General features: G+C 73.2%; 53 protein-coding genes and 1 pseudogene. 32 read left to right on the forward strand and 22 right to left on the reverse strand.

What is annotated here, in order from left to right; translation table 11 throughout:
* The 4 genes from ACFPZN_RS40950 to bsaP all read left to right on the forward strand — a co-directional run.
* A partial coding sequence (locus tag ACFPZN_RS40950) for an HD-GYP domain-containing protein (RefSeq protein WP_378287976.1) occupies positions 1–499 on the forward strand: 499 nt, incomplete at its 5' end.
* 173 nt (positions 500–672) lie between these two features.
* Positions 673–2,019: an HD-GYP domain-containing protein gene (locus tag ACFPZN_RS40955; protein WP_378287977.1), complete on the forward strand. Its 1,347-nt coding sequence runs from the start codon at positions 673–675 to the stop codon at positions 2,017–2,019.
* Between the two features lie 150 nt (positions 2,020–2,169).
* Complete coding sequence (locus ACFPZN_RS40960) at positions 2,170–3,522, forward strand: acetyl-CoA carboxylase biotin carboxylase subunit (protein ID WP_378287978.1); 1,353 nt, start codon at positions 2,170–2,172, stop codon at positions 3,520–3,522.
* 112 nt (positions 3,523–3,634) lie between these two features.
* A complete protein-coding gene (bsaP, locus tag ACFPZN_RS40965) occupies positions 3,635–3,913 on the forward strand; it encodes a biotin synthase auxiliary protein BsaP (RefSeq protein WP_378287979.1) in 279 nt (92 codons plus the stop codon).
* On the opposite strand, the gene ACFPZN_RS40970 is transcribed toward bsaP, so the two are convergent.
* Positions 3,870–4,406 carry a GNAT family N-acetyltransferase gene (locus ACFPZN_RS40970; protein WP_378287980.1) on the reverse strand — a complete coding sequence of 179 codons (537 nt, stop codon included), beginning with the start codon at positions 4,404–4,406 and terminating at the stop codon, positions 3,870–3,872. The two genes, bsaP and ACFPZN_RS40970, sit on opposite strands and share 44 nt — an antisense overlap.
* Before the next feature lie 68 nt (positions 4,407–4,474).
* A complete protein-coding gene (locus ACFPZN_RS40975; protein ID WP_378287981.1) occupies positions 4,475–5,272 on the reverse strand; it encodes a hypothetical protein in 798 nt (265 codons plus the stop codon).
* A 149-nt stretch (positions 5,273–5,421) separates the two neighbouring features.
* Here ACFPZN_RS40975 and bioD point away from each other — a divergent pair, with 149 nt between their 5' ends.
* Together bioD and bioB are read left to right on the forward strand one after the other, a co-directional pair.
* Complete coding sequence (gene bioD / locus ACFPZN_RS40980; protein WP_378287982.1) at positions 5,422–6,150, forward strand: dethiobiotin synthase; 729 nt, start codon at positions 5,422–5,424, stop codon at positions 6,148–6,150.
* Positions 6,147–7,142 carry a biotin synthase BioB gene (gene bioB, locus ACFPZN_RS40985; RefSeq protein WP_378287983.1) on the forward strand — a complete coding sequence of 332 codons (996 nt, stop codon included), beginning with the start codon at positions 6,147–6,149 and terminating at the stop codon, positions 7,140–7,142. The genes bioD and bioB overlap by 4 nt, the downstream gene beginning before the upstream one ends.
* 39 nt (positions 7,143–7,181) lie before the next feature.
* Here the strand turns inward: bioB and ACFPZN_RS40990 are convergent, their stop codons facing one another.
* Together ACFPZN_RS40990 and ACFPZN_RS40995 are read right to left on the reverse strand one after the other, a co-directional pair.
* Entirely contained in the window at positions 7,182–7,979 is a 798-nt protein-coding gene (locus ACFPZN_RS40990; RefSeq protein WP_378287984.1) for a GntR family transcriptional regulator, read from the reverse strand.
* 37 nt (positions 7,980–8,016) lie between these two features.
* Positions 8,017–9,210, reverse strand: a complete 1,194-nt coding sequence (locus tag ACFPZN_RS40995) for an 8-amino-7-oxononanoate synthase (RefSeq protein ID WP_378287985.1) — start codon at positions 9,208–9,210, stop codon at positions 8,017–8,019.
* Positions 9,211–9,275: 65 nt separating this feature from the next.
* On the opposite strand from ACFPZN_RS40995, the gene ACFPZN_RS41000 reads away from it, so the two are divergent.
* Positions 9,276–10,892, forward strand: coding sequence for a sensor histidine kinase (locus ACFPZN_RS41000; protein WP_378287986.1), 1,617 nt, complete (start codon positions 9,276–9,278; stop codon positions 10,890–10,892).
* A 237-nt stretch (positions 10,893–11,129) separates the two neighbouring features.
* On the opposite strand, the gene ACFPZN_RS41005 is transcribed toward ACFPZN_RS41000, so the two are convergent.
* On the reverse strand, positions 11,130–11,396 hold the full coding sequence (locus tag ACFPZN_RS41005; RefSeq protein ID WP_378287987.1) for a WhiB family transcriptional regulator: 267 nt from the start codon (positions 11,394–11,396) through the stop codon (positions 11,130–11,132).
* Positions 11,397–11,690: 294 nt separating this feature from the next.
* Positions 11,691–12,632 carry a diacylglycerol/lipid kinase family protein gene (locus ACFPZN_RS41010; protein WP_378287988.1) on the reverse strand — a complete coding sequence of 314 codons (942 nt, stop codon included), beginning with the start codon at positions 12,630–12,632 and terminating at the stop codon, positions 11,691–11,693.
* A 148-nt stretch (positions 12,633–12,780) separates the two neighbouring features.
* On the opposite strand from ACFPZN_RS41010, the gene ACFPZN_RS41015 reads away from it, so the two are divergent.
* Positions 12,781–13,242, forward strand: coding sequence for a hypothetical protein (locus ACFPZN_RS41015; protein ID WP_378287989.1), 462 nt, complete (start codon positions 12,781–12,783; stop codon positions 13,240–13,242).
* A 131-nt stretch (positions 13,243–13,373) separates the two neighbouring features.
* On the opposite strand, the gene ACFPZN_RS41020 is transcribed toward ACFPZN_RS41015, so the two are convergent.
* The 4 genes from ACFPZN_RS41020 to sodN all read right to left on the reverse strand — a co-directional run bounded on the left by ACFPZN_RS41020 (position 13,374) and on the right by sodN (position 15,934).
* Positions 13,374–14,189 carry an RNA polymerase sigma factor SigF gene (locus ACFPZN_RS41020; protein WP_378287990.1) on the reverse strand — a complete coding sequence of 272 codons (816 nt, stop codon included), beginning with the start codon at positions 14,187–14,189 and terminating at the stop codon, positions 13,374–13,376.
* Positions 14,186–14,614 (reverse strand): ATP-binding protein, encoded by a 429-nt coding sequence (locus tag ACFPZN_RS41025; protein ID WP_378287991.1) that lies wholly within the window; start codon positions 14,612–14,614, stop codon positions 14,186–14,188. Before ACFPZN_RS41025 ends, ACFPZN_RS41020 begins: the two co-directional genes overlap by 4 nt.
* Positions 14,615–14,893: 279 nt before the next feature.
* Positions 14,894–15,364, reverse strand: coding sequence for a GNAT family N-acetyltransferase (locus ACFPZN_RS41030; protein WP_378287992.1), 471 nt, complete (start codon positions 15,362–15,364; stop codon positions 14,894–14,896).
* Positions 15,365–15,532: 168 nt separating this feature from the next.
* Positions 15,533–15,934, reverse strand: a complete 402-nt coding sequence (sodN, locus tag ACFPZN_RS41035; RefSeq protein ID WP_378287993.1) for a superoxide dismutase, Ni — start codon at positions 15,932–15,934, stop codon at positions 15,533–15,535.
* A gap of 151 nt (positions 15,935–16,085) precedes the next feature.
* Between sodN and sodX the strand changes: the two genes are divergently transcribed.
* Positions 16,086–16,433, forward strand: a complete 348-nt coding sequence (gene sodX, locus ACFPZN_RS41040; RefSeq protein WP_378287994.1) for a nickel-type superoxide dismutase maturation protease — start codon at positions 16,086–16,088, stop codon at positions 16,431–16,433.
* On the opposite strand, the gene ACFPZN_RS41045 is transcribed toward sodX, so the two are convergent.
* Together ACFPZN_RS41045 and ACFPZN_RS41050 are read right to left on the reverse strand one after the other, a co-directional pair.
* Positions 16,376–16,984: a CGNR zinc finger domain-containing protein gene (locus ACFPZN_RS41045; RefSeq protein ID WP_378287995.1), complete on the reverse strand. Its 609-nt coding sequence runs from the start codon at positions 16,982–16,984 to the stop codon at positions 16,376–16,378. The genes sodX and ACFPZN_RS41045 overlap by 58 nt on opposite strands.
* A gap of 273 nt (positions 16,985–17,257) precedes the next feature.
* Positions 17,258–18,469, reverse strand: coding sequence for an NAD(P)-dependent malic enzyme (locus ACFPZN_RS41050; RefSeq protein WP_378287996.1), 1,212 nt, complete (start codon positions 18,467–18,469; stop codon positions 17,258–17,260).
* 335 nt (positions 18,470–18,804) lie between these two features.
* On the opposite strand from ACFPZN_RS41050, the gene ACFPZN_RS41055 reads away from it, so the two are divergent.
* The 4 genes from ACFPZN_RS41055 to ACFPZN_RS41070 are packed head-to-tail and all read left to right on the forward strand — an operon-like array spanning position 18,805 to position 22,553.
* Entirely contained in the window at positions 18,805–19,710 is a 906-nt protein-coding gene (locus ACFPZN_RS41055; protein ID WP_378287997.1) for an ABC transporter substrate-binding protein, read from the forward strand.
* 4 nt (positions 19,711–19,714) lie between these two features.
* The gene (locus ACFPZN_RS41060) at positions 19,715–20,728 is read left to right on the forward strand and encodes an amino acid ABC transporter permease (RefSeq protein WP_378287998.1); all 1,014 of its coding nucleotides are present in this window, start codon (positions 19,715–19,717) and stop codon (positions 20,726–20,728) included.
* Complete coding sequence (locus tag ACFPZN_RS41065) at positions 20,725–21,531, forward strand: amino acid ABC transporter ATP-binding protein (protein ID WP_378287999.1); 807 nt, start codon at positions 20,725–20,727, stop codon at positions 21,529–21,531. The genes ACFPZN_RS41060 and ACFPZN_RS41065 overlap by 4 nt, the downstream gene beginning before the upstream one ends.
* Positions 21,532–21,584: 53 nt before the next feature.
* Positions 21,585–22,553, forward strand: coding sequence for a zinc-binding dehydrogenase (locus tag ACFPZN_RS41070; RefSeq protein WP_378288000.1), 969 nt, complete (start codon positions 21,585–21,587; stop codon positions 22,551–22,553).
* An 8-nt stretch (positions 22,554–22,561) separates the two neighbouring features.
* Here ACFPZN_RS41070 and ACFPZN_RS41075 read toward each other — a convergent pair whose 3' ends face one another.
* From ACFPZN_RS41075 to ACFPZN_RS41095, 5 genes are all read right to left on the reverse strand, one after another.
* Positions 22,562–23,281: a PadR family transcriptional regulator gene (locus ACFPZN_RS41075; RefSeq protein ID WP_378288001.1), complete on the reverse strand. Its 720-nt coding sequence runs from the start codon at positions 23,279–23,281 to the stop codon at positions 22,562–22,564.
* 1 nt (position 23,282) lies between these two features.
* Positions 23,283–24,107: a DUF4097 family beta strand repeat-containing protein gene (locus tag ACFPZN_RS41080; RefSeq protein WP_378288002.1), complete on the reverse strand. Its 825-nt coding sequence runs from the start codon at positions 24,105–24,107 to the stop codon at positions 23,283–23,285.
* Positions 24,108–24,456: 349 nt separating this feature from the next.
* Positions 24,457–24,636, reverse strand: coding sequence for a DUF6104 family protein (locus tag ACFPZN_RS41085; protein WP_378288003.1), 180 nt, complete (start codon positions 24,634–24,636; stop codon positions 24,457–24,459).
* A gap of 192 nt (positions 24,637–24,828) precedes the next feature.
* A complete protein-coding gene (locus ACFPZN_RS41090; protein ID WP_378288004.1) occupies positions 24,829–28,545 on the reverse strand; it encodes a multifunctional oxoglutarate decarboxylase/oxoglutarate dehydrogenase thiamine pyrophosphate-binding subunit/dihydrolipoyllysine-residue succinyltransferase subunit in 3,717 nt (1,238 codons plus the stop codon).
* Positions 28,546–28,758: 213 nt separating this feature from the next.
* A complete protein-coding gene (locus tag ACFPZN_RS41095) occupies positions 28,759–29,430 on the reverse strand; it encodes an AIM24 family protein (protein ID WP_378288005.1) in 672 nt (223 codons plus the stop codon).
* Positions 29,431–29,576: 146 nt separating this feature from the next.
* Between ACFPZN_RS41095 and ACFPZN_RS41100 the strand changes: the two genes are divergently transcribed.
* Positions 29,577–30,626 carry a serine/threonine-protein kinase gene (locus ACFPZN_RS41100; protein WP_378288006.1) on the forward strand — a complete coding sequence of 350 codons (1,050 nt, stop codon included), beginning with the start codon at positions 29,577–29,579 and terminating at the stop codon, positions 30,624–30,626.
* On the opposite strand, the gene ACFPZN_RS41105 is transcribed toward ACFPZN_RS41100, so the two are convergent.
* Together ACFPZN_RS41105 and ACFPZN_RS41110 are read right to left on the reverse strand one after the other, a co-directional pair.
* The gene (locus ACFPZN_RS41105) at positions 30,613–31,539 is read right to left on the reverse strand and encodes a glutathione S-transferase family protein (RefSeq protein WP_378288007.1); all 927 of its coding nucleotides are present in this window, start codon (positions 31,537–31,539) and stop codon (positions 30,613–30,615) included. The two genes, ACFPZN_RS41100 and ACFPZN_RS41105, sit on opposite strands and share 14 nt — an antisense overlap.
* A 10-nt stretch (positions 31,540–31,549) precedes the next feature.
* Positions 31,550–32,713, reverse strand: a complete 1,164-nt coding sequence (locus ACFPZN_RS41110; RefSeq protein WP_378288008.1) for an NAD(P)H-dependent amine dehydrogenase family protein — start codon at positions 32,711–32,713, stop codon at positions 31,550–31,552.
* A 284-nt stretch (positions 32,714–32,997) separates the two neighbouring features.
* On the opposite strand from ACFPZN_RS41110, the gene ACFPZN_RS41115 reads away from it, so the two are divergent.
* On the forward strand, positions 32,998–33,900 hold the full coding sequence (locus ACFPZN_RS41115; RefSeq protein WP_378288009.1) for an SDR family oxidoreductase: 903 nt from the start codon (positions 32,998–33,000) through the stop codon (positions 33,898–33,900).
* 9 nt (positions 33,901–33,909) lie between these two features.
* Positions 33,910–34,719, forward strand: a complete 810-nt coding sequence (locus ACFPZN_RS41120) for an enoyl-CoA hydratase/isomerase family protein (protein ID WP_378288010.1) — start codon at positions 33,910–33,912, stop codon at positions 34,717–34,719.
* A gap of 375 nt (positions 34,720–35,094) precedes the next feature.
* Here the strand turns inward: ACFPZN_RS41120 and ACFPZN_RS41125 are convergent, their stop codons facing one another.
* Entirely contained in the window at positions 35,095–35,937 is an 843-nt protein-coding gene (locus tag ACFPZN_RS41125; RefSeq protein WP_378288011.1) for a sirohydrochlorin chelatase, read from the reverse strand.
* Positions 35,938–36,156: 219 nt separating this feature from the next.
* On the opposite strand from ACFPZN_RS41125, the gene ACFPZN_RS41130 reads away from it, so the two are divergent.
* From ACFPZN_RS41130 to ACFPZN_RS41190, 13 genes and pseudogenes are all read left to right on the forward strand, one after another.
* Positions 36,157–38,688, forward strand: a complete 2,532-nt coding sequence (locus ACFPZN_RS41130; protein WP_378288012.1) for a sensor histidine kinase — start codon at positions 36,157–36,159, stop codon at positions 38,686–38,688.
* Positions 38,688–39,104 carry a roadblock/LC7 domain-containing protein gene (locus tag ACFPZN_RS41135; protein ID WP_378288027.1) on the forward strand — a complete coding sequence of 139 codons (417 nt, stop codon included), beginning with the start codon at positions 38,688–38,690 and terminating at the stop codon, positions 39,102–39,104. The genes ACFPZN_RS41130 and ACFPZN_RS41135 overlap by 1 nt, the downstream gene beginning before the upstream one ends.
* An 80-nt stretch (positions 39,105–39,184) precedes the next feature.
* Positions 39,185–39,768, forward strand: a pseudogene (locus tag ACFPZN_RS41140) (GTP-binding protein).
* Between the two features lie 133 nt (positions 39,769–39,901).
* Positions 39,902–42,757 (forward strand): sensor histidine kinase, encoded by a 2,856-nt coding sequence (locus tag ACFPZN_RS41145; RefSeq protein ID WP_378288028.1) that lies wholly within the window; start codon positions 39,902–39,904, stop codon positions 42,755–42,757.
* Positions 42,754–43,197 carry a roadblock/LC7 domain-containing protein gene (locus tag ACFPZN_RS41150; RefSeq protein ID WP_378288013.1) on the forward strand — a complete coding sequence of 148 codons (444 nt, stop codon included), beginning with the start codon at positions 42,754–42,756 and terminating at the stop codon, positions 43,195–43,197. Before ACFPZN_RS41145 ends, ACFPZN_RS41150 begins: the two co-directional genes overlap by 4 nt.
* A 1-nt stretch (position 43,198) precedes the next feature.
* Entirely contained in the window at positions 43,199–43,621 is a 423-nt protein-coding gene (locus tag ACFPZN_RS41155; RefSeq protein ID WP_378288014.1) for a DUF742 domain-containing protein, read from the forward strand.
* Positions 43,602–44,216: a GTP-binding protein gene (locus ACFPZN_RS41160; protein ID WP_378288015.1), complete on the forward strand. Its 615-nt coding sequence runs from the start codon at positions 43,602–43,604 to the stop codon at positions 44,214–44,216. Before ACFPZN_RS41155 ends, ACFPZN_RS41160 begins: the two co-directional genes overlap by 20 nt.
* 306 nt (positions 44,217–44,522) lie before the next feature.
* Positions 44,523–45,707: an ROK family transcriptional regulator gene (locus ACFPZN_RS41165; RefSeq protein ID WP_378288016.1), complete on the forward strand. Its 1,185-nt coding sequence runs from the start codon at positions 44,523–44,525 to the stop codon at positions 45,705–45,707.
* Positions 45,708–45,734: 27 nt separating this feature from the next.
* Positions 45,735–47,339, forward strand: a complete 1,605-nt coding sequence (locus ACFPZN_RS41170) for a sugar ABC transporter ATP-binding protein (protein ID WP_378288017.1) — start codon at positions 45,735–45,737, stop codon at positions 47,337–47,339.
* A gap of 64 nt (positions 47,340–47,403) precedes the next feature.
* Positions 47,404–48,501 carry an ABC transporter permease gene (locus tag ACFPZN_RS41175; protein WP_378288018.1) on the forward strand — a complete coding sequence of 366 codons (1,098 nt, stop codon included), beginning with the start codon at positions 47,404–47,406 and terminating at the stop codon, positions 48,499–48,501.
* A gap of 71 nt (positions 48,502–48,572) precedes the next feature.
* Positions 48,573–49,628, forward strand: a complete 1,056-nt coding sequence (locus tag ACFPZN_RS41180; protein ID WP_378288019.1) for an ABC transporter substrate-binding protein — start codon at positions 48,573–48,575, stop codon at positions 49,626–49,628.
* A 121-nt stretch (positions 49,629–49,749) separates the two neighbouring features.
* Positions 49,750–50,919 (forward strand): Gfo/Idh/MocA family protein, encoded by a 1,170-nt coding sequence (locus tag ACFPZN_RS41185; RefSeq protein ID WP_378288020.1) that lies wholly within the window; start codon positions 49,750–49,752, stop codon positions 50,917–50,919.
* On the forward strand, positions 50,919–51,923 hold the full coding sequence (locus ACFPZN_RS41190; protein ID WP_378288021.1) for a sugar phosphate isomerase/epimerase family protein: 1,005 nt from the start codon (positions 50,919–50,921) through the stop codon (positions 51,921–51,923). Before ACFPZN_RS41185 ends, ACFPZN_RS41190 begins: the two co-directional genes overlap by 1 nt.
* A 43-nt stretch (positions 51,924–51,966) precedes the next feature.
* Here the strand turns inward: ACFPZN_RS41190 and ACFPZN_RS41195 are convergent, their stop codons facing one another.
* A complete protein-coding gene (locus ACFPZN_RS41195) occupies positions 51,967–52,677 on the reverse strand; it encodes a cupin domain-containing protein (protein ID WP_378288022.1) in 711 nt (236 codons plus the stop codon).
* Between the two features lie 522 nt (positions 52,678–53,199).
* Between ACFPZN_RS41195 and ACFPZN_RS41200 the strand changes: the two genes are divergently transcribed.
* Positions 53,200–53,808, forward strand: coding sequence for a hypothetical protein (locus ACFPZN_RS41200; protein ID WP_378288023.1), 609 nt, complete (start codon positions 53,200–53,202; stop codon positions 53,806–53,808).
* On the opposite strand, the gene ACFPZN_RS41205 is transcribed toward ACFPZN_RS41200, so the two are convergent.
* Positions 53,753–54,343, reverse strand: a complete 591-nt coding sequence (locus ACFPZN_RS41205; RefSeq protein ID WP_378288024.1) for a Uma2 family endonuclease — start codon at positions 54,341–54,343, stop codon at positions 53,753–53,755. The two genes, ACFPZN_RS41200 and ACFPZN_RS41205, sit on opposite strands and share 56 nt — an antisense overlap.
* A gap of 197 nt (positions 54,344–54,540) precedes the next feature.
* Here ACFPZN_RS41205 and ACFPZN_RS41210 point away from each other — a divergent pair, with 197 nt between their 5' ends.
* Together ACFPZN_RS41210 and ACFPZN_RS41215 are read left to right on the forward strand one after the other, a co-directional pair.
* Positions 54,541–55,116 carry a DUF1707 SHOCT-like domain-containing protein gene (locus ACFPZN_RS41210; RefSeq protein ID WP_378288025.1) on the forward strand — a complete coding sequence of 192 codons (576 nt, stop codon included), beginning with the start codon at positions 54,541–54,543 and terminating at the stop codon, positions 55,114–55,116.
* 151 nt (positions 55,117–55,267) lie between these two features.
* Complete coding sequence (locus tag ACFPZN_RS41215; protein ID WP_378288026.1) at positions 55,268–56,029, forward strand: hypothetical protein; 762 nt, start codon at positions 55,268–55,270, stop codon at positions 56,027–56,029.
* Positions 56,030–56,089: the final 60 nt, after the last annotated feature.

Below are 56,089 nucleotides of genomic sequence, written 5' to 3' on the forward strand. Positions count from 1 at the left end.
GCACCACCACGAGAAGATGAACGGCCGCGGCTACCCGATGGGCCTGGCCGGCGACGAGATCCCCGAGTTCGCGCGGGTGATCTCGGTGGCCGACGCGTTCGACTCGATGACCTCCACCCGCTCGTACCGGGCCGCCCGCACCGTCGAGGAGGCCGTCGAGGAGCTGCGCCGCGGCATCGACGACCACTTCGACCCCGACATGGTCGAGGCGTTCCTGCGCGCCCTGGAACGTGACGGCTGGGAGCCGCCCAAGCCCGTCGTGCTGCCCGAGGACGACGTCGTGGAGACCACCCAGCAGGACCACGACGACCCGAGCACCCCGCTCCGCGTCGCCGCCGGTTCCGCGGCCGATGCAGCCGACGCGGCCGACGCCGCCGACGCGGCCGACGGCGCCGCCGACGCGATCGACGCGGCCCCGGACGGCGCCCCGGGGAGCGAGGCCGGGGACGCCGTCGGCGGTGCCGCCGGGGACGTGGCGGGCGACCGCGCCCGCGGCTAGGCTGTGCCTCCTGCTCCCGGCCCGCGGCGCTCGCCTCACCCTCTCCCGCCTACCGGGCCTTGGCGGCATCGCCCGCGCGCTGCCTGAGGCCGGACCCTGGTCCAGGCCGCCCCCCGTCCCGCCCCTCGCCGTTCCGCAGCCCCCCGCCGTCCCTGTCGAGGAAGATGGAGCCGATGAGCACCCAGATGCGCACCCGGGAGCGCGCCGCCTGGCAGACCATCGACTCGGGCCAGCTCCTGCTGATCGCCACCGCCGGGCTGGTCGTGCTGGTCGCGGTCACCCAGGTCGCCGCGGTCGGTCTCGAACAGGCCGAGGTCGCGGTGATCTTCGGCGTGCTGATCGCGCTCGGCGAGCTGTTCCGCATGGTCATGCCGGGCAACCGGGAGGTCGCCCCGATCGCCGGCGCGGGGGGCATCGGCTACGCCCTGCTGGTCGGGATCGGCCCGGAGGGGGCCCCGCCGGACGCGCCGCTGGGCGTCGTCCCGGCCGTGCACTCCCCGCTGCAGGTGATCGCCGTCACCGCGGTCGGCATGCTGGTCGGCTCGCTGCCGCACGTCGCGGTCGGCCGCACGCCCCGGCTGGACGCCATGGCCCGCCGGCTGTTCACCGTGGCCACCGTCGCGCTGTGCTTCCGGCCGCTGCTGTCGCTGCGGCTCGACTGGCACGTGCTGCTGGCCCTGATGGGCGTGGTCGTGGTGGCCTCCTGCTTCTGCGACGTCATGATCGCCGCGCTGATCCGGGCGGAGGCGGTGCGGGCCCGGTTCGGCATCGCGATGCGCGACGAGATCCGCGCCAAGCTGGCGCTGTGCGCGGCGACCAGCGCGACCGCCATGCTGCTCGCCGTCTCCACCACCGTGATGGGCCCGGCGGCGCTGCTGGTGTTCACCGCGCCCATCCTGGTCACCCAGTTCGCCTTCCGCCGCTACGCCGGGATCCGCGCCACCTACCTGCAGACCGTGCGGGCCCTGTCGCGGGTGACCGAGGTCGGCGGGTACGTGGAGACCGGCCACTCGCGGCGCGTCTCCCGGCTGTCGGTCGCGATGGGGCGGGAGCTGGGCATGTCGGAGGAGGAGCTGCTGGAGCTGGAGTACGCGGCGCTGATGCACGACATCGGCCAGCTGTCGCTGGGCGATCCGATCCCCGGCGGCGCCACCGTGCTGGCCTCGCCCACCGAGCAGCGCCGGATCGCCGAGCTGGGCGCCGAGGTGATCAAGCAGACCGGGGTGCTGGACCGGGTGGCGGCGATCGTCCAGCTGTCGTCGCACCCGTACCGGACCGGGCACGGCGAGGCCCCCGCCGGCGAGCCGGGCGCGGGAGCCGCCGACCGTCCGCCGCCCCCGCCGCTGGCCAGCCGGATCATCAAGGTGGCCAACGCCTACGACGACCTGGTCGGCGACTCCTCGGACCGCGACCGCGGCGCGGCCGTGCTGGAGCGGCTGCGGCTGGACTCGGCGGCCGAGTACGATCCGGCCGTCGTGGAGGCGCTGAGCCGCGTCGTCGACCGCCGCCCCCGCCTGTGAGGTGAACCTGTGAGGTGAACGGCGGGGCGGGGCAAGACTACGGGTTGGTATGCGTCGTCCCGTCGGCGGCACCCCGCGGCCCCGGGACGGCTAGTCTCGGGCCGAGCGGGCCACGCAGGCCCGCCCGCCGACGGTAAGGAGAACCCGCAGGTGTACGAGTCCGTGCTCGTGGCGAACCGGGGTGAGATCGCCAGCCGGATCGTCCACACGGTGCGCGCGCTGGGCCTCAAGGCGATCGCGGTGTACTCGGAGGCCGACGCCGATCTGCCGTTCGTCGCCGAGGCCGACGAGGCGCTCCTCATCGGCCCGGCCCGGCCCGCGGCGAGCTACCTCGACATTCCCCGGATCCTGGAGGCGGCCCGCCGCACCAACGCCCGGGCGATCCACCCCGGCTACGGGTTCCTGGCGGAGAACGCCGAGTTCGCCCGCCGGGTCATCGACGCCGGCCTGGGCTGGATCGGCCCGCCGCCGCTGGCCATCGCCCGGATGGGCGACAAGATCAACGGCCGGAACCTGATGAAGGAGGCCGGGGTCCCGGTCGCGCCCGGGGTCTGGGAGCCGGTGCCCGACGCCGACACCGCCGTGGAGGAGGCCGAGCGCATCGGCTACCCGGTCATGGTGAAGGCCGCGGGGGGCGGCGGTGGCATCGGCATGGGCGCCGCCCACGACGAGGCGTCCCTCCGCAGGACCTTCGAGACCGCCCGCGCCGCCGCCGAGCGCTACTCCACCGGGCCGGACGGGCCCGCGGACATCCTCATCGAGCGGTTCGTCGAGGGCGCCCGGCACGTCGAGGCGCAGATCCTCGGGCTCGCCGACGGCACGGTGGTCGCGCTGGGCGAGCGGGACTGCTCGGTGCAGCGCCATCATCAGAAGGTCGTCGAGGAGACCCCGTCCAGCGGCGTCACCCCCGCGCTGCGCGAGCGGATCATGGCCGCGGCCGTCCGGGCGGGCGAGGCGGTCGGCTACCGCGGCGCCGGGACGGTCGAGTTCCTGGTCGATCCCGCCGCGCAGGACTTCTACTTCCTGGAGATGGACACCCGCCTCACGGTGGAGCACCCCATCACCGAGCTGGTCACCGGCATCGACCTGGTCGAGCAGCAGCTGCGGGTCGCCGCCGGGGAGCCGCCCTCGTTCGCCGAGGCGCTGACCCACGGGCACGCCATGGAGCTGCGCGTGTACGCCGAGGACCCGGAGCGGTTCCTGCCCGCCCCCGGCACCGTCAAGGTGTGGGAGGAGCCGGTCGGCGACGGCATCCGGATCGACGCCGGCTACGCCGAGGGCAACACCGTCACCTCGTTCTACGATCCGCTGCTGGCCAAGCTGTGCGTGCACGCCGAGACCCGCGGCGAGGCGCTGGCCCGCGCCCGGGCGGCCGTGGCCGCGTTCCGGATCGAGGGGCTCAAGACCAACCTGCCGTTCCTCGCCGAGCTGCTCGACCGGCCCGAGTTCGCGGACGGCGTCTACGACACCGGGATCGTGGAGCGCATGCGCGCCCCGTCCTGATCGCACCGTCCTGATCGCACCGCCCGCCGGACGCGGCCGCGAGGTCCCGCCGGCGGTGGGATAGAAAGGGAGCCGGGCGGAGGCGGGCGACCCCCTGGTGATCCTGGAGGCGATGACGATGGAGATTCCGGCGCCGGCGGAGGGCCCCGGCACGGTGTCCCGGCCGGCCGGCGACGAGGCGGCCTACTGCGACCGCTGCGGCGAGCCCGCGGCCGCCGGCGGGCACGAGGCGTGCCGGGCGGCGCGGCGGATGGAGCCGCCGCGCTACTGCTCCCGGTGCCGCCGCCGGCTGGTGGTGCAGGTGACCCCGGCGGGCTGGACGGCCCGCTGCACGCGGCACGGCGCGCTCAGCCCGGCCTCGGACCCGGCCCGGGCCGTCCCTCCGGCCTGAGGGCCAGCACGTACGTCATCAGGTCGACGCCCGGGACGGGGTTCCAGTCCCGTTCCGGGGTGCGCGCGAACCCCATCCGCTCGTACATCCGCTGCGCCGCGCGCATGTTCGGCTGGGTCGACAGCCGCAGCGCGACCAGCCCGGCGTCCCGCGCCCGGTCGGCGCACGCCTGGACGAGGGCGCGCCCGGCGCCGCCGCCGCGCGAGCGCTCCAGCACGGCCAGCATGCGGAACTCGCCCTCGTCCGCCGCGGCCAGCTCGGCGTACGGGCTGTCGGGCGGGCAGTACGCCACCGCCCCGGCGATCTCCCCGGCCATCTCGGCGACCAGCAGCTCGGCCTTGGCGGCACGGTCGGCGGCGTTCCGCAGCCTCTCCACGTAGGAGCTGTCCGGCCGGACGAGCCCGCCGCGCACGTACACCTCGACCGTCAGCTCGCCGACCCGCGCGTACTCGCCGGGACGGGCCGGGCGGACGGTCACGCCCGGCTCAGCCACGCGTCGCCGCCCTATCCGGATATATCCCCACGATCGTGAACACGGGCGAATTGTATGCCGCGGTCCGTTCAGGTTCTGGCGACGTCCCGGCAGGTCCGCTCCTCGGGCAGCATCGGCCGCAGGCGCACCGAGTACACCCTGCCGCCGCTGCGCCAGCGGTGGTCCGTGCCCGCGGTCGCGACGTGCTTCACCGCCGTGTCCCGGTCCTCGCCCGCCACGACGGAGCACAGCCCGCCGGCGGCCTGCTCGCCCCGTCCCAGCGGGCGGTTCAGCGGCCAGTCGGAGACGTCCTGCCCGGGTGCCGCCGGGCTCTCCCCGGCCAGCACGGCCACTCTCGCGGAGCGGTGGTGCCGGGGCGGCGCCGCCTGGTCGGCCCGCGGCCAGCCCTGGGGGTCGAGCCGCTTCCAGAACCGGACCGCGGGCAGGCCCGGCTGCCCCTCCGGCTGCTCGATCCTGGTCCGGGCCGCCCCCATCGAGATCTCCAAGATCATCGCGTCGGCGACCCGGCCGGACCCGATCGTCCGCGGACGGTCCAGGCCCGCGGCACGCGCCTCGTCCAGCAGCCGGCGCAGCGCCTGCGCGGTGAGCCGGTACTCGCGCAGCACCGGCAGCGGCGCGGCCGACCCCGTCCGCGCGGAGGCGATCGCCCGGCCGTCCCCGTACAGCGAGAACTCCGGCAGGCTGCCCGGCCCGCCCAGGCCCGCGAATCCGCCCGTCATCCGCCAGCGCAGCACCGGCCCGCCCGGGGCGCGCCCCGGATCCGGCCGCGCCGACGGCGCCGCCGCGCCCTGGTCCCGCTCCTGCCCGCCGCACGCGACCAGGGCTCCCGCCCCGATCAGGATCGCGGCGACCCCCCGATCGATCACGCTTCCCAAGCGTAGGGATGGATCGGCCATGAAGCTTGGACGGCACGCGCCCCGGACCCGTTCCGCGCCCGCCCGTACAAAGACAGGGGGCAAGACTGTGTGGGACCCGTGGGGACTGCTCCGGATGCGCGCACGCTAGTGTGCGGCTCGTGAGCGTGCTCGTGGTGACCGGGACCTGCACCGGCGTCGGCAAGACGATCGTCACCGCCGCCGTCGCCGCGCTGGCGGCGGCGCGCGGCACACCGGTCGCCGTCGTCAAACCCGGCCAGACCGGGGTGGCGCCGGACGAACCCGGCGACCTCGACCAGGTGCGGCGGCTCGCCGGCATCGACGACCTCCACGAGTTCGCCCGCTACCCCGACCCGCTGTCGCCCGCCGCGGCCGCCCGGCACTCCGGCCTCCCCCCGGTCCGGCTCGCCGACGTCGCCAAGGGCGTCCAGGAGCTGGGCCAGACCCGGCGGCTCGTCCTCATCGAGGGCGCCGGCGGGCTCCTCGTCCGCTACGACGAGGAGGGCGCCACGATCGCCGACCTGGCCCGCTGGCTCGGCGCCGCCGTCGTCGTCGTGGCCCGTCCCGACCTCGGCACCCTCAACCACACCGCGCTCACCCTGGAGGCGATGGCGCACCGCGGCGTCCAGCTCGCCGGGGTCGTCCTGGGGGAGTGGCCGGACGAACCCGACCTGGCGATGCGCAGCAACATCCGCGACCTGGAGACCATCGCCGCCCGCCCCCTCGCCGGCGCGCTGCCGGCCGGCGCGGGCGCCCTCGACCCCGCCGAGTTCCTGCTGGCCGCGCACAGCGCGCTGGCCCCGCCCCTCGGCGGCTCGTTCGACCCCGCCGTCTTCCGCGACGCCAACGGCATGAAGGAGAATCCGTGAGCGACATCCTCGAAGTGGCCCGCCGCCAGGTGCTCGACGAAGGCCGCGGCCTGACCGGCGCGCAGGTCCTGGAGTGCCTGACCCTGCCCGACGACCGCCTCGAGGAGCTGCTCGCCCTCGCCCACGAGGTCCGGATGCGCTGGTGCGGCCCCGAGGTCGAGGTGGAGGGCATCGTCTCCCTCAAGACCGGCGGCTGCCCCGAGGACTGCCACTTCTGCTCCCAGTCCGGCCAGTTCACCTCACCGGTCCGCGCCGTGTGGCTGAACATCCCCGAACTCGTCGAGGCCGCCAAGGAGACCGCCAAGACCGGCGCCACCGAGTTCTGCATCGTCGCCGCCGTGCGCGGCCCGGACGAGCGCCTGATGTCCCAGGTCCGCGAGGGCGTCAAGGCCATCAACGACGCCGTCGAGATCAACATCGCCTGCTCGCTGGGCATGCTCACCCAGGACCAGGTGGACGAACTGGCCGCCATGGGCGTGCACCGCTACAACCACAACCTCGAAACCGCCCGCACCCACTTCCCCAGCGTCGTCACCACCCACACCTGGGAGGAGCGCTGGGAGACCCTCCGCATGGTCAAGGAGGCCGGCATGGAGGTGTGCTGCGGCGGCATCATCGGCATGGGCGAGACCCTCGAACAGCGCGCCGAGTTCGCCGGCCAGCTCGCCGAGCTGGAACCCGACGAGGTCCCGCTGAACTTCCTGGCCCCCCGTCCCGGCACCCCGTTCGCCGAGCACCCCCTGGTCGAGGGCGCCGAAGCCCTGAAGACCATCGCCGCCTTCCGCCTCGCCCTGCCCCGCACCATCCTGCGCTACGCCGGCGGCCGCGAGCTCACCCTCGGCGACCTCGGCACCCGCGACGGCATGCTCGGCGGCATCAACGCCATCATCGTCGGCAACTACCTCACCACCCTGGGCCGCCCGGCCGAAAAGGACCTGGACCTGCTCACCGAACTCCAAATGCCGATCAAGGCCCTGTCCAAGACCCTCTAGCGGGCCGGTGAGGAGGGACGCCCCTCCTCACCCTCACCCTCATCGCTCGCGGCGGAGGCGGGTGATGAACTTGTAGCGGTCGCCGCGGTAGAGGGACTGGGCCCATTCGACGGGCTGGCCGGTGGTGTCGAAGGCGTGCCTGGACAGGAGCAGGAGGGGCAGGCCGACGTCGACGGCGAGGAGCTGGGCGTCGTGGGGGGTCGCCAGGACGGTCTCGATCGTCTCCTCGGCCTCGGTGAGGTGGACGTCGTAGGCGGTGGCGAGCGTCTCGTACAGGGAGTGGTGGCGGGGCAGCTCGCGGCGCAGGCCGGGGAAGCGGCGGGCGGGCAGGTGCGAGGTGTCGATCGACATCGCCTCGCCGTCGGCCAGCCGGAGCCGGTGGATGCGCAGGACCCTTCCCCCGGGGCGGATGCCGAGCAGGGTGGCCATGCGCTCGTCGGCGGAGACGTACCCGATCTCCAGGATGCGGGTCTCGGGGCGCAGGCCGTGGTGGCGCATGTCCTCGGTGTAGCTGACCAGCTGCAGCTCCTGGGCGACCTTGGGCTTGGCGACGAAGGTGCCCTTGCCCTGGATGCGCTGGAGGCGGCCCTCGACGACCAGTTCGGCCAGCGCCTGCCGGACGGTGGTGCGGGAGGTCTCGTACTTCTCCGCGAGGGCGCGTTCCGGGGGCAGCGGAGACCCCGGGGGGAGCGACTGGATCAGCTCGACCAGCAGTTCCTTGAGTTTGTAGTACTTCGGGATGCGCGGTGCCTGGGCCGAGTGGTGCTTGCCGATGTCACTCAATGGTGCGCGCTCGTACCCGCCCCCGTGCCGGGGCCCGCCCCTGACCTCCGTCACGGTCTCTCCTCACGTTCATCATCGGTTGTCCCCGATGTTACGTGTGAAGACTACGACCGGTAGAGCGGACGACGGCGCTCAGGGCCTCCCTGAGGGTTGTGAGGTCCGCCTCGCCCACGGTGGCGCGTGCGGTGAGCCGCAGGCAGGCGCGTCCCTTGGGCACCGACGGCGGGCGGAAGCAGCCGACCCGGGCGCCGTGCTCCGCGCAGATCTCCGCGGCCCGCACCGCCGCCTCGGGCTCGCCCAGCACGACCGGGACGACCGCGGCGGCCGGGTCCTCGGTGGTCTCCAGGCCGAGTCCGGCCGCGATCCCGGACATGCGGCGGGCCCGGTCGCGGGCGAGGGCGGGCAGCCCGGGCTCGGCCTCCAGCACGTCCAGCGCGGCCAGCGCGGCGCCCAGCGCGGGCGGGTTCAGCCCGGTGTCGAAGATCATCGACCGGCCGGTGTCGACCAGCGCGTCGGCGACCTCGGGCGCGCCCAGGACGGCGCCGCCCTGGGCGCCCAGCGACTTCGACAGCGTGAGGGTCAGCACCACGTCGGGCTCCCCGGCCAGACCGGCCGCGTGCGCGGCGCCGCGGCCGCCGTCGCCGACCACGCCGAGCGCGTGCGCCTCGTCGATCATCAGCAGCGCGCCGTGCGCCCGGACGACGCGGTGCAGCTCGGCCAGCGGCGCCAGGTCGCCGTCCACGGAGAAGACGGCGTCGGTGACGACGAGGGCGTGCTCCTCGTCACGCTCGGCCAGCGCCCGCTCCACCGCCGCGACGTCGCGGTGCGGGACGATCGCGACGCGGGCGCGCGACAGCCGGCAGGCGTCCACGATCGAGGCGTGGTTCACCTGGTCGGACACCACCAGGTCGCCGGATCCGGCCAGGGCCGTGACCGCGCCCAGGTTGGCCAGGAAACCGGAGGAGAACACCAGCCCGGCGGCGCTGCCGGTGAACGCGGCCAGCCGCCGGTCCAGCTCGGCGTGCAGCGCGGTGGTGCCGGTGACGAGCCGGGAACCGGTCGAGCCGGTGCCGTACTCGCGTGCCGCCGCCGCGGCGCCCTCGATCAGCCGGGGATCGCGGGACAGGCCGAGGTAGTCGTTGGAGGCCAGGTCGATGAGTCCGTCGTGGTCGCCGGTGCGGGGCCGCAGCCGCCGCCGCAGCCCGGCCCGCTCGCGGCTCTCGGCCGCCGCCCGCAGCCGGGCCAGCGGGCCGGCGGGGGAGCGGGGGTCCCGTCCAAGGGTCATGCGGGAATCCTGCCAGGTCATGGATCGGCGGACGGGGGCGGGGGGCGTCGCCCGCATAATGGACTGTGCCCACATTGACGGACCTCGTGCGCGACCACACCGACCTCACCGACGCCGACCTGGAGTGGCTGCACGCCCTGGTGTCGGACTGGCAGCTGCTGGCGGACCTGTCGTTCGCCGACCTGCTGCTGTGGGTGCCGCTGCGGTCGCCGGACGCGCTCCCCGCCGAGGCCGGGCCGCGGCGGCGCGATCCGGGGATCCCCGGGGGCGTGCACGGATGGGTGGCGATCGCCCAGATGCGTCCCACGACCGGCCCCACCGCCTACCCGGAGGACCTGGTGGGGAAGGTGGTGCCGACGGGGCGCCGCGGGCTGATCGACGTGGCGTGGCGGGAGCGGCGGATCGTCCGGGAGGGCGACCCGGAGTGGGGGAGCGGCATTCCGGTGCGGGAGGAGTCGATCCCGGTGCGGCGCGGCGTGAAGCTGCTCGGCGTCATCCAGCGCAGCACCAACCTCAGCTCGGCCCGCACCCCGAGCCGGCTGGAGCTGACCTACCTGCAGAGCGCCAGCGACCTCGCCCAGATGATCGCCGAGGGCCGGTTCCCGGTGCCCGGCGAGGAGCCCAACCTGGTCCGCTCCCCGCGGGTCGGGGACGGGCTGATCCGCCTGGACCGGGCGGGCCGCGTCACCTACGCCAGCCCGAACGCGCAGTCGGCGTACCGCCGCCTGGGCTTCCCCGCCGACCTGGTCGGGGAGTCGCTCGGCGAGGTCACCACCCGGCTGTGCGACACCGGCGAGCCGCTGGAGGAGGCGCTGACCGTGGTGCTCAGCGGCCGTGCCCCGCGCGAGGTCGAGGTGGAGAGCCGCGGCTCGGTCATGCAGCTGCGCACCATCCCGCTGGTGGTCGGCGGCACCCGGATCGGCGCGGTCGTGCTGTGCCGGGACGTCACCGAGCTGCGGTGGCGGGACCGGGAGCTGATGACCAAGGACGCCACCATCCGGGAGATCCACCACCGGGTGAAGAACAACCTGCAGACGGTGGCGGCGCTGCTGCGGCTCCAGGCGCGGCGGCTGCAGATCCCCGAGGGGCGGGCGGCGCTGGACGAGGCGGTGCGCCGGGTCGGGTCGATCGCCATCGTGCACGAGACCCTGTCGCTCACCCCCGACGAGCTGATCGACTTCGACGACATCGCCGACCGCGTGATCATGATGGCGGGGGAGGTGTCGACGCCGGAGACCCGGGTGACGCCCAAGCGGACCGGCAGCTTCGGGGTGCTGCCCGCCGAGGTCGCCACCCCGCTGGCGATGGCGCTCACCGAACTGCTGCAGAACGCGCTGGAGCACGGCCTGGCCAACCGCTTCGGGACGCTGGAGGTCGTGGCGCACCGCTACGAGGAGCACCGCGAGCCCGGCACCGGCCGCGACCGGGAACTGGGCGCCGGCGGCGACGAGAAGGAGCGGCGGCTGGTCACCGTGGTGTCCGACGACGGGGTCGGGCTCCCCGAGGACTTCGACGTGGAGGGCACCGACAGCCTGGGCCTGCAGATCGTCCGGACGCTGATCGTCGGGGAACTCGGCGGACGCCTCGAATTCCGGCGGCGCCCGACCGGGGGCACCGAGGTCGTGGTGGACGTGCCGCTCAACGACGACGACCATCGCCGTCCGGGCCCGCCCCGCAGGTAGCCGGTGTGCCGGGGCAGGGCGCGCGGCGGGGCGCCCGTGGCCGAGCGGGGCCACGGCGCTCTCACTGCCGCGTCAGGGTCCCGCCGGGGCGCCGATGCTTTCCGACCTGTGGGTTCGGAAGCCGCGCCGGGCGGCGGAGACCTTGCGCCTCCTGCGCCTTCGAAGGAGGACCGGCCGCTGGTGGGACGGTCGGGTCGTGCTGGTTCTTTCGCGTTCGTGCAGGTCGTGCGGCTACCGCTAGGCGGTGGCGTTCAGGTTCGCGCGCGCCCGGGCGCGGGCGGTGCGGCGCTTGAGGGCGCGGCGCTCGTCCTCGCCCATGCCTCCCCAGACGCCCGAGTCCTGACCGGACTCCAGGGCCCAGGCGAGGCAGGACTCGGTGACGTCGCACCGGCGGCATACCTGCTTGGCCTCTTCGATCTGCAGGAGCGCGGGCCCGGTGTTGCCGATCGGGAAGAACAGCTCGGGGTCCACGTCACGGCAGGCTGCGCGGTGGCGCCAGTCCATGCGGTCCACTCCTTCGTCAGCGTGGAGGAAGACGACTCCACTTGTGAACGGGTTCACATGTCGCGGCCACCCCGAGCCGCTCGGGTAGGGGGCTTCGGGGTGAAACTGTGCGGCGCTTCGATCAGGAGGCTGACGGCACTGGGCTTCCTGTCGGCGGGCGCGCTTTGAGCGTGTCAAAGCGCCGCCGCCGGACGCAAGACCTTTGAGAAACGTTTCTCAAAGTATGAGTGTCGTATGTGTCACATCAGTGGGTCACCGATGTTGCTTTCCCGTTAAACGGGCGCCCGTTCGGGCTCATATGACGATGCGCACCGCCCCCGGCACCGATCGGAACGTGATGGCCTCCTGCTCCCCCAGGTAGTCCCCGTCCAGCTGGAACGCCATCGGACGGTCGGCCCGCACCGTGATCTCCGCCGTGTCGTGCACGTTCAGCACCCCCCGCCCCCGGACCGGCCTGGACCGCGCCGTCAAGAACCCGGCCAGCGCCCCCAGCACCGGCGCCACCTCCATCGAACGCATCCCGAACGCGTCCAGCCCGCCCCGGAAGTTCGCCCGCGGACTCGGATTCACCGGAAGGGGACCAAGGAAAGTCCATGGCGACGTATTGCTGATGAGCGTGAGAAAGAGACCGGATATCGGCGGCCGCCCCGGCACTTCCAGGGTGAGCGCCGGACGCCTCCGGTCGGTTCCCGCGAAGAAATGCCGCACCGCCGTCCGCACGTACAGCGACGGATCGGCCCGGGCCCCCCGCAGCCGGCGCCGCTCCACCTCCCGCACCACCTCCGCGTCGAACCCGACCCCCGCGTTGAAGGTGAAGTACCGCTTCTCCCCGCCCGCGTGGCTCGCCGACCCCAGCCCCACCGTCCGGTGACGGCCCGCCCGCAGCGCCTCCAGCACCGCGCGCGTCGCGTCCACCGGATCGTTGGGCAGGCCCACCGCCCGCGCGAACACGTTCGCGCTCCCGCACGGCAGCACCGCCAGCGCCGGCACGTCCGGGGAGGGGCCCTTGACCAGCAGGCCGTTGACGGCCTCGTTCACCGTGCCGTCACCGCCCACCGCGATCACGACATCGTGGTCCTCCACCACCGCCCGGCTCGCCAGTTCGGTCGCGTGACCGCGATGCGTGGTCTCGACGAGATCCAGTTCGAGATCGCCGGAGACCGCCCGCACCAGGAGATCACGGGCCCGCCGGGAGGTGGAGGTCGCCTTGGGGTTGGCGATGAGCATGGCGCGCACGGCGTCAGCGTATCCACCACCCGCCGCGCACCCCGCCCGGACCACCGCTCCGGCACCGCCAGACCCTCCTGTCCCCGGGGTCGTCACCGGCTGCCGCCGAGGCCGGGCCGGGACGGGGCGCGCCCGCGGGGCGAGTAGGGTTTCGAACGTGTCCAAGCGCCCCATGACCGTCACCGCCGCCGCCGCCCTCGAAGCCGCGGAGGGCGCCGCCGCCGTCGCGGGCGGCCTCTTCGTCGGCTGGGAGACGATCATCGGCGAGCCGGTCGACCCGGCCAGCGCCATCGGAGTGACCGTCCTCGCCCTCGGCGGCGGACTCGGCATGCTCGCCTGCGCCCGCGGCCTGCTCCGCGCCGAACCCTGGAGCCGCGCCCCGACCGTCCTCACGCAGCTGTTCGCGCTGCCGATCGTCTGGGCGCTGTGGCAGAGCCAGCAGTACGCCGTCGCCGTCCCGCTCGGCCTGGTCGCGATCCTCGCCCTGATCACGGTGCTCAGCCCGCCCAGCACCGCCTGGCTCGTCCAGCTCGCCGAAGACGACGACGAACCCGCCGCGCCGGGCGAGAACGAGCCCGGACAGGACACCGCGCCGCCCAGGAGCGACAAGAAAGCCTAGGCCGCGTCTCAAAGTCCCGGCCCACGGCGCTCGCCTCCGGCGTCGCACCACCGTCCAGGTAACGCGCCCGCGCGATACTGAGGCCCCCTCGAGACAGGCCTGGCCCCGGAAACGAACCGGGGGCCGGGCCCTCACTCGTCGGCGGTCAGCCCCTCGCGCAGCTGCGCCAGCGTCCGCGCCAGCAGCCGCGACACGTGCATCTGCGAGATCCCCAGCTCCGCCGCGATCTGCGACTGCGTCATGTTGCCGAAGAACCGCAGCAGCAGGATCTTCTTCTCCCGCGCCGGCAGCTTCTCCAGTAGCGGCTTGAGGGACTCCCGGTACTCCACGCCCTCCAGCGACTCGTCCACCATGCCGAGCGAGTCGGCCACCGCGGGCGCGTCCTCGTCACCGGAGTCCGGAGCGTCCAGCGACACCGTCGAGTAGGCGTTGGCGGACTCCAGGCCCTCCAGCACCTCCTCCTCGCTCATCTGCAGGTGCGCCGCCAGCTCGCTCACCGTCGGAGCCCGGCCCTCGCGCTGCGCCAGATCGCTGATCGCCTTCGTCAGCGACAGCTTCAGCTCCTGCAGCCGGCGCGGCACCCGCACCGCCCAGCCCTTGTCGCGGAAATGCCGCTTGATCTCGCCCACGATCGTGGGCGTGGCGTAGGTCGAGAACTCCACCCCGCGGCTCAGATCGAACCGGTCGATCGACTTGATCAGCCCGATCGTGGCGACCTGGATCAGATCGTCCAGCCACTCGCCCCGGTTGCGGAACCGCCGGGCCAGATACTCGACCAGCGGCAGATGCAGCTCCACCAGCTGGTCGCGGATGCGCTGGCGCTCCGGGTCGCCCTCGGGCAGCTCCGCCAGGCGCTCGAACAGGGCGCGGGCACGGGCCCGGTCCGGGACGGCGCCCTCGGTGCGCTCGTTCCCGGTCTCGCCCGCCACGGTCGTCTTCTCCGTCACGGGGCCCCCGCGCTACCGCGGCGCTTCTGCAGCGTCACGGTGACCCGGTCGTCCGCACCGACCTGCGAGTCGACCTCGCCGGCCAGAGAGGACAGCACCGTCCAGGCGAAGGTGTCGCGGCTGGGCACCGTGCCGTCCACGGTCAGCACCGACACCGCGATGCGCATCGCCTCTCCCGTCAACTCGAACTCGCACGTCAGATCGGTTCCCGGAACCGCCTGGGCGAGCAGCATCGCGCACGCCTCGTCCACGGCGATGCGCAGGTCCTCGATCTCGTCCAGCGTGAAGTCGAGGCGGGCGGCCAGCCCCGCGGTCGCGGTTCGCAGAACCGACAGGTAGGCGCCGGCGGCGGGCAGCTTCACCGTCACCACATCGCGCACGGACAACTTGGTACTGGCCGGCATGGCCGCGGTCTCCTCGGTCACGTCACTCCCTCGCAGGATGGTCCCGCTGCCTTCGAAACTACCGCCTAGGAGCCCCAGTCGGAGAATTAGGCACGCGAGGAACTCTGGCTGTGTCTATCTGGGGGCCACCCCCAGGCCCCAGGCCGGGCCGCGCGCCCCCTCCAGTCGCTGGCGCTCCTTACGGGGGCACCCGGCCCTTGGCAGAGGGCTCCGCCCCCCGCACCCCCCGCTGGGGGGCTTCGCCTCCCCTAGCCCCCCGATTCCTGGGGGCTTCGCCCCCTTGCCCCCCAGGGCCCTGGGTCAGCTCTTGGCGAGTTTGGTCAGGGCGTCGCCGGTCAGGCGGTAGGTGGTCCATTCGTCCTGCGGGCGGGCGCCCAGGGCCTCGTAGAAGGCTATGGAGGGCGTGTTCCAGTTGAGGACGGCCCACTCCACGCGCCCGTAGCCGCGCTCGTCGGCGATCCGGGCCAGTTCCACCAGGAGGGCCTTGCCGTGGCCGTGGCCCCGTACGGCCGGGTCGACGTAGAGGTCCTCCAGGTAGATGCCGTGCCGGCCCAGCCAGGTGGAGAACGTCAGGAACCACAGGGCGAATCCGATGACCTCGCCCTCGTGCTCGGCCACGTGCGCGAACACCTTCGGGTCCGCCCCGAAGAGGGCGGTGCTCAGGTCCTCCTCGGTCGCCTTCACCTCGTGCAGGGCCCGCTCGTACTCGGCGAGATCGCGGATCAGCCGCAGGACCGCGGGCACGTCGTCAGGAGTCGCAGGCCGGATCATGCCTGACAGGCTATCCGCGCCAGCTACTGTTGAAGGATTCTCCCCGCGTCAGCGGGGGTGGTCCGATCGCGGAGATCGACAAGATCTTTTGCGAGACCTGCTCCCCGCGTCAGCGGGGGTTCGACCGGCGGCCGGGCCCGCTCCCAGCGGGCCCGGCCAGCCGCTCACTCACGCCTGCTTGGTTTCCCAGAAGATCTTGTCGATCTCCGCGATGCGGGCCAGCAGGTCCTCGGCGGTCTTGACGTCGATGCTGCCCTTGGTGCCGCCGGCGCCGGCGAGCTTGGTGGCCTCATTGAACAGCTGGTGCAGCTGCGGGTACTTCTCGAAGTGCGGCGGCTTGAAGTAGTCGGTCCAGAGCACCCACAGGTGCTCCTTGACCAACTGGGAGCGCTGCTCCTTGATCTCGATGGCGCGTGCGCGGAAGACGGGGTCCTCGTTGGCGGCGTACTTCTCGGCGATCGCCTTGACGGACTCGGCCTCGATGCGGGCCTGCGCCGGGTCGTAGACGCCGCACGGCAGGTCGCAGTGCGCGGAGACCGTGGTCTTCGGGCGCAGAAGGTTGACGAGCACCTGCGTTTTCCTTCCCTCGTTGCGGATCATGCTCAGGTCACCGACATTACTCTTGTGGCCCCGGGGCCGTGGCGCCAGGGCGCTCGGTATTTCGGCCTAGGACCCGGCCGGGCCGGGCCCCGTGACTGGTTTCACCGAACGGGGGCGAGATATGCCGGTGGCGCTGAAGGCCGTGGCGGTCACGGGGGAGTCGATGCTGCCCGCGCTGCGGCCCGGTGACCTGCTGCTGGTACGGGTCGGGCGGCGGCGGGTGCGGGCCGGGGACGTCGTCGTGGCCCGCCATCCGGACCGGCCCGGGCTGCTGCTGGTGAAGCGGGCGGGGCACCGCGACGGCGAGGGGTGGTGGCTGGAGAGCGACAACCAGCGCGCGGCCGGCCGGCAGGACAGCTGGGATTTCGGCGCCGTCCCGGACCGGCTGGTGCTGGGACGGGTCGTGGCGCGCTACTGGCCGCCGTCGCGGGTGGCGGTGTTCCCGGCGGGGCGGTCGGCGGCGCGGTGACCGGCCCCCACCGCCTCGGTCACCCTGGGCTGGGGCGGGGGATCGGCGGCGGCCACGCCGGTGCGGCCCGCGCAGCGGTCGGAGCAGTAGCGGCGGGAGCGGGCGGCGGTGGTGTCGAAGAACACCCGGCCGCAGCCCTCGGCGCGGCACACGCCGAGCCGGTCGATGCCCCGTTCGCCGACCCTGACGGCCAGGCCCATCGCGGCGCGCGCCGCGTACCGGTCGGGGACCGAGCCGCCCTCGTTGAGGTGCACGTGCCAGTCGTCGTCGTGCCGGGTGAGCTGGGGATGGACGGGATGCTGGATGAGCAGCGAGTTGAGGAGGTCGATCGCCTCCTCCTCGTCGCCCGCGCCGGCGGCGGCGAACACCGCCCGCAGTTGGGCGCGCAGGGCGCGCATCGTGTCGAGGTCGCGGTGGCCGACGCGGCCGGCGAGCTGGGGCCGCCGCGCCAGGAGGGCGTGCAGCCCGGCGAGGTCCCGCAGCGTGTCGCCGGAGCGGTCCTGGGTGTTGACGAGCTCGATGGCCAGGTCGGCGTAAGAGGCGAGGTCCACGAGCGAGCTCCTGACGGAGTCGACCTGATCGGACGAGTGGTACGAGTCATTCCCGTCTGACGAGTATTACACCCCGTGCGCCGGAGCGGCCGGGCAAATGGTCCGGCGGAATGTGAAATATTGTGCAGTAGAGATCGAGCCAAGCCGACAAATTCCTTGCCGTCCGGCGTTCCGGGCACAGTTTTCCCACCGGCCCCGGCCGCCGCGGTCCGGGAGACGGCTACGGCCCGTGTCCTCCCGGTCGGGGAGGCACGGGCCGCGTGTGGATCGGGGTCAGATCCGGTTGACGCCGTCCGCGCGGGCCTGCTCGGCCACGGCGGAGGTGACGGCGGGGGCGACCCGCTCGTCGAAGGGGCCGGGGATCACGTAGTCGGCGGTGAGGTCGTCGCCGACGATGCCGGCCAGCGCGTCCGCGGCGGCCAGCTTCATGCCCTCGGTGATGGAGTGCGCGCGCACCTGCATCGCGCCCTTGAAGATGCCGGGGAAGGCCAGCACGTTGTTGATCTGGTTGGGGAAGTCGCTGCGGCCGGTCGCGACCACCTGCGCGTGCCGCCGCGCCACGTCCGGGTGCACCTCGGGCGTGGGGTTGGACAGCGCGAACACGATCGCGCCGTCGGCCATGGTGGCGATCGAGGACTCCTGCACGGTGCTGCCGGAGAGTCCGATGAACACGTCGGCGCCGCGCAGCGCCTCTTCGGTGGAGCCCTGCAGGCCGGCCTTGTTGGTGTCGGCGGCCAGCGCCTCCTTGATCGGGTTGAGGCCGTCGCGGCCCCGGTAGATCAGGCCCTTGCTGTCGGAGACGGCGATGTCACCGATGCCGGCGTTGAGCAGGATCCGGGTCACGGCCACGCCGGAGGCGCCGGCGCCGGCGACCACGGCGCGCAGGTCCGACAGCGGGCGGCCGGTGAGCCGGGCGGCGTTCTTCAGCGCGGCGAGCGCGACGATCGCGGTGCCGTGCTGGTCGTCGTGGAAGACCGGAATGTCCAGCGCCGCGCGGAGCCGGTCCTCGATCTCGAAGCAGCGTGGAGCGCTGATGTCCTCGAGGTTGATGCCGCCGAAGCTGGGCGCGAGCCGGATGACGGTCTCGACGATCTCGTCGACGCCGGTGCAGTTGAGCGCGATCGGCACCGAGTCGACCCCGGCGAACTCCTTGAACAGCAGCGATTTGCCCTCCATGACCGGCATGGAGGCGGCCGGGCCGATGTCGCCCAGGCCGAGGACGGCGGTACCGTCGGTGACGACGGCGACGACCTTGGAGGTCCAGGTGTAGTCGTAGGCCAGCTCGGGGTTGTCGGCGATCGCGGTGCAGACCCGCGCGACGCCGGGGGTGTAGGCGAGGGAGAGATCGTCCTTGTCGCGCACCGGGATGGTGGAGCGGACTTCCAGCTTGCCGCCGCGGTGCAGCGGGAAGGCCGGATCGTCGTCGTACGAGTGCGGTTCGGTGGAATTGGGCTCTTCGGCCACAGCGACCCCTGTCAGTGACATGTGGATTTCGAACGATGCCGCCGCGGTGGTGTGGTCTGGTTGCCGTCCACCTGGTGGACATCTCGCGACGTACGGGGGTCACCCGTTGTCCGATTGTGCCACAGGCGCCCGGTCCCGCCCCTGGGCGGGGCCGGTGGCGGGGGTCACGTCGGTGACACTCTGTGCTGTTCGGTCATTACGGAGCGTGAGATGATCGAGGGGTGGGGCGATGACCCGAACATCCTTGTTGTCCGATTGTTTCGCACCCTTTATCCAGATCACGGCTGGTGTACGCGAAACTATGCACCGACCGACGGATCCGGACGGATCCACCTGAACCAGACGGAGGGGGACCTGTGATCACTGGTTCTCTGCGCCGCCGCGCCGTCGCGGCGGGCGCGCTCGTGCTGACGGGCGCCCTCGCCCTGTCGGCCTGCGGAGAGAAGAACGAGGGCACCGGGGCCGGCGGCACGATCACCCCATCGGGTGGCACCGACGCCCGGCTGGCGGGTCTGGTCCCCGCCGACATCAAGGCGGACGGCAAGATCGTCATCGGGACGGACTCCTCGTACGCCCCCAACGAGTTCCTCGACACCGACGGCAAGACCGTCATCGGCTGGGACAAGGAGCTGTTCGACGCGGTCGCCACCAAGCTCGGGCTCAAGACCGAGTGGGTGAGCTCCAAGTTCGACGACATCATCCCGGGCGTGCAGTCCGGCAAGTACGAGGCCGGGGTGTCCTCGTTCACCATCAACCCCGAGCGCAAGCAGCAGGTCCTGATGGTGAGCTACTTCAACGCCGGCACCCAGTGGGCCACCAAGAAGGGCAACCCGGGCGGCGTCCAGCCCGACAACGCCTGCGGCAAGAAGGTGGCCGTCCAGAAGGGCACCGTGCAGGTCGAGGACGTGGAGAAGAAGTCCAAGGCGTGCACGGACGCGGGCAAGCCCGCGATCACCATCGACCAGTACCAGGGGCAGGACCAGGCCACCGCCGCGGTCGTGTCCGGCAAGGACGACGCCGGCCTGGCCGACTCGCCGATCATCGCCTACGCGGTGAAGCAGACCAACGGCCAGCTGGAGCTGCTCGGCGACATCTACGACGCCGCCCCGTACGGGTACGTCTTGAAGAAGGACCAGACCCAGCTCGGGCAGGCCGTCTCGGAGGCCACCAAGGCGCTCATGCAGGACGGCACGTACAAGAAGATCCTGGAGAAGTGGAACGTCCAGGCGGGCGCCCTCAACGACTCGGCAGTGAACCCCTGATCCCATGACCCACACAACCGAGGACCTCTCGGCGCCGCGGGCACGGCCGGAGACCATCACGGCCGTGCCCGTCCGGCACCCGGGGCGCTGGGTGGCGGTGGCGGTCATCGCGGTGCTCGCCGCGATGTTCGTCAACATGCTGGTGACGAACGAGAAGTTCCAGTGGTCGTTCATCGTCGACAACGCCTTCCGGCCCAACATCGTCCGCGGCGTCTACACCACGATCGCGCTGACCGTGCTGGCCATGCTGATCGGCGTGGTCATGGGCGTGGTGCTGGCGGTGATGCGGCTGTCGCCCAACCCGGTGCTCAGCGGCGTCGCCTGGCTCTACACCTGGTTCTTCCGGGCGGTGCCGCGGCTGGTGCTGGCGATCCTGTTCGGCAACATGGGGATCCTGTACGCCGAGTACCACGTGGGCGGGATCCCGTTCGCCGGGGTGTTCAGCGACCTGCTGGGCGTCAACCTCGAGGGGACGCTGTTCACCCTGGACGCGCGGACCCTGCTGACCGGCTTCATGGCGGGCCTGCTCGCCCTGGCGCTGTCCGAGGCGGCCTACATGGCCGAGATCGTCCGCGCCGGGATCATGTCGGTCGACCCCGGGCAGGGTGAGGCGGCGTCGGCGCTGGGCATGTCCCGGTTCCAGACGATGCGCCGGGTGGTGCTCCCGCAGGCGATGCGGGTGATCATCCCGCCGACCGGCAACGAGACCATCGCGATGCTGAAGGACACCTCGCTGGTCGCCTTCGTCCCGGTCAGCAACGAGCTGTTCTTCCAGCTCCAGGCCGTCGGCAACCGCACCTTCCAGGTGTTCCCGATGCTGGTGGCCGCGTGCGTCTGGTACCTGGTCCTGACCAGCTTCCTGCTGGTCGGGCAGTACTACATCGAGCGCCACTTCTCCCGCGGGGCGGCGGCGACCGGCAGACCGCGGCGGCGCGACCGCGCGCGCACCGCCCCGGCCGGTACGGGGCCCGCCGAGGGCGGCCCCGATCTCCGGAAGGACGAGGGGGAGGACCGATGAGCGAACCGTCCGCCGGCGGCGCCGACACCGTCGAGGTCCAGGACGACTTCATGGTGCGGGCCGAGAACATCCACAAGAGCTTCGGGCGCCTGGAAGTACTCAGGGGCATCGACCTGGAGGTGCGGCCGGGCGAGGTGATGTGCGTCATCGGCCCGTCCGGCTCCGGCAAGTCGACCTTCCTGCGCTGCATCAACCACCTGGAGAAGATCGACGCCGGGCGGCTGTGGGTGGCCGGCCACCTGGTCGGCTACCGGCAGAAGGGCGACAAGCTCTACGAGCTGCGCGACCGCGAGGTCGCCGCCCAGCGCCGCGAGATCGGCATGGTCTTCCAGCGCTTCAACCTCTTCCCCCACATGACGGCGCTGGAGAACGTCATGGAGGCGCCCTGCCGGGTCAAGCGCGAACCCAAGACGCAGGTCCGCGAGCGGGCGCTGAAGCTGATGGACCGGGTCGGCCTGGCCGACAAGGTCCGCAGCTACCCGGCGCAGCTGTCGGGCGGCCAGCAGCAGCGCGTCGCCATCGCCCGTGCCCTGGCCATGCAGCCCAAGCTGATGCTCTTCGACGAGCCCACCTCCGCGCTCGACCCCGAACTGGTCGGCGAGGTCCTGGAGGTCATGAAGCAGCTCGCCCTGGACGGCATGACCATGGTCGTCGTCACCCACGAGATCGGATTCGCCCGCGAGGTCGGCGACTCCCTGGTCTTCATGGACGGCGGCGTGATCGTCGAGCAGGGCCCGCCCCGCGAGGTCCTGGCCAACCCCCGGCACCCCCGCACCCAGGACTTCCTGTCCAAGGTCCTGTGACCCGGGCGACCCCGGTCTCGGGCGGCAGGCGGGCCGCGGACTAGGGTGCGGTCATGTTCGCTGTCACGGCTACGCAATTCGACGCAGACAATCCGCTGAACGGCCTGACGCTCGGCGAGCGGCCCGAACCGGAGGTCCCCGAAGGGTGGACCACCGTCACGGTGAAGGCCACCGCCCTCAACCACCACGACCTGTGGTCGCTGAAGGGCGTGGGGCTGCGCGCCGAACAGCTCCCGATCACCCTCGGCTGCGACGCCGCCGGAGTGGACGAGGACGGCAACGAGGTCATCGTCCACTCCGTCATCGGCGACCCCGCGCGCGGCGGCGGCGACGAGACCCTCGACCCCAAGCGGTCCCTGCTGTCGGAGAGCCACGACGGCACCTTCGCCGAACGCGTCGCCGTACCCCGCCGCAACCTGGTGCCCAAGCCCGCCGAACTGTCGTTCGCCGAGGCCGCCTGCCTGCCCACCGCCTGGCTCACCGCCTACCGGATGCTGTTCGACAAGGCCGGCCTCCAGCCCGGCTCGACCGTCCTGGTCCAGGGCGCCGGCGGCGGCGTCGCCACCGCGCTGATCGCCCTCGGCTCCGCCGCCGGCTACCGGGTCTGGGCCACCAGCCGCAGCGAGTCCAAGCGCAAGCGCGCCCTCGAACTCGGCGCCGACGCCGCCTTCGAATCCGGCGCCCGGCTCCCCGAACGCGTCGACGCCGTCATGGAGACCGTCGGCCAGGCCACCTGGTCGCACTCCCTGAAGTCGCTGCGCCCCGGCGGCCGCATCGTGATCTCCGGCGCCACCAGCGGCCAGGTCCCCCCGGCCGAGCTCAACCGGGTCTTCTTCCTCCAGCTTTCGGTCGTCGGCTCCACCATGGGCACCCGCGACCAGCTCGAACGCCTCGCCCGCTTCCTGGTCAAGAGCGGCACCCGCCCGGTCGTCGACCGCACCCTGCCCCTGGCCGAGGCCCGCGACGGCTTCGCCGCCATGAACGAGGGCGAGCTCTTCGGCAAGATCGTCTTCGCCGTGTAGGCGTGCGGTCAGTCCTGGCGGAAGATCTCGTCGCGCAGGCGGGTGTGGGTCTCCTCGAGGAGGGCCTGGACGGCGGTCAGGTCGTCGTCGTCCAGGCGGGAGTCCTTCGCCGCCGCGCGCACGTCGTCCACGAAGGTGCGCAGCATCCGCTCCACCTTGAGGCGGTTCACGTCATGCCGCGACCCCGTCGCGGTCTTCCACGCCTCCTCCCAGGTGTGCCGCCACTCGTCCCGCCACGCCTGGCTCTGCTCCCGCCAGTGGTCCTTCTGCCGCTCCCACTCCTCCTTCTGGCGGTCCGTGGTCTCCCGCCAGGCCTCCTTGGACGCGGTACGGCTCTGATCGCGCATGGTCTTGGCGGCCTGGGTCAGCTCCTCGCGCAGCGACCGCACCGTCTGCCGCACGTCCTGCTGGACCTCCCGGGCGAACTCCTGGGCCGACGCGGAGATCTCCTCCTCCAGATCGGCCAGCTCGTCCATCCGCCGCTCCAGCTCCTCCCGGCCCTTGTCGGTCAGGGAGTACACCTTCTTGCCCTTGATCACCTCATGGCTGACCAGGCCCTCCGACTCCAGCCGCGCCAGCCGCGGATAGATCGTGCCGGGCGAGGGCGAGTACACCCCGAGGAACCGGTCCTGCAGCAGCCGGATCACCTCGTACCCGTGCCGCGGGCTCTCCTCCAGCAGCTTCAGCAGGTACAGGCGCAGGCGGCCATGACCGAATACGGGGCTCAACTCACTTCTCCATTCCGGGATCGAAGGCGCCGGCCCCGCCGTCCCCCGCCCGACCGAGCAGGGCGACACCGCCCGACACCGTGTTGACCGACAGCCGGCCCGAACCGTCCCCGAGCTTGCCGGTGACGCTCCTGGTCACCGCCCGCTCCTCGCGGCCCAGCTCGGGGAACGACGTCTCGATCCGCCCCGCCGCCGAGTGCAGCGCCACCTGCGCCCCGGCCGACTCCGGGATCCGCAGCGCCACCTCGCCCGAGACCGTGTTCACCTCGATCCGGCCGCCCCCCGCCAGATCGACGTCCGCGGCGATGCGCCCGCTGACCGTCCGGGCCGCCAGCGTATCGATGTCACCGCCGGCCAGGGCCAGATCGCCCGACACCGAGGTGAACGACACCCGGCCGTCCAGGCCCTGCGCCTCGATCGCCCCGGACACCGTGTTCGCGTCGATGGCACCGGTCACCCCGTCCAGCGTCACATCCCCGGCACCGCTCCGGATCGACGTGCGCGCCGTCATCCCCGTGATCACCGCGTCCGCGGACACCAGGTTGAGCGTGACCGGGCAGTCGCGCGGCACCGTCACCGTGATCGCGGCCCGCGCCCTGTGCGTGCGCAGCCACGTGAGCACGCCCTCCCACAACCGCTCATGGGTGATCGTCAGCATCCCGGCCTCATGGCCCACCACCAGCGGCGGCCCCTCCACGTCCCCGACCAGCACCGAGGGCCGGTCATCGGAGGCCAGCACCGAGACGCTGCCCGCGATGAGGGTGGCCTTCAACGCCACCACGCCGTCGAAATCGAGGGTGGCCGGTTCGTCGACAGTCCAACGCACCACTTTCTCCCTCTAGTCGTTTCATTGTGGGGGGCGACCCCCCACGCCCCCCGGCGGGCCGCGCACCCCTCCAGTCGCTGGCGCTCCTTACGGGGCACCCGGCCCTTGGCAGGGGGCTCCGCCCCCCGCACCCCCCCGCTGGGGCTTCGCCCCTAGCCCCCGATTCCTGGGGGCTTCGCCCCCTTGCCCCCGGGTGGGGGTGGGGCGGAGTGGTTCGGTGCGGGGTTCTGCTTTCAGTACACACGATATGTCGCGTTTTTGGGAAGTCAAGATGTATCGCGTTTCGGGGTGGGCCGGGGGCGGGTGGAAAGCGATCAGGGGGCCGGGTCGAACCCGGCCCCCTGATCTCCTACTCCTCTTCGTCCTCGTCCAGGCGGGCGAGCCAGGTCGCCAGGCGCTCGACGGGGATCTCGAAGTCGGGGTTCAGATCGACGAACTCGCGCAGCCGCTCGGCCAGCCAGCCCAGGCTGACCTCTTCTCCGCCGCGGCGGTCGGCCAGTTCCTCGATCCCCCGATCGGTGAAGTACATGTCGCGTGGTCTCTCATCGATTCCGGTTCCCGGACGCTTGTCCGGGGGTGTGGGGGCGGAGCCCCTGCCGGGGGGTGTGGGGGGCCGGCCCCCCACCGGGGCGGGTGTGCCCTGGAGCGAGCCCCCAGGCGAGCGGACGGGTGCGCCCGCCCCGCCTGGGGGTCTGGGGGGTGGCCCCCCAGATGAACACAGCTACTGCCCGAAGATGCGGGTGAGCAGGGCTTCCTGTTCGGCCTGGTGGAGCTTGGCCGAGCCCACGGCGGGGGACGAGGAGGCGGGGCGGGAGATCCGCTTCATCGCCAGGCCCTCAATGTGGTGGGAGAGCTTGAGCGCCATGAACGGCCAGGCGCCCATGTTGGCGGGCTCGTCCTGGACCCACAGGATCTCGGTGCCGGACGGGTACTTGGCCAGCTCGGCCTTGATCTCGTCGACGGGCGGCGGGTAGAGCCGCTCGACCCGCACGATGGCGGTGTCGGTGACGCCGCGCTCCTTACGGGCGTTCACCACGTCGTAGTAGATCTTGCCGGTGGTGAGGAGCACCCGCCGGACGCCGGACGGGTCGATCGCCGGGTCGGTGTCGGGGATCACCGGCTGGAACGCGCCGTCGGTGATCTCGGCGACCGGGGAGGCGGCGGCCTTGAGGCGCAGCAGGGACTTGGGCGTGAACACGACGAGCGGCTTGGCGCGGCCGGACAGCACCTGCCAGCGCAGCAGGTGGAAGTAGTTGGCCGGGGTCGTCGGGTAGACGACCGTCATGTTGTCCTGGGCGCACAGCTGCAGGTAGCGCTCGATGCGGGCGGACGAGTGGTCCGGCCCCTGGCCCTCGTAGCCGTGCGGCAGCAGCAGCACGACGCCGGAGCGCTGGCCCCACTTCTGCTCGCCGGAGGAGATGTACTCGTCCACGATCGACTGGGCGCCGTTGGCGAAGTCGCCGAACTGGGCCTCCCAGGCGACGAGCGCGTCGGGGCGGGTCATGGAGTAGCCGTACTCGAAGCCCATCGCCGCGTACTCGCTGAGCAGCGAGTCGTGCACGTAGAACTTCGACACGCCCTGCCCGAACTGCTTGAGCGGGGTGTACTCCTCGCCGGTCTTGCGGTCGACGAGGACGGCGTGCCGCTGGCCGAAGGTGCCGCGGCGGCTGTCCTGGCCGACGAGCCGGACCGGGCGGCCGTCGATCAGCAGGGAGCCGAAGGCCAGCAGTTCGCCGGTGGCCCAGTCGATCGCGTCGTCCTCGACCGACTGCACGCGGCGCTGCAGGATCGGCTGGAGCCGCGGGTGGACGTTGAAGCCCTCCGGCAGGCTGAGCTGCGACTCGATGATGCGCTTGACCGTCTCGGCGCTGATCGCGGTGCCGGCCGAGCCGTGGTCGATCGGGATGCGCTCCTCGACGTCCGGCTTGACGACCGCGCCCGGCTCCAGGGGCTTCTTGGTGGCCTCGCGGGTCTCGGTGAACGCCCGCTCCAGCTGCAGCTGGTAGTCGCGCAGCGAGGCCTCGGCCTCCTCGACGGTGATGTCGCCGCGGCCGATCAGCGCCTCGGTGTAGAGCTTGCGGACCGAGCGCTTGGCGTCGATCAGGTCGTACATCAGCGGCTGGGTGAACGAGGGGTTCTCGCCCTCGTTGTGGCCGCGCCGCCGGTAGCAGACCATGTCGATGACGACGTCCTTCTTGAACGTCTGCCGGTACTCGAAGGCGAGCCGGGCGACCCGGGCGCAGGCCTCGGGGTCGTCGCCGTTGACGTGGAAGATGGGTGCCTGGATCATCCGGGCCACGTCGGTGGAGTAGACGCTGGAGCGCGAGTACTCGGGCGCGGTGGTGAACCCGACCTGGTTGTTGATGATCACGTGCACGGTGCCGCCGGTGCGGTAGCCGCGCAGCTGGGAGAGGTTGAGGGTCTCGGCGACCACGCCCTGCCCGGCGAACGCGGCGTCGCCGTGGATCAGGATGGGCAGCACGCTGAACCCGGCCTCGCCGACGTCCAGGAGGTCCTGCTTGGCGCGGACCACGCCCTCCAGGACCGGGTCGACGGTCTCCAGGTGGGACGGGTTGGCGACCAGCTCGCAGTGGATCTTGGAGCCGTCCTCGGCGACGAAGTCGCCCTCGGCGCCCAGGTGGTACTTGACGTCGCCGGAGCCCTGGGCGCTGCGCGGGTCGAGGTTGCCCTCGAACTCGCCGAAGATCTGCCCGTAGGACTTGCCGACGATGTTGGCGAGCACGTTCAGCCGGCCGCGGTGGGCCATGCCGATGACGACCTCGTCCAGGTGCGCCTTGGCGGAGGCGGAGATCACCGAGTCGAGCAGCGGGATGACCGACTCGCCGCCCTCCAGCGAGAACCGCTTCTGGCCGACGAACTTGGTCTGCAGGAACGTCTCGAACGCCTCGGCGCTGTTGAGGCGGCGCAGCACGTGCAGCTGCTCCTCGCGCGACGGCTTGTCGTGCGGGACCTCGACGCGCTCCTGGATCCAGGCGCGCTCCTCGGGGTCCTGGATGTGCATGTACTCGATGCCGACGGTGCGGCAGTAGGCCATCCGGAGCACGCCCAGGATGTCGCGCAGCTTCATGGTCGGCTTGCCGCCGAACCCGCCGGTGGCGAACTCGCGCTCCAGGTCCCACAGGGTGAGGCCGTGCTGGAGGATGTCGAGGTCGGGGTGGCGGCGCTGCTTGTACTCCAGCGGGTCGGTGTCGGCCATCAGGTGGCCGCGGACCCGGTAGGCGTGGATCAGCTCGTGGACGCGGGCGACCTTGGCGACGTCCTCCTCGTGGGTGGCGGAGATGTCCTTCACCCAGCGGACCGGCTCGTACGGGATCCGCAGCGCCTCGAAGATCTCGTCGTAGAAGCCGTCCTCGCCCAGCAGCAGCTGGTTGATGCGGCGCAGGAAGTCGCCGGACTGCGCGCCCTGGATGATCCGGTGGTCGTAGGTGGAGGTCAGCGTCATGACCTTGCTGATCCCCATCCGCGACAGCGTCTCGGCGGAGGCGCCGGCGAACTCGGCCGGGTACTCCATCGCGCCGACGCCGATGATGGTGCCCTGGCCGGGCATCAGCCGCGGCACGGAGTGGACCGTGCCGATGGTGCCCGGGTTGGTCAGGCTGATCGTGGTGCCCTGGAAGTCGTCCAGGGTGAGCTTGTTGCCGCGGGCCTTGCGGACGATCTCCTCGTAGGCCGCCCAGAACTGGCGGAAGTCGAGGCTGTCGGCGGCCTTGATGCTCGGCACCACCAGCTGCCGCTGCCCGTCGGCCTTCTGCAGGTCGATGGCCAGGCCGAAGTTGACGTGCTCGGGCTTGATCAGCACCGGCTTGCCGTCGACCTCGGTGTAGGCGGCGTTCATCTCCGGCATCGCCGCCAGCGCCCGCACGATCGCGAAGCCGATCAGGTGCGTGAACGACACCTTCCCGCCGCGGCCGCGCTTGAGGTGGTTGTTGATGACGATGCGGTTGTCGATCAGCAGCTTGGCCGCGACGGCCCGCACGCTGGTCGCGGTCGGCACCGCCAGGCTGGCCTCCATGTTGGTGGCCGTCCGGGCCGCCACGCCGCGCAGCCGCACCTCCTCGGCGCCCGCGGGGACGGGCGGCGGGGCGGGCTTGGCGGCCGCCTTGCCGCCGGCCGGCTTGGCGGCGGGCGCCGGGGCCTGGGGGGCCTTGGGCGCCGCGGGAGGCGCCTGCGGTGTCGGCGGAGCAGCCGCGGTGCCGTTGGCGGCCGAGCCGCCCGGGGCCTGGGGGACCGCCGGAGAGGCGGGGGTCGCGGCGGGCCGGGTTTCCGGCTGGTAGTCCGCGAAGAAGTTCCACCAGGCCTCGTCAACCGAGTTGGGGTCTTCGAGGTACTTCTGGTACAGCTCGTCGACCAGCCACTCGTTGGCACCGAAGTCTGTCATCTTGGGGTCGGCACTTGATTGCGCTGACTCTGTCGACACGGCGGAGATCGCCCTCTTCCGCAGCTCGCAGGTGAGTTCTGAGACGAGTCAAGGCTACTCGCACTTGCACCTCACCCATGCACATGATGGGCGACCTCCGCCGGAGACCGGCCGAAACGGCCGAACCTGCCGACCGGCGCGGGCCGGGTTCGGCAGGTTCCGATGAAACTCCCGGGGGGACGCCGCCGTGCCCCCCGGGTCGTGCGCGGCGTGTCAGTGCGTGTGCGGGGCGACCGAGGGGCCCTCACTGGCCTGGATGAGGACGAAGCCCTGGCCCTGGTAGGAGATCTGCACGGCCTCGCCGCTGCCCCGGCCGATCAGCGCGGCGGCCTTGAAGGTCTTGTTGATGCCGGTCTGCAGGCTGGTGCTCCAGGCCACCGCGGACTGGCCGTCGGCGTAGGTGGGGGCGCGGCTCGGGTCGAGCATGACCGGGGTGCCGTGGGTGGTCAGCGCGACCCAGCCCTGGCCCTGGAGGGTGGTGTTGAACAGGCCGCCGGCCATCATGCCGCCGCCCTGGACCTTCTGGATGTCGGAGTGCAGATGGGAGTCGTAGGCCAGGATGTTGGCGCCGTTGACGGTGATGCCCTCGTTCTCCAGGTAGAAGAGGTGGATGTCGTCGGCGTCGTTGGCCACGAACAGCAGGCCCTGGCCCTTGACCCGCATCAGCGGGACGCCCTCGCCGGTCACGGCCTTCTTGATGAACTTGCCGATACCGCCGGAGCCCTCGTAGTCGAACTCCATCTGCCCCTGGAAGGCGACCATGGAGCCCTGCCGGGCCAGGACGTCGCCGTTCAGGTGGATCCGGAGCATCTTGGAGTTCTGGAGCGCGAAGTGGCCGGGGAGTTGCTGGCCCTGTTCCATGTTGCCGAAGAAGTTGCTGCGCATCGGGTGGGGCCTTGCCTTTCCTGAATGACTGCGGGTCGGGTGTGACTTCAGGCGCGACCCGTCAGCATAACGACTGGTCGCGGCCAGTCTTGAACTAATCCGGCCACTCGGGCAATCCGAACGCCGTCTTCGGACGAACAACGTGTGTGAGAGACGAATCGGCTCCCGCGGCCGAGGACGCGCAGAGGGACGGCCTGGTGGCGCACCGCTACCGGTTGCTCGCGGAACTGGGGCGCGGCGGCATGGGCGTGGTCTGGCGGGCCCGGGACGAGGTGCTGGACCGGGAGGTCGCCGTCAAGGAGATGCTCATGCCCGGCGGGCGGTCCGAGGCGGAGCGGTCGGCGACGGCCAGGCGGGCGGTGCGGGAGGCCCGCTCGGCGGCCCGGCTGTCCCATCCCGGGGTGGTGAAGGTCTTCGACGTGGTGGTCGAGGACGCCCGCCCGTGGGTGGTGATGGAGCTGGTGCGGGGGCGTTCGCTGCAGGAGGCGATCCGGCGGGACGGGCCGCTGCCGCCGGGCCGGGCCGCCCGGATCGGGCTGGAGCTGCTGGGGGCGCTGGGCGCCGCGCACGCGGTGGGGATCCTGCACCGCGACGTCAAGCCGGGGAACGTGCTGCTGGACGAGGCGACCGGCCGGGCGGTGCTGACCGACTTCGGCATCGCGGTCATCGAGGGGGAGGCGACCCTCACCCAGAACGGGGGCGTGCTCGGTTCGCCCGCCTACATCGCGCCGGAGCGGATGCGCGGTGGGCGGGCCCGGCCCGAGTCCGACCTGTGGGCGCTGGGCGCCACCCTGTACGCGGCGGTCGAGGGCCGCGCGCCGTTCCACCGGGAGGATCCGGTGGCGGTGTTCGGCGCGGTCCTGACCGAGGAGCCGGATCCGCCGGTACGGGCCGGGCCGCTGCGCCCGGTCCTCGACGGCCTGCTCCACAAGGACCCGGCGCGGCGGATGGGGGCCGGGACGGCGGAGGCGCTGCTGATCGTGGCGGGTGGAAACGGCCCGGATCCGACCTGGCCTGTGCCGGGCCGTTCCGCGGGCCCCGCCACGGCGGCACCGGCGCGTCCGCCCACGGCCCCCGCCGCCGCGCCGGCCACCGTGCCCGCGGCGGCGGCGTGGAGGGCCGGGGGTGTCCTCTTCTATGTGGGGACGGCCCTGCTGGTGGCCGGTGCGCTGGTGGCGCTGCTCATGATGAGCTGAGGCGCTCGCGGCCGTGCGGCTCGTCCCAGTCGACCAGGGGGCCCTTGGGGACGACGCCGGACGGGTTCACCATGCGCTGCGTCACGTAGTAGTGCCGCTTGATGTGGTCGAAGTCCGTCGTCTCACCGAAGGCGGGCAGGGAGTAGAGGTCGCGGGCGTAGGCCCACAGGTTGGGGTAGTCGACCAGGCGCCTCAGGTTGCACTTGAAGTGGGAGTAGTAGACCGCGTCGAACCGCGCCAGGGTCGGGTAGAGGCGCACGTCGGCCTCGGTCACCCGGTCGCCGAACAGGTAGCGGTTGCCGGCGAGGCGTTCCTCCAGGGCGTCGAGGGTGGCGAAGAGCGCTTCGACGGCCTGGTCGTAGGGCTCCTGGGCGGTGGCGAAACCGGCCTGGTAGACGCCGTTGTTGACGGTCTGGTAGACGCGCTCGTCCAGCTCGTCGATCTCGGGGCGGAGCCGTTCGGGGTAGAGGTCGGGGGCGCCGGCGGCGTGCCAGGCGGCGAACTCGGTCTCCATCGTGATCGTGATCGCCGGGAAGTCGTTGGTGACCAGCAGCCCGGTCTCGGCGTCCCACACGCAGGGGACGGTGTAGCGGCCGTCGAAGGACGGGGCGGTGGCCAGGTAGAGCTCGGACAGGAAGGTCGCCCCGGTCACCGGGTCGGGTTCGGGGAAGCGCCAGCCGCGCTCGTCCCGGATCGGGTCCACCACGCCCACGGAGATCGTCTCCTCCAGGCCCAGCAGCCGCCGGACGATCAGCGTCCGGTGCGCCCACGGGCAGGCCAGGGAGACCAGCAGGCGGTACCGGCCGGGTTCGGCGCGGTGGCCGCTGGAACCGTCGGCGGTGATGGTGTCGGTGAAGCGGTTGGGCTGCCGGACGAAACCGCCGCCCGACATCTCTGTCTCGACCGTGGTCATACCGGCGTTCCTACCCGGAACGGGCGTTCCCACCGTTTCCGCCGGGGTGGTGGCGGGGCGAGACGCGGCCCGTGATCGGCGGCAGGTCGAGGAAGGTGCGGATGCCGGGCGCGGCCGCGCACACCGCCGGGACGGCGTTGAGGGCGTGCGCCGCGGCGGCCGAGATGCCGTTGGACACCCAGTCCTCGTCGGTGCTCAGCGTGACCGAGGGGCGGCCGTGCACCCGCACCGCGTACCCGGGACGGCCCCACTCGGGGACGTGCTCGGCGTCGGCCTTGTGGATCTGCTCGACGGTGATCGCGGGGCGCCCGCCGGCCATCGCGCTGAACGTCCAGCGGGCGGCGGCCACGGTGCCGCGCTCGATCGTGCCGGAGGCGATGGTGAAGCCGTCCGGGGCGAGCCGGTAGTCCACGTCGGTGTCGATCTCGTCCAGCTCCAGGTCCAGCCCGGCGGCGACCAGGTGCATGCTCTCGGCGGCCAGCGTCTGCATGACCGCGCGGGTGGGGCGGAGTCCGCGCACGAACGCCTCCTCGGTCCTGCCGAGGCCGAGCATGCGGCGGACCATCCGGCTGGACGGGTGCCCGGAGAAGTCCGAGCACTCCCGCGTGTACACGTGGGTGATCCCTCGGGACAGCCGCGACAGCGTCAGCGGCATGAGATCGGACATGAAGCCGGGGTTGACGCCTGTCCCGTGGACGGACGTGCCGCCGCGGGCGCAGGCGTCCTCCAGCCGTTCGGCCAGGTGCTCGCCGTGTGCGCGGGGGTAGACGTAGCCGTGCGTGGCGATGACGTTCTTGCCGGAGGCCAGCAGCGCGCAGACGGTCCCGGCGTCGGCGAAGGGGTCGCCGGCGGGACCGGGCGCGTAGACGACGCAGTCGGCGTCCAGGTCGAGGATGTCGCACGGCTCCGCGGTGGCGGTGACGCCGGTGGGGGAGCGGCCCGCCAGGACCCCGGCGTCGGCGCCGGCCTTGGCGGGGTCGTACACCAGCGTCCCGGCCAGCTCGAAGCCGGGGCGTTCCAGGATGCCGCGGATGACGGCGCGGCCCAGCGCGCCGGTGGCCCACTGCACGACGCGGTACGGGCGCGGCCCGCCGCGGGACCGGGGGCCGGGGGCGCCCGCCGCCGTCGAACGGGGAGCGGCGGCGGTCGCGGTGGGCAGGTCTGGTCCGGGCATCGTCGATCCTCCGTGCTCAGCGCTGCGGAAGGGTGGTGGATCGGGCCGGGCGGCCGGTTGGCTGTGGAGCTTACGCCGAACCTTGCAGTGAAAGACGTAGTTGTTAGAACTTCCTCCCATCTCGCCGGGCTTCGGGGAGAACCGTGCCCGGCGGAGCAGGCCGGGGGCCGAGTCCGAGCGCGATTCGGTCGGGTGGTACCACTGGGTAACCCTCTGATGGTTACCTAGGGGTCATCCGGGTGGTCATCCGGGGGAACGCAGCCGCTGCGATGTGAGGAGACAGGATGTCGGAACTGCGCTACGACGGTCGCGTCGCCGTCGTCACCGGGGCCGGGCACGGCCTGGGCCGGCAGCACGCGCTGGAGCTGGCCGCGCGCGGTGCCAAGGTCGTGGTGAACGACCTGGGCGGCGACCGCGCGGGCGTCGGCTCCTCGGCGGGCCCGGCCCAGGACGTGGTCGAGGAGATCAAGAAGAACGGCGGCGAGGCCGTCGCCAACCCCGACAACGTGGCCACGGCCGAGGGCGCGCAGGCGATCATCCAGACCGCGCTGGACACCTTCGGCAAGCTCGACATCGTGATCAACAACGCCGGCATCCTGCGCGACAAGTCGTTCAAGAACATGGCGCCCGAGGAGTTCGACTCGGTCATCGCGGTGCACCTGCGCGGCTCGTTCCTGGTGTCGAGCGCCGCCTGGTCGCACCTGCGCGACCAGGGCTACGGCCGGATCGTCAACACCTCGTCCCCGGCGGGCCTGTTCGGCAACTTCGGCCAGGCCAACTACGCCACGGCCAAGATGGGCCTGGTCGGGTTCACCAAGACGCTCGCGCACGAGGGCAAGAAGTACAACGTCAAGGCCAACGCGATCGCCCCCGTCGCCTGGACCCGGATGACCGAGGACCTGCTGCCCGCCGACTTCTCCGAGAAGCTGGGCGTCGACAAGGTCACCCCGCTGGTCGCCTACCTGGCGCACGAGAGCATCGAGGTCTCCGGCGAGGTCTACACCGTCGGCGGCGGCCGGGTCGCGCGGATCCTGGTGGCCGAGGGCGCGGGCTGGGGCACCAACGACGCCCTCTCGGTGGAGGCGATCCGGGACAACTGGGAGGCCATCAACGCCGCCGAGCCGTACACCGTCTACAAGAACGTCGGCGAGCAGATGGGGCCCCTCATCCAGCAGCTGAGCTCCTGACCCGCTCCGATGGCTGATCTCCGGATCGACCGGCGGGACGGGGTGCTGGTGATCACCCTGTCCCGCCCGGAGCGACTGAACGCCGTCACCGCCGCCCTCACCGAGGAACTGCTGGACGTCCTGAACGAGCTGATGCGCGACTCGGCGACCCACGTCGTGGTCCTCACCGGCGAGGGGCGCGGGTTCTGCTCGGGCATGGACCTGATGGGCGGCGGCGCCGGCGACGGCGACGACACGGCCGGCGGCGAGGGCCGGCTCCAGCGGATCCACCACGGCATCACGCGGGGCGGCGAGGTCACCGCCCGGCTGCGGGAGATCCCGCAGCCGGTCATCGCCGCGCTGCACGGCCCCGTCGCCGGGATGGGCGTCTCCTGGGCGCTGGCGTGCGATCTGCGGGTGGCCGACCCGACGACCCGGTTCGTGGTGCCGTTCACGAACCTGGGGCTGTCGGCGGGCGACTGCGGGCTGTCGTGGCTGCTGCCGCGGCTGGTCGGCACCGCCCGCGCGGCGGAGATCTTCTACCGGGCGCAGCGGCTGGACGTGGAACGGGCCCGCGAGCTCGGCCTGGTCACCGAGGTCGCGGCGGAGGGCGGCGACCTGGACGGCGCGCTGGCGCTGGCCGGCGAGCTGCTCGCCAAGTCGCCCTACGGGCTGCGGCGCACCAAGGAGCTGCTCAACCTCACCCTGGACGCCCCGGGCCTGCGCCGGCAGCTGGCGCTGGAGACCGGGATCCAGACCATGGCGTTCTTCACCGAGGATCTCGCCGAGGGGATGGCCGCGACGCTGGAGAAGCGTCCCCCCGAGTTCAAGAACCGCTGACCGGTTCTCCGGAACGGCCGGCCGGTCCGCGCGGGCCGGCCGGCCGCGGCGGTCGGATCCGGCCCATATCGATCTTGTAGCGGTCCGGTTGCGATCCCGTACCGGTCGCGACATCGATGTTCGTCCGGGCGTGTCGCCGCCCGGAACGGGCCGTCCCGCCCAGGGGAACGGGCCCGGCCGCCCGGGGGCGCGCCCGGCCGCGGCGCGCGGCACGGCGCTCAGGGCCCTCAGGGCGCCCGCACGGGATCGCGGGCATGCGTCGCGGAGGCCAAGGTGCCCGGCGCCCTGGTGTCGGCGCTCCGGCGCCGTGAGCGGCCCGAAGGCGCGGGGCCCGCCCGGCGGGGCCCCGGAGCCGGCCCGGCGGGGGCTCCGGAGTCAGCCCGACAGGGCGCTGGAGAGCGCCTCGACGTACCGCAGCGCGGCCACCCTGGCCAGCGCCGGGTGCGCGCCCAGCGGGGCGGAGTGCTCGGCCTGCGCCGCCGCGGCGGCCGCGGCGATGTGCTCGCCGCCCGGCTCCAGCCCGATGACGTGCGGCGCCACCGCCAGCCGTGCCACGCCCGACGCGCGCAGCTGCGCGGCGGCCGCCTGGATGCCCGCGCCGTCGTCGATCCGCGCGGTGAACACCGGCGAGGCCAGCCGGGAGGCCAGCAGCACGCTGGTGACCTCGGCCTGCCGCACCGCGAGCGCGTCGCCCGGGACGACGACGATGACCCCGCCCGCGGCGGTGACCATGGTCATCATCCGGATCCGGTCGGCGCGGGCCAGCCCGGCGTCGGCCAGCCGGTCGTGCAGCGCCTCGGCGATCAGCGGGTGCGGGCCCAGCGGCTCGGCCGGGACGGCGTGCAGCGGGGCGTCCGCCACGATCTTGCGCATCGCGCCCTCGGCCGCGGGGTCGGGCCCCGTGACCAGGGGCACGACCACCGCGCCGGGTTCGTCGGGTCGCTGCTGGTCGAGCGCCGCCAGCACGGCGCCCAGGTGCCGGTCGTCCCCGTCCAGGTAACCGACCAGGGTGGGCTGGCCGGTGTGCTCGATCTCGATGAGCCTGGCGAGCTCCTCGGGGACCCCGCCGGCGCTCCGGACGGATCCGGGGACGGCGAGGACGAGGGTGGGGGAGCCGGGTGGCAGCTTGAAGGATTCGTCGCCGCGGTGCCGGCCGCCGCGCGGGGTTCGGCGGCGCCGTGACGGCAGTGCCTCGGATGCCTGGCTTTCGGGACTCACGGCGGGAATCGTAACGCCGTAACGGGCACATGGGTGATTCCGCCGCCCTTTGTTCGCCTCTGCCGCGGGGGTGACCGACACCCAACAGGGGGTTATTTGTACCGAAATATAGAGAACTTGCGGGTACGGGAGCAGCAGCCTCTATGATCGGTCGGCATCCGCAGTCCGGGGGAACGGTCTGACAGTCCGGGGGCAACCCAGGCGAGCCACGAGTGGGACATGAATCCTCGAACGCGTTCGATCCGATCAAGGATCGTCCTGCTGCTCCTGGTGCCCGTGCTGTCCCTGGTCGCGCTGTGGTCGTTCACCGCGGTGCTCACCCTCGGCGAGTCCCTCGACCACCGCGCGGCGGAGCGTTCCACGACCCGGATGCGCACCGCCGTCCAGGATGTCGTCCTCGCCCTCGGCACCGAACGGCAGGCCACCGCCGCCTTCCTCGGCGGCCCCGGCGACGCCCCGCGGACCGAGCTGGACGCCGCCCGCGGCCGTACCGACACCGCGGCCCGCGCGTTCCGCGTCCGGGCCCGTGAGGAGCTGGACGCGGCGGGCGGCCCGGACGACCGCGCGGCGGGCGCGCTGCGCGAGGCGCTGCGCGAACTGGACCGGCTGCCCGCCTCCCGGCGCACCGCCGACGGCCGCGGCATGGAGCCGGTCGCCGCGATCGACACCTACAGCGCCCCCGTCGAGGCGATGCACGCCTTCACCGAACGGCGCGCCCCCACCGCCGACGGCGCCCTCTACCACTGGAGCGCGGGCCTGGTCGCCGGCACCCGCGCCATGGACCTGGTGATGCGGGAGAGCGCGCTGGTCGCCGGCGCCGCCGCCGGGGACGGCCGGCTGACCGCCGCCGAGCACCGCCGCTTCGTCGAGACGGTCGCCGCGCAGCGGCTGCTGTGGGCCGACCAGCGGGCGCACCTGCCCGCCGGGGTGCACGGCCGCGTGCTGGCCCCGCTGTTCTCCTCGCCCGCCTACACCGGCTTCCGCGCCCTGGAGGAGGCCGTCGCCGGGGCCGCGGCCGAGGAGGCGGAGGTGGACGCCCGCCAGTGGAGCGCCACCGTCCCGCCGCTGCTCGGCACGCTCGGCGCCGCGAACCAGCAGGCGTCCCGCATGCTGGCCGCCGAGCAGGACGCCCGCGGCCGGGAGCTGACGCTGCGGCTGTCGCTGGCGGGCGGGCTCGGGCTGGTCGCGGTGCTGGCGTCGATCGTCGTGGCCTTCCGGTCCGGCCGCGGCCTGGTCGGCGAGCTGGCCGCGCTCCGCGCCGCCGCCGCCGGACCGGGCGAGCCGCCGGAGGACGCGCAGGAGCCTGCGTCCACGGCGTCTCCGCCGGCGAGCCGTACCACCGAGATCCGCCAGGTCGCGGACGCGCTCACCGGGCTCCGGCGGACCGCCGGGGAGGCCGCGGAAGGCCGCGCCGAGCTGCACGAGGTCGTGAACCGCGTCTTCCTCAACATCGCCCGCCGCAACCAGTCGCTGCTGCACCGCCAGCTGGCCATGCTGGAGGAGATGCGGGACCAGGGCCGCCCGCAGGGCGGGGACGCGGCCGAGCCCGGCCGGGTCGACCGCCTCGGGCATCTGGCCACCCGGATGCGGCGGCACGCCGAGAGCCTGATCATCCTGTCCGGCGCCAGCCCCGGCCGGGGACGCCGCGAGGCCGTCCCGATGGCGGACGTGCTCGCCGAGGCCGTCGCCGAGATCGAGGAGCGCGACCGGGTGTCGGTCCTCACGCAGTCCCGGGAGGGGCTGGTGGGCGGCGCGGTGCCCGACGTGGTCCACCTGCTGGCCGAGCTGCTGGAGAACGCGGCCACGTTCTCCCCGCCCAGCACCGCCATCCGGCTGCTGGCCGAGCGGGTGGGCAGCGGGTTCGCGATCGAGGTCGAGGACCGCGGGCTGGGCATGCGGCCCGCCGAGCTGGACGAGCTCAACGCCCGGCTCGCCGCCCCGCCGGAGTTCGACCTGGCCGACACCGACCGCCTGGGACTCCTGGTGGTCGCGCGGCTCGCCGCCCGGCACGGGGCCCGGGTCTCGCTGCGGCCCTCCCCGTACGGCGGCACCACCGCGATCGTGGTGCTGCCGCACGAGCTCATGGTCCCCGCCGAGCGCGTGACCCGTCCCGGACGCGCGCTCCTGGCCGCGCGCCCCGCCCCGTCCGAGGCGCCCCGGGTGCCCGAAGAACCCGAAGAACCTGAAGGACCCGAAGAACTTGAGGAACCAGCGTCGTCCGTGCCCGTGCCGGAGTCCGAGTCCTTCCCGGACGTCGAGCCCGCTCCGGAACCCGTTCCGCTGCTCCGCATCGCGGGCCGGACGATGCCCCAGAACGACCAAGATGCCCCCGAAACCGGCGTTTCTGCTGCGAACTCCGCGTCGGCGGGCAATCCTTGGTTCGACGACGTCGCCGACCCGGCCGCCCCCGCGGCCGCGGAAGGCGGCGTCGAGCCCCGGGAGGGCGGACGCCCTCCCGTGCCGGGAGCCGGCGCGCGCACCGCCACCGGCGGTGCGGGCGCGGCGAACGGCGGCGGGCAGCCGTCCGAGCCGGCGGACACCCACGCCGGCTTGCCCCGGCGGCGACGCCAGGAGAGCCTGGCCCCGCAACTGCGAAGGAAGCACGGAACGCCGCCACCACCGGCGGCGGAACAGGGTCCGGCCGGCGTCATCGTCCGGTCGCCCGAGGAGGCCCGTTCGATGATGGCGTCGATACAGCGAGGATGGCGACGCGCCCGAGCGTCGGATCAGGGGGATGAGGAAGCGCGATGATGCACAACACCGCGACCGGTGAACTGAACTGGCTGCTCAACGACTTCGCCGGGCGCGTCCCGACGGTCCGCCAGGCGGTGATCCTCTCTCGTGACGGCCTGGCCGTCGCGGCCTCCCAGGAACTGGGACGTGAGGACGCCGAGCACCTGTCGGCGCTGGCGGCCGGGGTGCAGAGCCTGGCCCGCGGCGCCGGCCGGCACTTCGGCGGCGGCAACGTCCGGCAGACCATCATCGAGATGGACTCCATGCTGCTGTTCGTCACCGCGGCGGGCAAGGGCGCCTGCCTGGCGGTGCTGGCGGCCGCCGACGCCGACGCCGGCCTGATCGCCTACGAGATGGCCGTCCTGGTCAAGCGGGTGGGTCAGCACCTGCAGGCCAGCCCGCGCTTCGCCGGTACGGGCTTCGACGGGGCCTGACCCGGCATGGACGGCGCGGCGGCGCACCAGGCGAGGGCGGGCGCCGCCCCGGCCGCCGGCCCGCCGCGGGCGGTGCGCCGGTGACGCCCGGGCCGCTGGTCACCACCAAGATCCTCGTGGCCGGCGGCTTCGGCGTCGGGAAGACCACGATGGTGGGCTCCATCAGCGAGATCCGCCCGCTGCACACCGAGGAGCCGCTGACCGGCCGCGGCGCCGGCGTGGACGACGTCGCGGGCGTGGAGCGCAAGGGCACCACCACCGTGGCCATGGACTTCGGCCGCGTCACGCTGACCGAGCGGCTGGTGCTCTACCTGTTCGGCACGCCCGGGCAGGAGCGGTTCTGGTTCATGTGGGACGAGCTCGCCTACGGCGCGCTCGGCGCGGTGGTGCTGGCCGACACCCGGCGGCTGCGCGACTGCTTCCCGTCCATCGACTACTTCGAGCAGCGCGGCACGCCGTTCGTGGTGGCGGTCAACTGCTTCGACGGCGTCGAGTCGCACCGTCCCGAGGACATCGCGATCGCGCTGGACCTCGATCCCGGCGTCCCGGTCGTGCTGTGCGACGTGCGCAGCCGCGACTCGGCCAGGACGTGCTGATCCGGCTGGTCGAGCACGTGCTGAGCTGGTCGGACGCCGAGGAGGGCGCCGCCGCCCCCGCCGGTTGACATGGGCCGGCGCCGCCCGGCGTAGTAGGCTCCGGCAGTCCCCCCTTAAACCTACATATCGAGAGGTTTTCCCCCGCATGTCGCGCCTCTGGCAGCTCTCCGCTCCCGACGGGCGCAGGGGTCATCAGCGGTGATGGCCCGGCGCTTCTCCTCGATCCGGACCTGGATCGTCCTGCTGATCCTGGTCCCGCTGATCTCCCTGGCCGCCCTGTGGGCGTTCGCCATCGGCACCACCTACGGCGACGCCCGGCAGCTCCAGCAGAGCAACCAGTTCCAGGAGAAGTCGCTGCTGCCCACACAGCGGCTGATCGACGCCCTGCAGAAGGAGCGCAGGCTGTCCCTGGGCCGCCTCGCCGGGTCCCGCGCGGCGACGCCGTCCGCGCTGGCGGACCAGCGCCGCGCCACCGACCGGGTCCGGGCCGAGGTGCGGCGGCACGCCGCCGACCGCCGGCTGCGCAACGCGATCGACCGGCCCGTGGTGGAGCGGATCGACGTGTTCGTGACCCGGCTGAACGGGCTGGAGCAGATGCGCGGCGGGGTGGACGGCCGCACCACGGACCGGTCGCGGGTGCTGGAGGAGTACTCCGGGCTGGTGGACGCGGCGTTCGCCATCTACGCCTCGGTGGCGCCCGCCGACGCGCGGATCGCCGCGCAGGGCACGACGCTGATCGCGATGGCCCGGGCGCGGGAGTTCCTGGCCCGCGAGGACGCGCTGCTGACCGGCGCGGCGGTCGCCGGGCACCTCACCGTCGCCGAGCGCGCCCAGTTCGCCCAGCTGGTGGGCGCGCAGCGGCACCTGTACGCCGACAACTCGGCCGGGCTGCGGGCCGCGCAGCGCGACCGGCTGCGCAACCTGCTCGCCACGCCGGAGTTCACGCACATGCGCCGGCTGGAGGACCAGATCGTGCGCGGCGCGGAGCCGGCCGAGCACCGCGCCGGGCAGGGACAGCCCGGCGGGCGCAACGGCACCGGCCAGGGCGGCCAGGGCCGCGGCGGCTCCGGGAACGGCGCGGGCGGGGACACCGCGGGCGGCGACGCCGGCGGGGCCGGGAACGAGGCCGCCCTCGCGCCGGTGGACGCCGCCTCCTGGCGGGCCACCGTGGACACCGTCGCCGGGCGCCTGTTCGAGTTCGAGAACGCCTCCCTCGAGGACATCACCCACCGGGCCGAGGACATCGCCTTCGGCGTGGTGCGGCGGCTGGCGCTGGCGGGCGGGACCGGCCTGGTCGCCATCGTGGTCTCGATCGTCATCGCGATCCGGGTCTCGCGCCGGCTCCTGGGGGAGACCCGGACGCTGGCCAGGGGCGTGGGCGACTTCACCCGCCGCACCCTGCCGATGCTGGCCGAGCGGGCGCGCGACGGGGAGCCGATCGACGGGATCGACGACGACGTCCCCGACATCGACTACCGGATCAACGAGATCCGCGAGATCTCCGAGTCGTTCCAGCGCGCCCGGGACGCGGTGCTGGTCGCCGCCGCCCGCGAGCTGGAGGTCCGCAACGGGCTCAGCGAGGTGTTCGTCAACCTGGCCCGCCGCAACCAGGCCCTGCTGCACCGCCAGCTCAGCCTGCTGGACACCATGGAGCGCCGCACCGAGGACCCGGCCGAGCTGTCGGACCTGTTCCGGCTGGACCACCTGGCCACCCGCATGCGCCGGCACGCCGAGGGCCTGGTCATCCTGGCGGGCAAGTCCGCCGGGCGCGGCTGGCGCCGCCCGGTGCCGGTGGTGGACGTGGTCCGCGGCGCGGTCGCCGAGGTCGAGGACTACCCGCGGGTCCGGGTGCAGCCGCTGCCCCGGGTCGCCCTGCAGGGCACCGCGGTCGCCGACGTCATCCACATGCTCGCCGAGATCGTGGAGAACGCCACCACGTACTCGCCGCCCCAGTCGCCGGTGCGGGTCAGCGGCCACAGCGTGGCCAACGGCCTGGTCGTCGAGGTCGAGGACCGCGGCCTGGGGATGACCGAGCACGACCTGACGATCGCCAACGAGCGGCTGGCCGAGCCGCCGGAGTTCGACCCGTCCGACAGCGCCCGGCTGGGCCTGTTCGTGGTCGCCCGGCTGGCCCGCCGGCACGGCATCACCGTCAGCCTGCGGCAGTCCCCGTACGGGGGGACGACCGCGATCGCGCTCATCCCGGCCGCGCTCATCACCGACGTCCCCGAGCCCGAGCCCGCCGGGCGGCGCGGCACCGGCCCGATGGCGGCCATGCCCGAGCACGCCGGGATCTCGGCGGGCGGCGGCGGGGGCGCGCGGCCGTCCGGCGACACCGGTCCGGTGCGGCTGGTGTCCAACCCGCCTCCGGCGGATGCGGGCCGTCCGCTGGCCTCGGCGCCGCCGCTCCCGCCCGCGCCGTCCGTCCCGCCTGTTCCGCCCGTGGCGCCTCCGGCTCCCGTTCCGCCCGCGCCGCCCGCTCCCGCGGCGCCGCCCGCACCGCCCGCACCGCCCGCGGAGCCGGTGCGGCAGTCCCGGGACGAGCCGGCCCAGGAGCAGGCGCCCCTGGCCGAGGGAGAGCTCCCGCGGCGCAGGCGGCAGACGCACCTGGCGCCCCAGCTCAAGGAGCGCGTGGACGCCGACCTGGCGGCCGAGCGGCGCGGCGAGGCCGTCCCGCCCGTTCCCAAGCAGATCCCGCGGATTCCGACGCTTCCGCAGGGGCCGGCGGTCCCGCCGGTTCCCGCGGGCCCGCCGGAGCGTCCCGTGCCGCTCGCGGCTCCCGTTCCCCCCGCCGCCCCACCCCCGGCGGAGCCGATCGCGACGGATCCGCCCACGGCGGCCGGCGCGACCCGGCATGATCAGGTTGACGACGTTCCGGACGGTCCGGGCGGCCCGGATCCGGGTGGGCCGGACCCGGGGGACGACCGGCCGCGCACGCCGGAGGAGATGCGATCGATCATGTCCTCCATGCAACGCGGCTGGGAGCGCGGACGTATTGATTCAGGACAGGCGGCGCAAGCCGGGCAGTCCCGAGCCGAGGAGGACGACACCCCATGACCGAAGCCCAGCAGGCAGGCGCGGATCCCGGCGCGGCGGCCGGCGAGCTGAACTGGCTGCTCGACAGCCTGGTCCAGCGGGTGGCGCAGGTGCAGAACGCGGCCGTGCTGTCCAGCGACGGTCTGCGGATCGCCGCGTCCAAGGGACTGGGCAAGGAGCAGTCCGACCACCTCTCGGCGGTGGCGGCCACCTTCCAGAGCCTGGCCCGCGGCGCCGGCGAGACGTTCGGCGGCGGCCCCGTCCGGCAGACCATCGTGGAGATGGAGTCGGCGTTCCTGTTCGTCACCGCGGCGGGCAAGGGCGCCTGCCTGGCGGTGCTGGCCGACGCCGACGCCGACCTCGGCGTGATCGCCTACGAGATGGCGATGCTGGTGACCCGGGTGGGGCAGCACCTGTCGGCCAATCCGCGGATCGTCGCGGCCGACCTGGGCGGCGCCTGAGGTGTCCCGGGTCCCGCACGCCGGGGAAGGGGCGGCCTGGTTCGACGACGCGGCCGGGCCGGTGGTGCGCCCGTACGCCCTCACCGGCGGACGCACCGACTACGACGCCGAGGTCCTCGACCTGGTCGCGCTGATCGTGACCGAGGAGGGGACGGCGGAGGCCGGCGGCCTGGACGGCGCCGGGCACGGGACGGGCGGCTGGGCCCCCGACCCCGAACATGAGATGATCTTGGAGCTTTGCCGCACCCCGCTGTCGGTGGTCGAGATAGCGTCGGAACTGGAACTCGCCCTGGGCGTCGTCCGCGTGCTGCTGGGCGATCTGCTCGACCACTCGCTGGTCCGCGTCCGGCGTCCGGCGCCGGTGGCGCAGTTCCCCAGCGAGCGCGTACTCAAGGAAGTGATCGATGGAATCCGTGCGCTCTGACCCGGCCGTGGCCGCCGGGGAATCCGCGCTGACCGTCAAGATCCTCGTTGCCGGAGGTTTCGGCGTCGGCAAGTCCACCCTGGTGAGCGCGGTCAGCGAGATCCGTCCGCTGCGCACCGAGGAGGCGCTGACCGAGAAGAGCATCGGGATCGACGACACCTCCGCCGTGGCCAACAAGACGACCACGACGGTGGCCATGGACTTCGGCCGCATCACGCTGCCCAACGGCCTGGTGCTGTTCGTGTTCGGCACCCCCGGCCAGGACCGGTTCTGGTTCATGTGGGACGAGCTGGCCAAGGGCGCCCTGGGGGCGGTGGTGCTGGTCGACACCCGCCGGCTGGCCGACTGCTTCGCCTCGGTGGACTACTTCGAGCGCCGCGGCGTGCCGTTCATCATCGGCGTGAACCGGTTCGAGGACTCGGCGGTGCACTCGCCCGACCAGGTCCGGGACGCCCTGGACCTGTCCCCCGACATCCCGGTGATCAACTGTGACGTGCGGGAGCGCGAGTCGGCCAAGCAGGTGCTCATCGCGCTGGTGGAGCACATCATGCGCTCGATGAGCAGCCGCCGCGACCCGGGCGCCCTCACCTACTGACCGACTCCGCCTGACCGACTCCGCGCGACGATCCGCGCGACGACCCCGCGCCCCCGACCCCGCGCCCCCGACCCCGCAGCCCCCGACCTCCCCGCCCCCGAGAAGCTCCGAGACCCCCGCCGGCCGCCGCAGGCCGGCGGGGGTCTCTTTCGCTCCGGCTTTGTCCTCTCTCAGGAGAAAGTTAGGAACGATCTGATTAAAAGGTCTTCTCAACGGAACGAAAGACGGTTACCTTCTCGCCAGGCCCGGCGCTCGGCGACCTCCCGGCGGGGCGCCGGGACTATCCGAAGGGACGGCGTGATGCGCATGACGGCTCGACCGCAGAACGTGCACCAGGCACGACTGCTGCGGCTGCTGCGCGACGAGGGCCCGCGTTCGCGCGCCGAGCTCGGGGACGTCGTGCACCTCTCCCGGTCCAAGCTGGCCGTGGAGCTCGACCGGCTGGTCGCGCTGGGCCTGGTCGAGGCCGCCGGGCTGGCGGCCTCCCGCGGCGGGCGCCGCTCGGGCATCGTGCGGCTCTCGCCCGCGCTGCGGTTCGTGGCCTTCGACATCGGGGCCACCTCGATCGACGTGGCCGTGACCAACGGCGAGCTGGAGGTGCTCGGGCACGTCAGCGAGCCGTGCGAGGTCCGGGCGGGCGCGACCGTCGTCCTGGACCGCGCCCTGGACCTGCTCGGCAAGCTGCGCGACGAGGGGCTGATCCCGCAGGAGGTGCACGGCACCGGCATCGGGGTGCCCGGCCCGGTCAGCTTCCGCGACGGCATGCCGGTGGCGCCGCCGATCATGCCCGGCTGGGACCGCTTCCCCGTCCGCGAGGCGATCGGCCAGGAGCTCGGCTGCCCGGTGCTGGTCGACAACGACGTCAACATCATGGCGCTGGGCGAGCTGCACGCCGGCCCCGCCCGCTCGGTGAACGACTTCCTGCTCGTCAAGATCGGCACCGGTATCGGCTGCGGCATCGTCGTGGACGGCGCCATCTACCGCGGCGTCTCCGGCAGCGCCGGCGACATCGGCCACATCCGGGTCGCCGACGACGGCCCGGTGTGCGCCTGCGGCAACACCGGCTGCCTGGAGGCCTACTTCGGCGGCGCCGCGCTGGCCCGGGACGCCGCCGCCGAGGCCCGCCTGGGCCGCTCGGCGCGGCTCGCCGAGATCCTCGCCGCCACCGGGGAGATCACCGCGCTGGACGTGGCGGCCGCGGCGGCCGCCGGCGACCCGGTCGCGGTCCGGCTGATCCGCGAGGGCGGGCGGCACGTCGGGCAGGTGCTCGCCGGGCTGGTCAGCTTCTTCAACCCCGGGCTCGTCATCATCGCGGGCGGCGTGGCGGGGCTCGGGCACACCCTGCTGGCCGAGATCCGCAGCGTCGTCTACCGCAGGTCGCTGCCGCTGGCGACCGGCAACCTCCCGATCGTGCTGTCCGAGCTCGCCGGCGCCGCCGGCGTGATCGGCGGCGCCCGTCTCATCAGCGACCACGTCTTCGCCACAGCCTGACCCCACCCCCCGGCAGAGGAGACCCCCGTGGGCCCTGCGAAGGACAGCGACGACGGCCCCCCGGCCGCGGCCGCGCACGACACCGTCCCCGAGGAGGACGCCGAGGACGCCGCCGGCCCGCTGCTGCGGATGCGCGGCATCGTCAAGCGGTTCCCCGGCGTCCGCGCCCTGGACGGCGTCGACCTGGACGTCCGCGCCGGCGAGGTGCACTGCCTGCTCGGCCAGAACGGCGCCGGCAAGTCCACCCTGATCAAGGTGCTGGCCGGGGCGCACCGTCCCGACGGCGGCGAGATCTCACTGGGCGGCGAGCCGTTCGCCCCGGCCGACCCGACCGCGGCCATGCGCGCCGGGATCGCCACCATCTACCAGGAGCTGGACCTGGTGGACGGCCTGTCGGTGGCCGACAACATCTTCCTCGGCCACGAGCGGGCCCGGTTCGGCTTCACCCGCCGCGCCGACGGCGAGCGCGAGGCCCGCGCGCTGCTGGCCCGGCTCGGGCACGGCGAGATCCCGCCGCGCCGCGAGACCGGCCGGCTGCCCGCCGCGGGCCGCCAGGTGGTGAGCATGGCGCGGGCGCTGTCGCACGAGGCCCGGCTGATCGTCATGGACGAGCCGTCCGCCGCGCTGGCGCACGACGAGGTCTCCAACCTGTTCCGCATCATCCGGGAGCTGACCGCGGCCGGGGTGGCGGTGGTGTACATCTCGCACCGGCTGGAGGAGATCCGGGAGATCGGCGACCGCGTCACCGTCCTCAAGGACGGCCGCACCGTCGCCACCAACCTGCCGGCCCGCACCACCCCGACGTCCCGGATCGTGTCCCTGATGACGGGCCGCGACGTGGAGTACGCCTTCCCCGGCCGGTCCTCCCGCGAGGACGGCGACGAGGTCCTCAAGGTCGAGGGCCTGTCACTGGCGGGCTGGTTCGAGGACGTCTCCTTCACCGTCCGGGCGGGGGAGATCGTCGGGCTGGCGGGCCTGGTCGGCTCGGGCCGCTCGGAGATCCTGGAGACCGTCTACGGCAGCCGCAGGCCCACCGCCGGGCGGGTCCTGCTGGACGGCCGCCCGGTGCGTCCGGGCGACACCGGCGCGGCGGTGCGGCGCGGGATGGGCATGGCCCCGGAGGAGCGCAAGAGCCAGGCGCTGCTGCTGCACGAGTCGGTCGCCGGGAACGTCTCGCTGGCCGGGCTGGGCCGCTACTCGAAACTGGGCTGGCTCGACCGCCGCCGCGAGAACGCGGACGTGCGGCGGCAGATCGAGGCGCTCGACATCCGCCCGCCCGACCCGCGCCGCCCGGTGGCGACGCTGTCGGGCGGCAACCAGCAGAAGGTCGTCCTGGCCCGCTGGCTGCTGGACGCCGGCGGCGAGACCTCGGGGGGCCTGCGCCTGCTCGTCCTGGACGAGCCCACCCGCGGCGTCGACGTGGGCGCCCGCGCGGAGCTGTACGCGGTGATCCGCGAGCTGGCCGACCGGGGCGTGGCGGTGCTGCTGGTGTCCAGCGAGGTCCCCGAGGTGCTCGGGCTGGCCGACCGCGTCCTGGTCGTCCGCGAGGGCCGGATCATCCACCAGGCACCCGGCCGCGACCTCGACGAATCCCGGGTACTCAACATGATCATGGAGGGGAGGGCCACGTGACCGAGCGGAGCGAGGGAACCGATAGGCACAGCACCCTGGTCACGGGGCCGACGAAGGAGGCCCTGTGACGGAAGCCGGAGTGGGACCCAAGGAGGGGCTGGACGGCGGGCCCTCCGCGCGGGAGGGAGCCGTCAAGGGCGGCGACTCCGGGTCGCGGCCGCCCTGGGGGCGGCTGCCGTGGCAGCGGCCGAACGGCGACGGGAACGGCAACGGGGCGGTGGGCGGGCCCGGCGAGATCCGCCATCTGGGCCTGGTCGCCGCGCTGGTGCTGCTGGGGCTGGTCGGCCTGGTCACCCAGCCCGACAACTTCGCGACGTCGGGCAACCTGGTCGGGATCCTGGCGCTGGCGTCCACCATCGGCGTCATCACCGTCGGCATGACCTTCGTGATCATCGGCGGCGGGATCGACCTGTCGGTGGGCGCGCTGATGGCGCTGGCCTCGGTGTGGGCGACGACGCTGGCGACCCAGTCGTACGGGCCGGTCGTGATGGCGGTGTGCGCGATCCTGGTCGGCACCGGCGCCGGGCTGGTGAACGGGCTGCTCATCTCCTACGGGCGGCTGGTGCCGTTCATCGCGACGCTGGCGATGCTGGTGGCCGCGCGGGGGCTGGCGCAGCGCATGTCGGACCGCAAGACCCAGCTGATCCGTCCCGAGAACGACGCGATCGAGGCGCTGTCCACGACCAAGCTGCTGGGGCTGCCGCTGGTGGTGTTCATCTTCGCCGCGGTGGCCGCCGCGGGCTGGGTGCTGCTCAACCGGACCACGTTCGGGCGGCGCACGTTCGCGGTCGGCGGCAACCCCGAGGCGGCCCGGCTGGCCGGCATCAACGTGCGGCGCCAGACCCTGGCCCTGTACGCGCTGTCCGGGCTGTGCTGCGGCATCGCCGCGATCATCATCATGGCCCGCACCACGACCGGCTCCAGCACCCACGGCGACCTGTACGAGCTGGACGCCATCGCCGCGGTCATCATCGGCGGCACGCTGCTCACCGGCGGCCGCGGCACGCTGGTCGGCTCGATCCTGGGCGTGCTGGTGTTCACGCTCATCACCAACCTGTTCATCCTCAACGGCCTGCAGACCAGCGACCAGCTGATCGCCAAGGGCGTGATCATCGTGATCGCCGTGCTGCTGCAGCGCCGGGGCCTGCGCGGCCCCACCTGACCCCGCCGCCCGCCCACCCTGTCCGCACCGACCGCCAGGCTCCCGCCCCACCCCCCAACCAGGAGCACGCCATGGACAACGCCCGACCCAGCCGCCGCAACCTGCTGCTCGGCGGCGCCGCCGTCGCGGCCGGCGGCCTGGCCGCCGCCTGCACCAGCAACGACCCCGAGCAGGAGACCGCGCCGGCCGCCCAGGTCGGCAACAACGCCGGCGACAACGACAAGCCCGGCCAGAAGGTCACCATCGGCTTCTCCGCGCCCGCCGCCGACCACGGCTGGATCGCGGCCATCACCAAGAACGCCGAGGCCCAGGCCAAGCGCTACTCCGACGTCACGTGGAAGCCGGTCGAGCCGACCAACGACATCAACCAGCAGATCTCCGCCGTGGAGTCGCTGATCTCCGCCAAGGTGAACGCGCTGGTGCTGCTGCCCAACGACGGCGAGCAGCTCAACCAGGTGGCCCGCAAGGCGATGGACGCCGGCATCCCGGTCATCAACCTGGACCGGGTGTTCCCCGACAAGCTGTCGTACCGGACGTGGATCGGCGGCGACAACTACGGCATGGGCGTGGCCGCCGGGCACTACACCGGCCGCAGGCTCAAGGAGAAGGGCGTCACCAACCCGGTGATCGTCGAGATCCAGGGGATCGCGACGCTGCCCCTCACCCAGGACCGCAGCAAGGGCTTCGCCGACGCGCTGAAGACCTTCGGGTTCAACGTCACCGCCAAGCAGGACGCCAAGTTCACGGTGGAGACCGGCAACCAGGTCGCCGCCAACCTCCTGCAGGCGCACAAGAAGATCGACGCGCTGTGGAACCACGACGACGACCAGGGCGTGGGCGTGCTGGCCGCGATCAAGCAGGCCGGCCGCAAGGAGTTCTTCATGGTCGGCGGCGCGGGCTCGGCCAACGCGATGCGGGAGATCAAGACCGGCGGGGTGCTGGAGGCCACCGTCACCTACAGCCCCACCATGGCCGGCTCGGCGATCCGGGTGGCCCGGTTGATCGCGCAGGGCAAGGGGATGGCCGACCTCGTGGAGCAGCAGGTCCCGCAGTCGATCACGCTGGCCTCGGAGACCATCACCCGGCAGAACGTCGACAAGTACATGCCGCTCGGCTTCGAGTCCTGAGCACGGCCGCGGGACCGGGCCGCCGCCTTCCGGGGGCGGCCCGGCCGCGGTGCCCGGCGCGCGCCGGGCGCGGGGACCGCTGCTCGAACGCGCCGGCGACGGCGCACGAAAGGGGATGCACATGACGAGTGAGAGGGCGACGGTCGGCGTCGGGCTGGTGGGGCACGCCTTCATGGGACGCGCCCACTCCCAGGCGTGGCGGAGCGTCGGGCCGTTCTTCGACCCGCCGCTGACACCGGTCATGGCCGCGCTGGCCGGTCGCTCGGAGGACCGGGCCGGGGCGGCGGCGCGCGAGCTGGGCTGGGCGTCGGTCGAGACCGACTGGAAGGAACTGCTGCGCCGCGACGACGTCCAGCTGATCGACATCTGCACGCCGGGCGACAGCCATGCCGAGATCGCGGTCGCCGCCCTCGACGCGGGCAAGCACGTGCTGTGCGAGAAGCCGCTGGCCAACACGGTGGAGGAGGCCGAGGCGATGGTCGCGGCGGCCGAGCGCGCCCGGGCCCGCGGGGTGCGCTCCATGGTGGGCTTCAACTACCGGCGCGTCCCCGCGCTCACCCTGGCCCGCCGCATGGTCGCCGACGGCCGGCTCGGCACGCTGCGGCACGTCCGGGCCCAGTACCTGCAGGACTGGCTGACCGACCCGCGGTCGCCGCTGGTGTGGCGGCTGCAGAAGGACCGCGCGGGGTCGGGGGCGCTCGGCGACATCGGCGCGCACATCATCGACGCCGCCCAGTTCGTCGCCGGGCAGACGCTCACCGGGGTGTCGGCGCTGACCGAGACGTTCGTCCGGGAGCGGCCCGTCGTCGGCGGCGACGGCACCGGCCCGGTCACGGTGGACGACGCCGCGCTGTTCATCGGCCGCACCTCGGGCGGGGCGCTGGCCTCGTTCGAGGCGACCCGGTTCGCCGCCGGCCGCAAGAACTCGCTGCGGCTGGAGCTGAACGGCTCGGCCGGCAGCCTCGCCTTCGACCTGGAGGCGCTCAACGAGCTGTGGTTCCACGACCACACCGAGGACGCCGGCACGGCCGGGTTCCGCCGGATCCTGGTCACCGAGCCCGAGCACCCCTACGCCGGGGCGTGGTGGCCGCCCGGCCACCTCCTCGGCTACGAGCACACCTTCACCCACCAGCTCGCCGACCTGCTGAAGGCGATCGCCGACGGCACCGACCCGAGCCCCTCGTTCGCCGACGGCCTGCAGGTGCAGCGGGTGCTGGAGGCCGTCGAGGGCAGCGCGGGCGGCGACGGCGGCTGGACGCCCGTGAAGACCGACCCGGAAGGGAGCGCGTGATGGCACGACCGATCACCCTGTTCACCGGCCAGTGGGCGGACCTGCCCTTCGAGGAGGTGTGCCGGCTCGCCGCGGACTGGGGCTACGACGGGCTGGAGATCGCCTGCTGGGGCGACCACTTCGAGGTCGACAGGGCGCTGTCGGAGCCCGGCTACGTCCAGCGCAAGCGCGACACCCTGGCCAAGTACGACCTCCAGGTGTGGGCGATCTCCAACCACCTGGTCGGGCAGGCGGTCTGCGACCACCCGATCGACGAGCGGCACGAGGCGATCCTGCCCGCCCGCATCTGGGGCGACGGGGAGCCCGAGGGGGTGCGCCGCCGCGCCGCCGAGGAGATCAAGGACACCGCGCGGGCCGCCGCCGAGCTGGGCGTGGAGACCGTGGTGGGCTTCACCGGCTCGTCGATCTGGCACACCGTGGCGATGTTCCCGCCCGTCCCGCCCGCGATGATCGAACGCGGCTACGCCGACTTCGCCGACCGCTGGAACCCGATCCTGGACGTGTTCGACGAGGTCGGCGTGCGGTTCGCGCACGAGGTGCACCCCAGCGAGATCGCCTACGACTACTGGACGACCGTGCGGACCCTGGAGGCGATCGGCCACCGCCCGGCGTTCGGCCTCAACTGGGACCCCTCGCACTTCGTCTGGCAGGAGCTGGACCCGGTCGGCTTCCTGTTCGACTTCCGCGACCGCATCTACCACGTGGACTGCAAGGACACCAAGGTGCGGACCGGCGACGGCCGCCGCGGCCGGCTGTCGTCCCACCTGCCCTGGGCCGACCTGCGGCGCGGCTGGGACTTCATCTCCACCGGGCGCGGCGACGTGCCGTGGGAGGACTGCTTCCGCGCGCTGAATGCCATCGGCTACGACGGCCCCATCTCGATCGAGTGGGAGGACGCGGGCATGAACCGGCTCCAGGGCGCGCCCCAGTCGCTGGAGTTCGTCCGGGCCCTCGTCGAGATCGAGCCGCCGGACAGCGCCTTCGACGCGGCGTTCTCCAGCTGACGGCGGGCGCCCCCGCACCCGTCCGGGGTGCGGGGGCGCCGCCTCACAGCGCCCGGAAGTCGGCGAAGTCGAAGCCCGGGGACACGACGCAGCTGACCAGGACCTCCTGCCCGGCGGCGGGACGTGCGGCCTGCCAGGTGCCCGCCGGGACGAGCGCCTGGGGCGCGTGGCCCCCGGCGAGGTCGTCGCCGAGCATGATGGTGGACGGGTCGCCGCCGGGACGCTCTCCGTCGCCGCCGAGCAGCAGGGCCAGCGGCCCGCCGCGATGCCACAGCCAGACCTCGTCGGAGCGGACCGCGTGCCACATCGACTCCTCGCCGGGCGGCAGCAGGAAGTAGATGCCGGTGGCCGCGGCCCGTTCGCCGGGGTAGCCGCCGGGCCGGAAGGCGACGGGGGAGCGCCACGTCTCGCGGAACCAGCCGCCTTCCGGATGCGGCAGCAGGTCGAGCGTTTCGGCGGTGGCCGGGCGGGAGAGGAACGCCACATGCCCGCCCTGCGGCCCGCGCCGCGCGTACCTGACGCCGGCCGCGTGCGTGCGGTCGACGACGCCGCGCGGGGGGACGGGGGCGGGGTCGAACGCGACCGCGATGACCTGCCCTTCGGGGAAGGCGTCGTCGGCGACGGCGAGCGCGTCGGTGTCGTCGGGCACCTCGCCCGCCTGCGCGTCGGGCGCCCAGACCGCGCCCGCCTCGTCCAGCGCGAACCGGGGTCCGTCCTGGGCCCGCCAGGCGTCCAGTGTCGTCAGCAGCAGCACGGCAGGAGCCTAGTGGGCCGGGCCGCGCGGGGGCGGGGGCGGCGCGGGGTGTCGCGTTGATCGAACGTTGATCGGCTGTTGATCGGGACCGTGCATGCTGTCTTGCGCACGGTCCGTAGGGCGCGGTGCGGTGACCGCGGGGTTCGCGGGGTTCTCCGCGGTGCCGGTGCCGCTGTTCGGACCGTGCCGTCTTGTGCGGCGGGTCGGCCGGATCGGGGGATGCGGCCACCCGCCGGCCTGGGCGGTCCGCCTCGAAGCGGCCCGCGGGCAGTCCCCGCCGGCCGGTGAGACGGCCACGACGCACAGGGCGTACATGGGGAGCCCGCGCCGGGAGCGCGGCGCACGAGGGCGTCACGAACGATTCGGGGGCCGAGATCATCGAACGGCGGCCTGGCCGCCCGTCCGGATCTCGCCGCGTTCGCGCCCAGGTGCCGCGCACGGCGCAGCTTCTCCCCCTGGCGGGGGAGGACGTCGCCCGCGGGCGGGAAGCCCCGGTGGGGCGGCCTTGGCGAGCATGGCCGCGTGAACGTCATAGAGCGTCTTCCAGAATCGCCCGAGACCCCGACGACCGCGCGGCCCGTCCCGCGCTGGGCCCTGTGGGCGGCGCACGCCGTGCCCCTGGCGGTGCTGCCGGCCGGGCTGTGGCGCATCCTGCTGGGCCTGGGCGTGCCGATGGGGTTCAGCGGGGAGCTCGCCCGCGTGTACGAGGGGCCCGACTGGGTGCTCACCCCGTACGTGATCGTGCTGAGCCTGATCGCCGAAGGCGCCGCGCTGCTGACCCTCGGCCTGGTGCGGCCGTGGGGGGAGGTGTTCCCGCGGTGGCTGCCGCTCGTCGGCGGCCGGAACGTCCCGGTGGCCGGGGCGGTGACCGCCGCCCTCCTCGGGGCGGTGACGGTCATGTGGTTGTGCGTGGACGTCCTGCGCGCCTGGGACGGGCCCGACTTCATGGGCAACCCGGAATCCCCGCAGGGCCTCGCCGGATGGATCATGGCGCTCTCCTATGCGCCCATGCTGGCCTGGGGGCCGCTGCTGATCGCCGTCACTCTCGCCTACTACGCTCGGCGCCGCGGCGGGCTCAGTCCATCTCCGACAGCCGCGCCGGATCGAACCGGATCGGGAACGGCGCGCTGACCGCGATCTCCTCGCCCGCCCGCGTCCTGCCGGCCGTGCGGTAGCGCGGGTCGGGCGAGGCGAGTTCCAGCATCGTCACGGCCGGGCGCGGCTCCAGGTCGACGATCCAGTAGTGCGGGATGCCGGCGGCGGCGTACTCGGCGACCTTGCGCACCCGGTCGACCTGCTCGCTGCCGGTGCGCGGCGTCACGACCTCCGCGACCAGTAGCAGGTCCGGGCCGTAGTAGGTGCGGGACTGCCGCTCCAGGGCGGTGCGCGCCACGTCCCGCCCGACCGCGAACACGTCCGGCCTGCGGATCCCGGCGGGCGTGCTGACCTCCCGGGGCGATCCCGCGACGTGCACGTCCGCGCCCGTTGCGTGCGCGGCCGTCCGCAGGATCTCGGTCAGCCGCTCGGCGGCGTGGTCGTGCCACAGGTCACCGGGCAGCTCGGTCAGCCAGCCGTCGGCCAGCTCGTGGCGCAGCCCGTCCTCGGGCAGGGCGTCGAGATCGTAGAGCGTGTACGGGCCGTGGGCATGGCCGGCCGGTGCGCCCATGGCGTCCCTCCCCCCGATGATCTTCGCCTGAGCCGAATGTAGTGGAACGCTCCGCGCGAAGCGGCGCAGGTGCGTCCCGCTCTCTCGAAATGAGAGCAAAGGCGAGTTAAGATACATCTCGACCTTCGGGCTTGACCCTCCACCTCCCGGAGACTCCAGGCTCGGGGGACGACCCCCGCCTCCAAGGAGGAGCCGCCGTGACGAACGCCGAGCGGACCGAGCCCGCCCCGCGTGCCTCCGACCAGGACCGGGACGAGGTGCTCGTCCGCCTGCACACCGCCTACGCCGAGGGGCGGCTGGACGAACGGGAGCTGGACGAGCGCATCGACCTGGTGCTGGCCTCCCGCACCCACGACGAGCTCGACCGGCTGGCCGCCGACCTGCCCGCGGCGCGGAGCGTCCCGGAATGGCGGCCGGAGGCGGACACCCGGCGCCGTTCCCGCGGCCGGTTCCAGATGGCCTACAAGAGCCGGATCAGCCGCACCGGGCGGTGGCGGCTGCCCGAGCGCTACACCGTCGCCGCCTACAAGGGCGAGTGCCTGCTCGACCTGAGCGAGGCCGAGCCGGCCGGTCCGGTCATCACGCTGCGGGTGCTGGCGTACAAGTCCGACGTGCGCATCATCGTCCCGCCCGGGGTCCGGGTCGAGGCCGGTGGCCTGGGCGTCTCCACCGAGGTCCGGGACGAGCCGGACCCGGCGGCACCGGTCGTGCACGTGCAGGGTCTGGCCTATAAGGGCGCGATCGAGGCAATAGATCATCTTCGCCGTCCCTGAGGCGATATAAACGCTCCCGCACCCCTTTCGGTGCTGATCCCGCGGATGTCCGCACAGAGGCGGTTTCGGCGCGGTTTGATGGTGTGCCATCGCGCACGGCGATGGTGCGTGATGGCCGGTGCGGCGATGGCCACGGTGCGAAGGAGCGGGCGTGACGGCAAGGACCCCGGAGCAGGACGGTGCCCGGCTCTTGGCGGGGACGGAACCGCCCACCGGGGACGAACTCTCCGGCCCGCGCGGTTCCCGGCAGATCCGGCGGCGGCTGGCGTTCCGGGCGGCCGAGGCCCTCGGCGAGCCCGCCGAGCCCCGGGAAGGCCGCGCACAGCGCAAGAAGGGGGAGAAGGGACCGTCCCCCTGGCAGCGCGCCCAGGACGCGTGGCGGAACGCGGACGTCCCGTGGAACGGTACCGGCCCGTCCCCCAAGGCCCCGCAGCGGCCGCGACCGGAGCAGGCGGAGGCCGCACAGACCCCCGCCCCCACCAAGCCCGAGAAGCCGAGCAGGCCGCAGAGGCCGGCCAAGGCCGAGAAGCCCGCGCGTCCAGGGAAGGCCACGCGGGCGGGAAGGGCCGCCAAGGCGGAGAAGCCCACCAACGCGGCCAAGCCCACCGGCGCGGAAGGGCCCACCAGCGTGGGCAAGGCCGCCAACGCGGGGAAGGCCACCGGCGCGGGCAAGGCCGCCAGCGGGGGCAAGCCCACCGGCGCGGATGAGCCCACCAACGCGGGCAAGGCCGCCGACGCGGGGAAGGGCGCCAACGCGGGCAAGCCCACGGGCGCGGGCAAGCCCACGGGCGTGGGGAAGGCCACCGGCGCGGGCAAGGCCGCTAGCGGGGGCAAGCCCACCGGCGCGGATGAGCCCACCAACGCGGGCAAGGGCGCCAACGCGGGAGGCCACCGGCGCGGGCAAGGCCGCTAGCGGGGGCAAGCCCACCGGCGCGGATGAGCCCACCAACGCGGGCAAGGGCGCCAACGCGGG

Source organism: Actinomadura rugatobispora (assembly GCF_042656285.1).
In the GTDB taxonomy this organism is placed as follows: domain Bacteria; phylum Actinomycetota; class Actinomycetes; order Streptosporangiales; family Streptosporangiaceae; genus Spirillospora; species Spirillospora rugatobispora.

What these genes read in the sequence shown, in the direction of transcription:
- ACFPZN_RS41030 (WP_378287992.1), bottom strand. Translation starts at nt 15,364, where the DNA reads ATGATCCGGCCTGCGACTCCTGACGACGTGCCCGCGGTCCTGCGGCTG.
- ACFPZN_RS41185 (WP_378288020.1), top strand. Translation starts at nt 49,750, where the DNA reads ATGACGAGTGAGAGGGCGACGGTCGGCGTCGGGCTGGTGGGGCACGCC.
- ACFPZN_RS41190 (WP_378288021.1), top strand. Translation starts at nt 50,919, where the DNA reads ATGGCACGACCGATCACCCTGTTCACCGGCCAGTGGGCGGACCTGCCC.
- sodX (WP_378287994.1), top strand. Translation starts at nt 16,086, where the DNA reads ATGCCGGTGGCGCTGAAGGCCGTGGCGGTCACGGGGGAGTCGATGCTG.
- ACFPZN_RS41070 (WP_378288000.1), top strand. Translation starts at nt 21,585, where the DNA reads ATGTTCGCTGTCACGGCTACGCAATTCGACGCAGACAATCCGCTGAAC.
- ACFPZN_RS41050 (WP_378287996.1), bottom strand. Translation starts at nt 18,469, where the DNA reads ATGTCACTGACAGGGGTCGCTGTGGCCGAAGAGCCCAATTCCACCGAA.
- ACFPZN_RS40995 (WP_378287985.1), bottom strand. Translation starts at nt 9,210, where the DNA reads ATGACCCTTGGACGGGACCCCCGCTCCCCCGCCGGCCCGCTGGCCCGG.
- ACFPZN_RS41150 (WP_378288013.1), top strand. Translation starts at nt 42,754, where the DNA reads ATGACCGAAGCCCAGCAGGCAGGCGCGGATCCCGGCGCGGCGGCCGGC.
- ACFPZN_RS41135 (WP_378288027.1), top strand. Translation starts at nt 38,688, where the DNA reads ATGCACAACACCGCGACCGGTGAACTGAACTGGCTGCTCAACGACTTC.
- ACFPZN_RS41095 (WP_378288005.1), bottom strand. Translation starts at nt 29,430, where the DNA reads ATGCGCAGCAACTTCTTCGGCAACATGGAACAGGGCCAGCAACTCCCC.
- ACFPZN_RS41005 (WP_378287987.1), bottom strand. Translation starts at nt 11,396, where the DNA reads ATGGACTGGCGCCACCGCGCAGCCTGCCGTGACGTGGACCCCGAGCTG.
- ACFPZN_RS41130 (WP_378288012.1), top strand. Translation starts at nt 36,157, where the DNA reads ATGAATCCTCGAACGCGTTCGATCCGATCAAGGATCGTCCTGCTGCTC.
- ACFPZN_RS41115 (WP_378288009.1), top strand. Translation starts at nt 32,998, where the DNA reads ATGTCGGAACTGCGCTACGACGGTCGCGTCGCCGTCGTCACCGGGGCC.
- ACFPZN_RS41060 (WP_378287998.1), top strand. Translation starts at nt 19,715, where the DNA reads ATGACCCACACAACCGAGGACCTCTCGGCGCCGCGGGCACGGCCGGAG.
- ACFPZN_RS41145 (WP_378288028.1), top strand. Translation starts at nt 39,902, where the DNA reads ATGGCCCGGCGCTTCTCCTCGATCCGGACCTGGATCGTCCTGCTGATC.
- ACFPZN_RS41180 (WP_378288019.1), top strand. Translation starts at nt 48,573, where the DNA reads ATGGACAACGCCCGACCCAGCCGCCGCAACCTGCTGCTCGGCGGCGCC.
- ACFPZN_RS41105 (WP_378288007.1), bottom strand. Translation starts at nt 31,539, where the DNA reads ATGACCACGGTCGAGACAGAGATGTCGGGCGGCGGTTTCGTCCGGCAG.
- ACFPZN_RS40955 (WP_378287977.1), top strand. Translation starts at nt 673, where the DNA reads ATGAGCACCCAGATGCGCACCCGGGAGCGCGCCGCCTGGCAGACCATC.
- ACFPZN_RS41205 (WP_378288024.1), bottom strand. Translation starts at nt 54,343, where the DNA reads ATGGGCGCACCGGCCGGCCATGCCCACGGCCCGTACACGCTCTACGAT.
- ACFPZN_RS41165 (WP_378288016.1), top strand. Translation starts at nt 44,523, where the DNA reads ATGACGGCTCGACCGCAGAACGTGCACCAGGCACGACTGCTGCGGCTG.
- ACFPZN_RS41085 (WP_378288003.1), bottom strand. Translation starts at nt 24,636, where the DNA reads ATGTACTTCACCGATCGGGGGATCGAGGAACTGGCCGACCGCCGCGGC.
- bsaP (WP_378287979.1), top strand. Translation starts at nt 3,635, where the DNA reads ATGACGATGGAGATTCCGGCGCCGGCGGAGGGCCCCGGCACGGTGTCC.
- ACFPZN_RS41065 (WP_378287999.1), top strand. Translation starts at nt 20,725, where the DNA reads ATGAGCGAACCGTCCGCCGGCGGCGCCGACACCGTCGAGGTCCAGGAC.
- ACFPZN_RS41160 (WP_378288015.1), top strand. Translation starts at nt 43,602, where the DNA reads ATGGAATCCGTGCGCTCTGACCCGGCCGTGGCCGCCGGGGAATCCGCG.
- ACFPZN_RS41110 (WP_378288008.1), bottom strand. Translation starts at nt 32,713, where the DNA reads ATGCCCGGACCAGACCTGCCCACCGCGACCGCCGCCGCTCCCCGTTCG.
- ACFPZN_RS41120 (WP_378288010.1), top strand. Translation starts at nt 33,910, where the DNA reads ATGGCTGATCTCCGGATCGACCGGCGGGACGGGGTGCTGGTGATCACC.